This is a genomic window from Methylophaga sp. SB9B (assembly GCF_004832235.1).
Taxonomy (GTDB): domain Bacteria; phylum Pseudomonadota; class Gammaproteobacteria; order Nitrosococcales; family Methylophagaceae; genus Methylophaga; species Methylophaga muralis.
Window position 1 is genome coordinate 3,384 of record NZ_SSXS01000014.1, and the last position, 57,671, is coordinate 61,054.

56 protein-coding genes and 1 pseudogene (1 of these 57 only partly in view) are annotated in these 57,671 nt (G+C 45.6%); 33 read left to right on the forward strand and 24 right to left on the reverse strand.

Annotation, left to right across the window (positions count from 1 at the left end; translation table 11 throughout):
- The 12 genes and pseudogenes from E8Q33_RS16265 to glnE all read right to left on the reverse strand — a co-directional run.
- Positions 1-316 (reverse strand): annotated as a pseudogene (locus E8Q33_RS16265) (Tol-Pal system protein TolB); the annotation flags it as partial.
- Positions 313-1,296, reverse strand: coding sequence for a Tol-Pal system protein TolB (locus tag E8Q33_RS13410; RefSeq protein ID WP_247870113.1), 984 nt, complete (start codon positions 1,294-1,296; stop codon positions 313-315). The gene E8Q33_RS13410 and the pseudogene E8Q33_RS16265, both read right to left, overlap by 4 nt.
- A gap of 12 nt (positions 1,297-1,308) precedes the next feature.
- A complete protein-coding gene (gene tolA / locus E8Q33_RS13415) occupies positions 1,309-2,460 on the reverse strand; it encodes a cell envelope integrity protein TolA (protein WP_136555361.1) in 1,152 nt (383 codons plus the stop codon).
- Between the two features lie 5 nt (positions 2,461-2,465).
- On the reverse strand, positions 2,466-2,912 hold the full coding sequence (gene tolR / locus E8Q33_RS13420; protein WP_069294634.1) for a protein TolR: 447 nt from the start codon (positions 2,910-2,912) through the stop codon (positions 2,466-2,468).
- Positions 2,913-2,927: 15 nt separating this feature from the next.
- On the reverse strand, positions 2,928-3,575 hold the full coding sequence (gene tolQ / locus E8Q33_RS13425; protein ID WP_084002804.1) for a protein TolQ: 648 nt from the start codon (positions 3,573-3,575) through the stop codon (positions 2,928-2,930).
- A 10-nt stretch (positions 3,576-3,585) separates the two neighbouring features.
- On the reverse strand, positions 3,586-3,990 hold the full coding sequence (ybgC, locus tag E8Q33_RS13430) for a tol-pal system-associated acyl-CoA thioesterase (protein ID WP_069294636.1): 405 nt from the start codon (positions 3,988-3,990) through the stop codon (positions 3,586-3,588).
- The gene (gene ruvB, locus E8Q33_RS13435) at positions 3,990-5,003 is read right to left on the reverse strand and encodes a Holliday junction branch migration DNA helicase RuvB (RefSeq protein WP_069294637.1); all 1,014 of its coding nucleotides are present in this window, start codon (positions 5,001-5,003) and stop codon (positions 3,990-3,992) included. The genes ybgC and ruvB overlap by 1 nt, the downstream gene beginning before the upstream one ends.
- Positions 5,004-5,005: 2 nt before the next feature.
- On the reverse strand, positions 5,006-5,602 hold the full coding sequence (gene ruvA / locus E8Q33_RS13440) for a Holliday junction branch migration protein RuvA (protein WP_069294638.1): 597 nt from the start codon (positions 5,600-5,602) through the stop codon (positions 5,006-5,008).
- Positions 5,599-6,138, reverse strand: a complete 540-nt coding sequence (gene ruvC / locus E8Q33_RS13445) for a crossover junction endodeoxyribonuclease RuvC (protein WP_136555363.1) — start codon at positions 6,136-6,138, stop codon at positions 5,599-5,601. The genes ruvA and ruvC overlap by 4 nt, the downstream gene beginning before the upstream one ends.
- Before the next feature lie 12 nt (positions 6,139-6,150).
- Complete coding sequence (locus tag E8Q33_RS13450) at positions 6,151-6,900, reverse strand: YebC/PmpR family DNA-binding transcriptional regulator (RefSeq protein WP_069294640.1); 750 nt, start codon at positions 6,898-6,900, stop codon at positions 6,151-6,153.
- Between the two features lie 46 nt (positions 6,901-6,946).
- Positions 6,947-7,876 (reverse strand): branched-chain amino acid transaminase, encoded by a 930-nt coding sequence (locus E8Q33_RS13455; RefSeq protein WP_136555365.1) that lies wholly within the window; start codon positions 7,874-7,876, stop codon positions 6,947-6,949.
- Positions 7,877-7,908: 32 nt separating this feature from the next.
- Positions 7,909-10,722, reverse strand: coding sequence for a bifunctional [glutamate--ammonia ligase]-adenylyl-L-tyrosine phosphorylase/[glutamate--ammonia-ligase] adenylyltransferase (glnE, locus tag E8Q33_RS13460; RefSeq protein ID WP_136555366.1), 2,814 nt, complete (start codon positions 10,720-10,722; stop codon positions 7,909-7,911).
- 156 nt (positions 10,723-10,878) lie between these two features.
- On the opposite strand from glnE, the gene E8Q33_RS13465 reads away from it, so the two are divergent.
- Positions 10,879-11,502 carry an alternative oxidase gene (locus tag E8Q33_RS13465; protein ID WP_069294643.1) on the forward strand — a complete coding sequence of 208 codons (624 nt, stop codon included), beginning with the start codon at positions 10,879-10,881 and terminating at the stop codon, positions 11,500-11,502.
- A gap of 65 nt (positions 11,503-11,567) precedes the next feature.
- A complete protein-coding gene (locus tag E8Q33_RS13470) occupies positions 11,568-11,936 on the forward strand; it encodes a DUF6164 family protein (RefSeq protein WP_069294644.1) in 369 nt (122 codons plus the stop codon).
- Positions 11,937-12,019: 83 nt separating this feature from the next.
- Here E8Q33_RS13470 and groL read toward each other — a convergent pair whose 3' ends face one another.
- The 3 genes from groL to E8Q33_RS13485 form a co-directional block, all read right to left on the reverse strand.
- Positions 12,020-13,648 carry a chaperonin GroEL gene (gene groL / locus E8Q33_RS13475; protein ID WP_136555368.1) on the reverse strand — a complete coding sequence of 543 codons (1,629 nt, stop codon included), beginning with the start codon at positions 13,646-13,648 and terminating at the stop codon, positions 12,020-12,022.
- Positions 13,649-13,705: 57 nt separating this feature from the next.
- Positions 13,706-13,996, reverse strand: coding sequence for a co-chaperone GroES (gene groES / locus E8Q33_RS13480; protein ID WP_069294646.1), 291 nt, complete (start codon positions 13,994-13,996; stop codon positions 13,706-13,708).
- 148 nt (positions 13,997-14,144) lie between these two features.
- Positions 14,145-14,600, reverse strand: a complete 456-nt coding sequence (locus tag E8Q33_RS13485; protein ID WP_136555370.1) for an FxsA family protein — start codon at positions 14,598-14,600, stop codon at positions 14,145-14,147.
- A gap of 228 nt (positions 14,601-14,828) precedes the next feature.
- Between E8Q33_RS13485 and E8Q33_RS13490 the strand changes: the two genes are divergently transcribed.
- From E8Q33_RS13490 to E8Q33_RS13500, 3 genes are all read left to right on the forward strand, one after another.
- A complete protein-coding gene (locus E8Q33_RS13490; RefSeq protein ID WP_168800215.1) occupies positions 14,829-16,265 on the forward strand; it encodes an OprO/OprP family phosphate-selective porin in 1,437 nt (478 codons plus the stop codon).
- Positions 16,266-16,370: 105 nt separating this feature from the next.
- A complete protein-coding gene (locus E8Q33_RS15755; protein WP_211116184.1) occupies positions 16,371-17,939 on the forward strand; it encodes a ParB-like protein in 1,569 nt (522 codons plus the stop codon).
- A gap of 137 nt (positions 17,940-18,076) precedes the next feature.
- The gene (locus tag E8Q33_RS13500; protein ID WP_136555374.1) at positions 18,077-19,867 is read left to right on the forward strand and encodes a bifunctional diguanylate cyclase/phosphodiesterase; all 1,791 of its coding nucleotides are present in this window, start codon (positions 18,077-18,079) and stop codon (positions 19,865-19,867) included.
- A gap of 1 nt (position 19,868) precedes the next feature.
- Here E8Q33_RS13500 and E8Q33_RS13505 read toward each other — a convergent pair whose 3' ends face one another.
- The gene (locus E8Q33_RS13505) at positions 19,869-20,291 is read right to left on the reverse strand and encodes an arsenate reductase ArsC (RefSeq protein WP_069294923.1); all 423 of its coding nucleotides are present in this window, start codon (positions 20,289-20,291) and stop codon (positions 19,869-19,871) included.
- A gap of 172 nt (positions 20,292-20,463) precedes the next feature.
- Between E8Q33_RS13505 and E8Q33_RS13510 the strand changes: the two genes are divergently transcribed.
- Positions 20,464-21,141 (forward strand): TIGR04211 family SH3 domain-containing protein, encoded by a 678-nt coding sequence (locus tag E8Q33_RS13510; RefSeq protein ID WP_069294652.1) that lies wholly within the window; start codon positions 20,464-20,466, stop codon positions 21,139-21,141.
- 44 nt (positions 21,142-21,185) lie between these two features.
- On the opposite strand, the gene E8Q33_RS13515 is transcribed toward E8Q33_RS13510, so the two are convergent.
- From E8Q33_RS13515 to E8Q33_RS16515, 4 genes are read right to left on the reverse strand one after another with little or no spacing between them, the layout of a single operon-like run.
- Positions 21,186-21,731: a HugZ family protein gene (locus E8Q33_RS13515; RefSeq protein ID WP_069294653.1), complete on the reverse strand. Its 546-nt coding sequence runs from the start codon at positions 21,729-21,731 to the stop codon at positions 21,186-21,188.
- A gap of 8 nt (positions 21,732-21,739) precedes the next feature.
- Positions 21,740-22,141, reverse strand: coding sequence for a heme utilization cystosolic carrier protein HutX (hutX, locus tag E8Q33_RS13520; protein WP_136555376.1), 402 nt, complete (start codon positions 22,139-22,141; stop codon positions 21,740-21,742).
- A 14-nt stretch (positions 22,142-22,155) separates the two neighbouring features.
- Complete coding sequence (locus E8Q33_RS16510) at positions 22,156-22,773, reverse strand: TonB-dependent receptor domain-containing protein (protein ID WP_168800216.1); 618 nt, start codon at positions 22,771-22,773, stop codon at positions 22,156-22,158.
- Positions 22,755-24,152 (reverse strand): TonB-dependent receptor domain-containing protein, encoded by a 1,398-nt coding sequence (locus tag E8Q33_RS16515; RefSeq protein WP_136555380.1) that lies wholly within the window; start codon positions 24,150-24,152, stop codon positions 22,755-22,757. Before E8Q33_RS16515 ends, E8Q33_RS16510 begins: the two co-directional genes overlap by 19 nt.
- Before the next feature lie 226 nt (positions 24,153-24,378).
- Between E8Q33_RS16515 and E8Q33_RS13535 the strand changes: the two genes are divergently transcribed.
- From E8Q33_RS13535 to E8Q33_RS13550, 4 genes are read left to right on the forward strand one after another with little or no spacing between them, the layout of a single operon-like run.
- Positions 24,379-25,251 carry a hemin ABC transporter substrate-binding protein gene (locus E8Q33_RS13535; protein ID WP_168800217.1) on the forward strand — a complete coding sequence of 291 codons (873 nt, stop codon included), beginning with the start codon at positions 24,379-24,381 and terminating at the stop codon, positions 25,249-25,251.
- Positions 25,248-26,309: an iron ABC transporter permease gene (locus tag E8Q33_RS13540; protein ID WP_136555384.1), complete on the forward strand. Its 1,062-nt coding sequence runs from the start codon at positions 25,248-25,250 to the stop codon at positions 26,307-26,309. The genes E8Q33_RS13535 and E8Q33_RS13540 overlap by 4 nt, the downstream gene beginning before the upstream one ends.
- A gap of 8 nt (positions 26,310-26,317) precedes the next feature.
- Complete coding sequence (locus E8Q33_RS13545; protein WP_136555386.1) at positions 26,318-27,079, forward strand: heme ABC transporter ATP-binding protein; 762 nt, start codon at positions 26,318-26,320, stop codon at positions 27,077-27,079.
- Positions 27,080-27,139: 60 nt separating this feature from the next.
- Positions 27,140-28,924: an ABC transporter ATP-binding protein gene (locus E8Q33_RS13550; RefSeq protein ID WP_136555387.1), complete on the forward strand. Its 1,785-nt coding sequence runs from the start codon at positions 27,140-27,142 to the stop codon at positions 28,922-28,924.
- A 72-nt stretch (positions 28,925-28,996) separates the two neighbouring features.
- Here E8Q33_RS13550 and ilvD read toward each other — a convergent pair whose 3' ends face one another.
- The gene (ilvD, locus tag E8Q33_RS13555; RefSeq protein ID WP_136555389.1) at positions 28,997-30,850 is read right to left on the reverse strand and encodes a dihydroxy-acid dehydratase; all 1,854 of its coding nucleotides are present in this window, start codon (positions 30,848-30,850) and stop codon (positions 28,997-28,999) included.
- Positions 30,851-30,971: 121 nt separating this feature from the next.
- On the opposite strand from ilvD, the gene argA reads away from it, so the two are divergent.
- Positions 30,972-32,267: an amino-acid N-acetyltransferase gene (argA, locus tag E8Q33_RS13560; protein ID WP_136555391.1), complete on the forward strand. Its 1,296-nt coding sequence runs from the start codon at positions 30,972-30,974 to the stop codon at positions 32,265-32,267.
- Here the strand turns inward: argA and E8Q33_RS13565 are convergent.
- Positions 32,264-32,776, reverse strand: coding sequence for an RNA pyrophosphohydrolase (locus E8Q33_RS13565; protein WP_084002776.1), 513 nt, complete (start codon positions 32,774-32,776; stop codon positions 32,264-32,266). The genes argA and E8Q33_RS13565 overlap by 4 nt on opposite strands.
- 147 nt (positions 32,777-32,923) lie before the next feature.
- On the opposite strand from E8Q33_RS13565, the gene E8Q33_RS13570 reads away from it, so the two are divergent.
- The 4 genes from E8Q33_RS13570 to E8Q33_RS16280 all read left to right on the forward strand — a co-directional run bounded on the left by E8Q33_RS13570 (position 32,924) and on the right by E8Q33_RS16280 (position 36,419).
- Entirely contained in the window at positions 32,924-33,580 is a 657-nt protein-coding gene (locus tag E8Q33_RS13570) for an HAD family phosphatase (RefSeq protein WP_136555393.1), read from the forward strand.
- A 46-nt stretch (positions 33,581-33,626) separates the two neighbouring features.
- The gene (gatB, locus tag E8Q33_RS13575) at positions 33,627-35,069 is read left to right on the forward strand and encodes an Asp-tRNA(Asn)/Glu-tRNA(Gln) amidotransferase subunit GatB (RefSeq protein ID WP_069294664.1); all 1,443 of its coding nucleotides are present in this window, start codon (positions 33,627-33,629) and stop codon (positions 35,067-35,069) included.
- 208 nt (positions 35,070-35,277) lie between these two features.
- Positions 35,278-35,991: an FIST signal transduction protein gene (locus tag E8Q33_RS16275; RefSeq protein ID WP_247870114.1), complete on the forward strand. Its 714-nt coding sequence runs from the start codon at positions 35,278-35,280 to the stop codon at positions 35,989-35,991.
- 17 nt (positions 35,992-36,008) lie between these two features.
- A complete protein-coding gene (locus E8Q33_RS16280; protein ID WP_247870115.1) occupies positions 36,009-36,419 on the forward strand; it encodes an FIST C-terminal domain-containing protein in 411 nt (136 codons plus the stop codon).
- 19 nt (positions 36,420-36,438) lie between these two features.
- Here the strand turns inward: E8Q33_RS16280 and gshA are convergent, their stop codons facing one another.
- A complete protein-coding gene (gshA, locus tag E8Q33_RS13585; protein ID WP_069294666.1) occupies positions 36,439-37,713 on the reverse strand; it encodes a glutamate--cysteine ligase in 1,275 nt (424 codons plus the stop codon).
- A gap of 281 nt (positions 37,714-37,994) precedes the next feature.
- On the opposite strand from gshA, the gene pilG reads away from it, so the two are divergent.
- The 14 genes from pilG (at position 37,995) to fae (ending at position 53,320) form a co-directional block, all read left to right on the forward strand.
- Entirely contained in the window at positions 37,995-38,402 is a 408-nt protein-coding gene (gene pilG, locus E8Q33_RS13590; protein WP_281198070.1) for a twitching motility response regulator PilG, read from the forward strand.
- Between the two features lie 7 nt (positions 38,403-38,409).
- On the forward strand, positions 38,410-38,781 hold the full coding sequence (gene pilH / locus E8Q33_RS13595; protein ID WP_069294668.1) for a twitching motility response regulator PilH: 372 nt from the start codon (positions 38,410-38,412) through the stop codon (positions 38,779-38,781).
- Positions 38,778-39,326, forward strand: a complete 549-nt coding sequence (locus tag E8Q33_RS13600; protein ID WP_069294669.1) for a chemotaxis protein CheW — start codon at positions 38,778-38,780, stop codon at positions 39,324-39,326. Before pilH ends, E8Q33_RS13600 begins: the two co-directional genes overlap by 4 nt.
- A gap of 24 nt (positions 39,327-39,350) precedes the next feature.
- Positions 39,351-40,613 carry a methyl-accepting chemotaxis protein gene (locus E8Q33_RS13605; protein WP_136555395.1) on the forward strand — a complete coding sequence of 421 codons (1,263 nt, stop codon included), beginning with the start codon at positions 39,351-39,353 and terminating at the stop codon, positions 40,611-40,613.
- Between the two features lie 28 nt (positions 40,614-40,641).
- Positions 40,642-41,484: a hypothetical protein gene (locus tag E8Q33_RS13610; RefSeq protein WP_136555397.1), complete on the forward strand. Its 843-nt coding sequence runs from the start codon at positions 40,642-40,644 to the stop codon at positions 41,482-41,484.
- An 8-nt stretch (positions 41,485-41,492) separates the two neighbouring features.
- Entirely contained in the window at positions 41,493-46,130 is a 4,638-nt protein-coding gene (locus E8Q33_RS13615) for an Hpt domain-containing protein (RefSeq protein WP_136555399.1), read from the forward strand.
- Between the two features lie 17 nt (positions 46,131-46,147).
- The gene (locus tag E8Q33_RS13620) at positions 46,148-46,633 is read left to right on the forward strand and encodes a chemotaxis protein CheW (RefSeq protein WP_136555401.1); all 486 of its coding nucleotides are present in this window, start codon (positions 46,148-46,150) and stop codon (positions 46,631-46,633) included.
- Between the two features lie 9 nt (positions 46,634-46,642).
- The gene (locus E8Q33_RS13625) at positions 46,643-48,025 is read left to right on the forward strand and encodes a hypothetical protein (protein WP_247870116.1); all 1,383 of its coding nucleotides are present in this window, start codon (positions 46,643-46,645) and stop codon (positions 48,023-48,025) included.
- A gap of 32 nt (positions 48,026-48,057) precedes the next feature.
- Complete coding sequence (locus E8Q33_RS16285) at positions 48,058-48,582, forward strand: lytic transglycosylase domain-containing protein (RefSeq protein WP_247870117.1); 525 nt, start codon at positions 48,058-48,060, stop codon at positions 48,580-48,582.
- Positions 48,583-48,591: 9 nt separating this feature from the next.
- Complete coding sequence (locus tag E8Q33_RS13630) at positions 48,592-49,818, forward strand: multifunctional CCA addition/repair protein (RefSeq protein ID WP_136555403.1); 1,227 nt, start codon at positions 48,592-48,594, stop codon at positions 49,816-49,818.
- A gap of 78 nt (positions 49,819-49,896) precedes the next feature.
- A complete protein-coding gene (mch, locus tag E8Q33_RS13635) occupies positions 49,897-50,880 on the forward strand; it encodes a methenyltetrahydromethanopterin cyclohydrolase (protein WP_069294675.1) in 984 nt (327 codons plus the stop codon).
- Positions 50,881-50,889: 9 nt separating this feature from the next.
- On the forward strand, positions 50,890-51,816 hold the full coding sequence (locus tag E8Q33_RS13640; protein WP_136555484.1) for a RimK family alpha-L-glutamate ligase: 927 nt from the start codon (positions 50,890-50,892) through the stop codon (positions 51,814-51,816).
- The gene (locus tag E8Q33_RS13645) at positions 51,806-52,684 is read left to right on the forward strand and encodes a triphosphoribosyl-dephospho-CoA synthase (protein ID WP_136555405.1); all 879 of its coding nucleotides are present in this window, start codon (positions 51,806-51,808) and stop codon (positions 52,682-52,684) included. The genes E8Q33_RS13640 and E8Q33_RS13645 overlap by 11 nt, the downstream gene beginning before the upstream one ends.
- A gap of 117 nt (positions 52,685-52,801) precedes the next feature.
- Positions 52,802-53,320 carry a formaldehyde-activating enzyme gene (gene fae / locus E8Q33_RS13650; RefSeq protein ID WP_069294677.1) on the forward strand — a complete coding sequence of 173 codons (519 nt, stop codon included), beginning with the start codon at positions 52,802-52,804 and terminating at the stop codon, positions 53,318-53,320.
- Positions 53,321-53,360: 40 nt separating this feature from the next.
- Here fae and E8Q33_RS13655 read toward each other — a convergent pair whose 3' ends face one another.
- A complete protein-coding gene (locus E8Q33_RS13655) occupies positions 53,361-54,056 on the reverse strand; it encodes a HisA/HisF-related TIM barrel protein (protein ID WP_136555407.1) in 696 nt (231 codons plus the stop codon).
- Between the two features lie 22 nt (positions 54,057-54,078).
- Between E8Q33_RS13655 and E8Q33_RS13660 the strand changes: the two genes are divergently transcribed.
- The 4 genes in view from E8Q33_RS13660 to E8Q33_RS13675 are tightly spaced (at most 9 nt apart) and all read left to right on the forward strand, a layout consistent with a single transcriptional unit that may run on beyond the window.
- Positions 54,079-55,077, forward strand: coding sequence for an ATP-grasp domain-containing protein (locus E8Q33_RS13660; protein ID WP_168800218.1), 999 nt, complete (start codon positions 54,079-54,081; stop codon positions 55,075-55,077).
- Complete coding sequence (locus E8Q33_RS13665; RefSeq protein WP_136555411.1) at positions 55,070-56,113, forward strand: hydantoinase/oxoprolinase family protein; 1,044 nt, start codon at positions 55,070-55,072, stop codon at positions 56,111-56,113. The genes E8Q33_RS13660 and E8Q33_RS13665 overlap by 8 nt, the downstream gene beginning before the upstream one ends.
- Positions 56,114-56,122: 9 nt before the next feature.
- Positions 56,123-57,508: an aminodeoxychorismate synthase component I gene (pabB, locus tag E8Q33_RS13670; RefSeq protein WP_136555486.1), complete on the forward strand. Its 1,386-nt coding sequence runs from the start codon at positions 56,123-56,125 to the stop codon at positions 57,506-57,508.
- Positions 57,509-57,671, forward strand: partial view of a delta 1-pyrroline-5-carboxylate synthetase gene (locus E8Q33_RS13675; protein ID WP_136555413.1) — the 5' portion only. Its footprint extends 413 nt past the window's final position; only the first 163 of its 576 coding nucleotides appear in the window; the start codon lies at positions 57,509-57,511; the stop codon falls past the right edge of the window.

Consider the following 57,671-nt stretch of genomic DNA (forward strand, 5'->3'; position numbering starts at 1 on the left):
ATTTTTTCAGCGGAGACCATGCTGGTTCACGCACGACAATTCCGGATTCGCTCAAACGTTGATGGATCCGGCCATCAACAGAGACAGCAGCTAATACACCGCTACCTTTTTGCTCAGTAGCATACAGGATCATTTGGCCATTCGGCGCAAAACTCGGTGATTCGGCTCTTCTCGAATCCGTCAGTATTTGCATCGCTCCAGTTTTAAGATCTTGTACTGCAATATAGAAATTACCATTGGCGCCATGCACCATGGCTAATTTACGTCCATCTGGTGAGATATCAGGAGACGCATTGTAATTACCCTCGAAACTCACCCGTTCAGCTCGACCACCATTAGCAGAAACTCTATAGATTTGTGGTCGACCACCACGATCCGATGTGAAATAAATTTCGTTTCCATTCGCGACCAGACGGCTTCAGTATCAATGGCCTGAGCGTTATTTGTCACCCTTATCAAATCACCACTCGCCAGCTCAAGCACATATATTTCTGGGTTGCCATTTCTTGACAGGGTTAATGCCAGTTTTCTTCCATCAGGTGACCACGATGGGGCACTGTTTATGCCTTCGAATGCCGCGACCGATTTACGTTGACCACTTTGCAGCTGTTGAACGAAAACTTCACTTTTACCATTTTCAAAAGACACATAGGCAAGCTGATCACCATCAGGTGCCCAAGCAGGCGACATAATGGGTTGTGTTGATTGTAATATAGTGCGTGGGTTTGCTCCATCAGCATCCGATATTTGTAATGCATAGCGTTTTTTTCCATCGCCTGCTGTAACTTGTGTAACAAAGGCCAATCTCGTTGAAAAGATTCCTTTCTCACCAGTAAGTGTTTCATAAATCACATCGGCTATCTGATGTCCAAGACCTCGTAAGCCTGATGCAGGTACTTGATAACGTTTACCAGCTAGTTGTTGACCTCGATATACATCAAATAACTGAAACTGCACTTGGTAGTTTTCACCATCCTGGCTGCTGATTTTACCGATTACAAGGCCTTCCGATCTCAATAAACGCCAGTCGGCGAAGTTAACTTGTGACTGTTCAGTTGGACGAGAGACCAAATCCTGATCTTCAAGCGGAGCAAAGCGGCCGCTGCTCTCTAAATCATTACGAATAATTTTTGTAATGTCTTCTGGTGGTCTGAGTCCTTCACTTCCAAACGGGACGATTGCAATCGGTAACGCTCCATCCGACCCACCCGTTATCTCGATCGTGAGTAAGGCTTGTGCTTGCAAGGGTAACAAAGCAAGCAAAATGCCTAGCTTTAACAACCATTTCTTGATCATCACGTTCGCCTCTTATTCTGGTCTGAATACAAAATTAAAACTTCTAAATTCCGCTGCTGCTTTCGCATCACTTGGTAGTGGCAAGGGAGAGGATTTATACACAGCACTTTCTGCTGATCGATCAAAAATCGCGTTACCACTACTTCTAACAATAGTTACTTCACCAACATCACCACCAGGTAATGTTCTAATTCGTAAGGTGACTTCCAAACCTCGGTCAGCATTAGGCGGTTTAATCCAAAAGCGTTTTACCCGTTGTTGAATGATCTGTGAATATTCGTCAACCACACCTCTTACACGGCGGCCCTCACGTTCAGATTGTTCTGCTTCCAATTGACGTTGTAAGTCAGACTCAGCCTGACGTCGCGCATCTTCTTCTGCTTTACGTTTGGCATCTTCAGCGGCTTTACGCTTGGCTTCTTCTTCAGCTTTGCGTTTAGCTTCTTCCTCGGCTTTACGCTTAGCTTCCTCTTCTGCTTTACGTTTTGCTTCTTCCTCTGCCTTACGTTTAGCTTCTTCCTCAGCTTTGCGCTTAGCCTCTTCTTCAGCTTTGCGCTTAGCCTCTTCTTCAGCTTTGCGTTTGGCTTCTTCTTCGGCTTTACGTTTGATTTCAGCCTCTTCTCTAGCTTTTTCAGCTGCAACCCGTTCTGCTTCAGCTTTTTGTTTAGCTTCTTCAGCCGTTTTGCGTTCTGCTTCGGCTTTTAATTTAGCTTCTTCCGCTTTCTGTCGTTCAAGTTCAGCTTGTTTACGTGCTTCTTCCTGTTCAATGCGTTGCTGTTCTAATTCTTTCAGACGTTGCTGTTCAAGCTCTGCTTCCTGTTTGCGTTTTTCAGCGTCAAGTTTTGCACGCTCCTGCATATCCAGCAGCTCTTGTTCTTGGCGTGCCAATTCTTGCTGCGATTTTTCAAGTTGCTCATCAAGCTTTTGCTGACGTTCTTCCTCAGCCACTCGTTTACTATCTTCGGCTTCTTGTAAACGTGCCATCTCTTCCAGCACTAAATCCTCATCGATTACAGTCGCTTGAACAATTTCCACTTCCGGCTGGCCAAACTGGCGAATTTCCGTTGGCATATCAAAACTGAATAGTAGCAATATGATCAGAAATAGATGCAGTACTGTTGACGCACCCCCGGCAAGTAAATTTTGCAAAATAGATTGCTTCATCGTAATTACTGTGTTGCCGTTTCCGGACGCTGTGTAATCAAACCAACATTAGGCACACCAGCTTTTTGTAACAAGGCCATAGCACCTACCACTTGTCCATAACTAGCTGAACTGTCTCCTTTGACCATAACCGGTGTTTGAGGGTTGCGCCGTAATACTGCTGATACCCGAGCGATTAATTCCTGAGCACCGATACTTTGATCCTGATTGTCTCCAACAGACGCATAGTAATAACCTTCAGCATCAACAGAAATCACCAATGGATCAAGATTTTCAGGGGCATCAACAGGGTTAGCATCAGCTTGCGGCAAATCTACTTGCACCCCTTGAGTCAACATTGGTGCTGTAATCATGAATATGATTAACAACACCAACATAACGTCGATATAAGGGACGACGTTAATTTCTGCCATAGGCTTGCGACGTTGGCGTTGTTGTTTATAAAGCGCCATAGTTAGGCTCCGTTATTAACCTTGTTGCCGTTGCAAAATTGAAGAGAACTCTTCAACGAAATTGTCATAGCGACTAATCAGTCTTTCAACTTCATTTGAGTAGCGGTTATAGGCAACAACCGCCGGGATAGCTGCAAATAAGCCCATTGCTGTGGCTATCAAGGCTTCCGCAATACCTGGCGCCACCATCGCAAGAGTCGCTTGCTGCACTTCACCCAATGCCCGAAATGAATTCATGATACCCCAGACTGTTCCAAACAGACCAATGTATGGACTGGTTGATCCTGCGGTGGCTAGAAACGGCAAGGAGAGCTCTAATTCATCCATCTCTCTGGATAAAGAGATACGCATTACCCGTTGAGTGCCTTCAAGAATGTAGGCCGAATCGGTAGAAGTCTTTTTAAGCCGAACAAATTCTTTGAATCCAGCTTCGAAAATGCCTTCCATGCCACGCCCGGAGTGCGGTCTGGAGGTAATATCCTCGTAGAGTCGGTTCAATTCATTGCCAGACCAGAACTTATCTTCAAATAAATCCGCATCACGTTTTGCTGCTACCAGCTCAGTGCGTTTTTTGAAAATAATGGTCCAGGAATACACTGATATCAGCAGCAAAATCAGCATTACTAGTTGTACTAGCAAACTGGCTTCAGATATCAGGGCCATCAAGGATAGATCAGCATTCACATTGCATCTCCGTCAAAATAAAAAAAGGTATCGGGCACGGTTTAAATCGCTTTGCATCCAAACAAGCCACTCTGACAGACGCACTGCACAACAGTTCGTCATCACGCAGCACTGATTGTTCAAACTGCATGCTTGCACCGCTCGTTTGTGTCATTTCAGATCGAATCAATAAGGCATCATTAAATCGTGCCGGGCGACGAAAATTGATTTGCATCGAATGGACTGCAAACAGGCAATTGTATTCGTCTTTTAAAACATTTTGTTCAAAGCCAAGCTGGCGTAACCATTCAGTTCGCGCCCGCTCCATAAACTTCAGATAATTTGCGTGATAGACCACGCCACCACTATCTGTATCTTCGTAATACACTCTTACCGGCCAATCAAAAGACTGCATTAATCACCTGTAAGATCGAGATCTGGTGTCAGCCCCAAATGCAGAAATGCTCTTTTGGTAGCAATCCGTCCACGTGGCGTTCGCATAATAAAACCCTCCTGTATCAGGAAAGGCTCTATTACATCTTCAATCGTGCCACGTTCTTCACCGATAGCTGCAGCCAGATTGTCCAAGCCCACCGGTCCGCCGGAGAACTTTTCAATTATTGCCAGCAACAGTTTACGGTCCAACATATCAAAACCGAACTTATCAACATCCAGTAAATCCAGTGCCTGTCGAGCAATTTCTGCTGTAACAACACCATCAAAACGGACTTCTGCATAATCTCTAACTCGGCGCAGTAACCGATTGGCAATCCTCGGGGTACCCCGTGAACGATGCGCAATTTCACCTGCTCCGCTTATGTCCAATGTCACACCTAATATACGTGCGCTTCGCTGCACAATCGTACTTAAATCAGCAACATTGTAAAACTCTAATCGCTGCACAATGCCAAAGCGATCCCGCAATGGCGAGGTCAATGATCCCGCCCGTGTTGTCGCTCCGACCAAGGTGAAAGGCTCGAGATCCAACTTGATTGAACGTGCTGCCGGACCTTCACCAATCATGATATCGATTTGGTAATCTTCCATTGCCGGGTACAACACTTCTTCAACCACCGGACTCAGTCGATGAATTTCATCAACAAACAATACATCATTGGGTTCAAGATTCGTCAGTAATGCAGCTAAATCGCCTGGACGTTCTAACACCGGTCCTGATGTTTGCCTTAAATTCACTCCCATTTCATTGGCGATAATATGTGCCAATGTGGTTTTCCCAAGACCGGGAGGGCCAAAAATAAGTGTGTGATCTAAGGCCTCTTTACGTTTCCGGGCAGCCGACACAAACAATTCCATCTGTTCACGCACTACTGGCTGGCCAATATAATCCTGCAAACTGAGCGGTCTGATAGCACGATCCACCCGTTCATCATCATTTACAGTTTGCGGTGAAATGAAACGTTCATCCATGGTTAATTTCGCTGCAATGCCTGTCTGATGATTTGCTCGGTTGTCATATCCTGTGCATCAAAACTACGGATCATTCTGTCTGCTTCGGCGGCTTTATACCCTAAAGCAATCAAAGCTTCCAGTGCTTCTTTTCGCGCACCGCTGCTGCTCGGCATATTCGTGGTAATTTGATCATCAAGCCCCATCGCTGAGCCTACTTCTTTGAGTCTATCGCGCATTTCAATAATAAGGCGATCAGCTGTCTTTTTACCGACACCTGGCAGTCGAGTCAAACTTGCGGCGTCACCTTCCAGTACACTTCGCGCAAAACTATCGACATCACTACCCGATAAAATCGTCAGTGCCAGTTTTGCTCCAACCCCATTTACCTTAAGTAAACTGCGAAATAATAATCGTTCTCGTTGAGTGGCAAAACCATACAATAATTGAGCATCTTCCCGCACAACCAGATGCGTATAAAGACTCACTTTTTCATTAAGTGGCGGCAAATTCACAAAAGTCGACATGGGTGCAGAGACTTCATAACCCACACCGTGCACATCTAACACCATTTCTGGCGGCTGTTTTTCAATAATTATTCCAGTAAGTCGACCTATCATCGGCTATAGCGTCCTCCTCGACGGCGACTGAGCCGCATTCCTGCGGGAAGTTTATTGGTGAGACTATCCAGTGCGGCATGATTGGCATGGGTTACCGCACAGGCCAAAGCATCTGCGGCATCTTCCAGTGGCGCTTCTTTAAGCTGCAACATGACCGTCATCATATACTGGACTTGCTCTTTTTTGGCATGTCCATTGCCAACTACAGCTTTTTTTATTTGGGTTGCAGAATATTCATGGACCAGTAGCTGCTGGCTGACAGCGGCACAGATGGCGGCACCACCTGCCTGGCCAAGTTTTAAAGCCGAATCGGCATTTTTATGCAGGAATACTTGTTCGATAGCCATAATATCGGGCTGATAACGCTGAATAATATCGGTCAGCCCTTCAAATATCTGCTTTAAACGATTGGCGAAATCGCCATCACCCACCAGCAGTCTGCCACTAATAACATGTTTGATTTGCTTACCATCTAGCTCAATGATGCCAAAGCCGGTTTTACGAGAACCAGGATCCACACCAAGAATGCGCGCCATAAGGGTTGGCCGCTAGCTCTCCAGCTGCGCCATCACCTCATCAGAGAAGTCTGCGTTACTGTAAACCTGTTGCACATCATCCAGCTCTTCAAAAGCCTCAATCATCGCGATGGCTTTTTGTGCATCGTCCAACTCGAGACTGACAGTGGTATCCGGGTGCATGGTAACTTCAGCAGATTGTGATTCTAATCCCGCAGCGTCCAAAGCGTCTTTGACTGCTGAATAGTCTTCCGGCGAAGTGAACACATCAACTGAACCATCGGCATTTGTCACAATATCTTCCGCACCCGCTTCTAGCGCGACTTCCATGACATCATCTTCAGAAATGTCATTGCCGAAACTGATAATACCTTTCTGATTAAACAGGTAGGCAACTGAACCATCAGTACCCATATTGCCGCCGCGCTTACTGAAAACATGACGTACTTCGGCAACAGTTCGGTTACGATTATCTGTCATGCAGTCAACCATAATGGCGATACCATTAGGGCCATAACCTTCATAACGGATTTCTTCATAAGCGGCACCTTCCAGTTCACCAGCACCACGTTTTGAAGCGCGCTCAATAACATCTTTGGTCATATTACTACCCAAAGCTTTATCGATAGCAGCGCGTAACCGCGGGTTAGTGGCAGGGTCACTGCCGCCCATTCTGGCAGCAACAGTAATTTCACGAATCAACCGGGTGAACAGTTTGCCGCGTTTGGCATCTTGTGCACCTTTCCTATGCTGAATATTCGCCCATTTACTATGACCTGCCATTTAGTACTAACCTCTTTGTTATTACGTCTATACGAGTTTTATGCAATTAAACCAAAGTATTCCAGTCGCGGTAATATTCGCTACGACCATACACCTGATCGAAATACATGCTTTGTAACTGTTCAGTTATCGGGCCACGTTTTCCTTCACCAATTGGGCGATTATCCAATTCGCGAATCGGTGTAACTTCAGCTGCAGTTCCAGTGAAGAATGCTTCATCACAAATATACACCTCATCACGGGTAATACGTTTTTCAACTACTTTCAGGCCGATATCGTTAGCCAAGCGCATAACTGTGTCACGAGTAATGCCTTCAAGTGCTGAGGTCAGTTCAGGCGTGTAAAGCACCCCATCACGAACCATGAAGAAGTTCTCACCACTGCCTTCGGTAACAAAGCCATTGGCATCTAATAATAACGCTTCGTCATATCCATCATTTACTGCTTCTTGCAAAGCCATCATTGAATTCATGTAATTGCCGTTGGCCTTGGCTTTACACATGGTGATATTGACATGGTGACGCGTAAATGAAGAGGTTTTGATGCGAATGCCGCGGGTCATGTTTTCTTCACCTAAGTAGGAGCCCCAACTCCAGGCTGCAACCATAACGTGAGTTTTCAGATTGTCTGCACGAATACCCATGCCTTCAGAACCATAAAAGCACATCGGACGAATGTAGGCTGAATCCAGTTTATTTTCACGAACTACTGAGCGCTGAGCTTCGTTTAAAGTCGCTTTGTCAAAAGGCATTTTCATACCAAGAATCTTGGCGCTACGGAATAAGCGGTCAGTATGCTCTTGCATACGGAAAATAGCGGTTCCAGCATCTGTTTTATAGGCGCGGACGCCTTCAAAAACCCCCATTCCATAGTGCAAAGTATGCGTCAGCACATGGACTTTAGCTTCGCGCCAAGGCACAAATTCGCCATCCAACCAGATAACGCCATCACGATCTGCCATTGTTACTGCTGCCATAATTACCTACTTTAAGATACTTAAAATTGATTTCAAACTGGTTGTTCGCATAACCAGTGTTGCCAAATTGCGTTTACTTGTTGCTGAAAATCGGCCACTTTGGCCACCGGCACCACTGCCGGTTGTTCCTGCAGAACACAATGATTTGCCTCGCTACGATAATAACGATAAGCATCCGCCAGCATAGTTCCTTGCTGCTGGGTGAGCTTACCAGTCGCAACCAGTGCATCCAAAATGCGGATATTATCGGTGTAAACCATCAAATCAGGCAAGCTTGATGACCAAGCTAGCACTGCGTATTGCACCATAAATTCAATATCAGTGATACCACCAATGCCCTGCTTAAGGTCAAACAAATCATCAACAGACTTATCCAGTTGCTGTCGCATTTTCTGCCGCATTTCGCTGACTTCTCTCGCCAGCTCGTCTGCGGTCCGTGCTTTGGACAAAACTTGTTGGCGAATATTACTGAACTGTTCAGCCAATTTTTGATCACCAGCAACGCAACGCGCTCGAACTAAGGCTTGGTGTTCCCAAGTCCAGGCTTCCTGATGCTGATAATCCGCAAAACCTGATATCGGACTGACTAACAAACCTGAATTTCCCATGGGTCGCAGACGCATATCGACTTCATATAAAACGCCACCCGAAGTCACAGTATTTAAAATATGAATCATCCGCTGAGCCAATCGTGTGTAAAACACCATGACATCAACCGGCTTCTCACCATCGGTCATGCCCTCACGCGTATCATCAAACACAAAGACCAGATCCAAATCGGAGCCATAGCCCAACTCCAGTCCACCTAATTTGCCATAAGCAATCACGCTAAAACCACATTGCGTCATATCAGTTGCGTCGGCTGCCGGAGGTAAACCATGACGACTACTTAAATATAACCATGCAAGCTGTAATGCTCGCTCTAGCTGAATCTCTGCTAATTCGCTTAACTGATCACCAACGCGCATTAAGGGCAGCACTTCCGTCACATCCGCCGCTGCAACATGCAGGGTGGCAATCTGCCGAAATTCTCGCATTAAGTTCATTTGTTGTTCGAGATCAGTATCATCGGCAACAGATAAGAATTGATGCAATAGTGCTTTTTGCTGTTCACGGCCGGGCACTTCATAAAGCGAACGAGGATCAAGTAATTCATCCAACAACACCGGATATCGGGCTAACTGATGACTAATCAGCGGACTTGCCGCACATAGCTTCACCAACTGAGATAATGCCAGCGTATTTTCAACCAGTAGTGACATATAGGCTGATCGCCGCATGATGGATTCAAGCAGTGGCATCATCCGCTGCAAACAGTTATCCGGTTGCTCCGTTCCCGCTGCCGCCTGCACCAACAAAGGCAGCAGTTTTTTTAATCGATCCCGCCCAGTTTGACTGAGATTTTTTACCGGGCTTTGGTCTAGTAATTTTTCAATGGTTTGTTGTGACAGTTGCGGATCGTGATAGCCCCACTTTTCAAGATATTCCACAATTTCCGCTTCACTGGCAGTGAGCAAAGCTACGGTGTCTGTTGTTTCATCACCTGCCTGTGGGGCAGTGAGTATTTGCTCAAAATGCTCATGCACTTGTTGCCGATGTTCATTAAGTTTTTTGACAAAATCTTGCCAGTTTTCAAACCCCATACTATTTGCCAATCGAGTCTGTGCAGCCTCATCTTTTGGCAGAACATGAGTTTGTTGATCTGCCCAAGCTTGAATTCGATGCTCAGTGCGACGTAAAAATTCATAGGCATTTTTTAATGCGGTTACCGCATAACCTGACAATAATTTCCGTTCGGCCAACACATGCAGAATCGTCAGAATGGGTCGTTGCTGTAACGAGAGATCCCGTCCGCCATAAATCAACTGAAATACCTGGCCGATAAACTCTATCTCGCGAATGCCTCCAGCTCCCAATTTGATATTGTCTTCCATGCCTTTGAGATGCAGTTGACCGGCAATCATTGATTTCATTTCGCGCAATGAATCAAACATACCGTAATCAAGATAGCGTCTATATATAAAAGGACGTAGCAGCTCGCTAATGGCTTTTTTATCCTGTTCGCTACCGGTAACAGGTCTTGCCTTGATCATCGCGTAGCGCTCCCATTCCCGTCCTTGTGTCTGGTAGTAATCCTCTATTGCATCGAAACTGGCCACTAATGCGCCACTGTCACCAAATGGACGTAAACGCATATCGACACGAAACACAAAACCATCGACGGTGACGCTATCCAACGCCTGTATCAGCTTGCGTCCTAATCGGGTAAAAAATTCCTCGTTAGTCAGGCTTTTTCTAGCACCTTGGGTTTCACCTTCGTCAGGATAAGTGAAAATCAAATCAATATCGGAAGACAGGTTGAGCTCCCCAGCGCCCATTTTGCCCATTCCCAATACAATCAACTGCTGAGGTTCGCCAAGCTTATTTGTGGGTGTACCCAAAAATTCTGTTTGCCACTGATAAAGCTTATCTAATGCCTGTTCAACGCAGCAGTCGGCCAAGGCTGTCAACTCACGAATCGTTTCAGCCAATTCCGCCCAGCCGGCTAAATCTCGCCAGATAATTCGTACCATTTCTCGTTGACGAAAAAAACGTAGTTGCTGATGCAGGGTGGCTTCATCTTCAACGTTGACAAGTCGTTGTTGCAACCGTTGCTGATAATCATTTTGACTGTATGCTTTCTCTAAATCGCCACTTTCAATCAGCTCCGTCATTCGTTGTGGTTGGCGTTCCCCCTGATTGAACACATATTCGCTAGCAGTTAATACTGTCATAGCAGAATCAAGTAGATTTTGCTTATGCTGCAAAATCAATTGCCAGTGTTCACTTAGTGGTGTCGGTATCATGCTTGCCTCATTAACTCTATTCAAAATGCACAGTCATTGAAAATGTGTCTAAACTAACAGAACATATAGCTTATCGCGATGAATCAACCACGAAATTTTCACATTGGCTGATGTATTGTCTTAACCAGATAAACTTCCGTCTCGTCAAAGGAGACAATGATGGACAGCACAAAAAACAACGCACCACATCACAAACCCAAATGCGTTTCAGATCGAGTGGCTCTGGCCATCGTTAAATTTATGCGTTTTTTTGCCGATGTCTTTTTCTCTGGTCGCTACGGACATCGTGCTGTCGTCCTGGAGACGGTCGCCGCAGTTCCCGGCATGGTAGGCGGCGCATTGCAACATCTTCGTTCATTACGTCGTATGCAGGATGATGATGGCTGGATCAGCACTCTGCTCGAAGAGGCTGATAACGAGCGTATGCACCTTTTGACCTTTGTGCATATTGCCCAACCCAGCTGGTTCGAGCGTGTGTTGATCATCATCGCCCAAGGTGTGTTTTATAATCTGTTTTTTATTTTGTATCTGTTCTCTTCACGCATTGCCCATCGCATTGTCGGCTATCTCGAAGAAGAAGCGGTATATAGCTACACAGAATATTTGGCTGGAATTGATGCAGGTACTTATGAGAACGTTGCAGCCCCACAAATAGCCATTGAATATTGGAAACTCCCGGCTGATGCCAGGTTGCGTGACGTCGTATTGGTAGTGAGAGACGATGAGGCAAAACATCGGGATGTGAATCATGATTTTGCCAATCAATTGCAAAATGCATAACCTGCTGCAGCCTGAATTACTCAAAATTAGCTAACCCCAGGCCGCGATGACAGACAAGGACGACTATGGCGACTCTACTTTATAGACTTAATAATGTGCCCGAAGACGAAGCGGAAGATATTCGTCAATTGCTGGATGACAAAGGCTTGGCCTTTTATGAAACTCAGGCCGGATTTTTTGGCCTGGGCGTAGCTGCAATCTGGTTGGTTAATGATCAACAGTTACCTCTGGCCAAAGCTATTGTTGATGAATATCAAGCCAAACGCGCTATTGATCAACGACAGCAGTATGAAACTCTGCGAGCCAGCGGCGAGATTCCCGGCTTTTTACAATCGATTTGGCAACATCCTGTACGCTTTATCGGCGTTTTATTTTTAATCGCCTTTGTATTAAGTTTGATGCTCATCCCTTTCTGGAAAACATTACATCCCTAAGCTCTCTTCATTAAATACATGAATAAAAAAAAGCCCCGCCTTTTGCAAGACGGGGCTATTTTATAGGTGCTAGATGTAACGAATTACATCATGCCGCCCATACCGCCCATATCAGGCATTGCAGGAGCATCATCTTTAGGCAATTCAGCAATCATAGCTTCTGTAGTCAACATCAGACCCGCAACTGAACCTGCATTTTGCAATGCAGTACGCGTGACTTTAGTTGGATCCAGAATACCCATTTCAATCATGTCGCCATATTCACCAGTTGCTGCGTTGTAACCGTAGTTACCTTTACCACCAACCACTTCATTTAAGACAACAGATGCTTCATCGCCAGAGTTAGTAACGATTTGACGTAAAGGCTCTTGCATTGCACGACGAGCGATAGCAATACCAGCGTCTTGGTCTAAATTGTCACCTTTCAGGTCACCCAAGCTGACTTCTGCACGAACCAGAGCCACACCACCACCAGCAACCACGCCTTCTTCAACGGCAGCGCGAGTCGCATGTAATGCGTCTTCAACACGGGCTTTTTTCTCTTTCATTTCAATTTCAGAGCCAGCACCAACACGAATTACCGCAACACCACCGGCTAATTTAGCCACGCGTTCTTGCAGTTTTTCTTTGTCGTAGTCTGAAGATGAATCAGCGATTTGTGCACGAATCTGTTCAACACGCGCGGTGATTTCATCGGCACGACCCGCACCATCAATAATAGTGGTGTTTTCTTTGCTGACGGAGATTTTCTTCGCTTGACCTAAGTCATCAAGAGTGACTTTTTCCAGGTTCAAACCAACTTCTTCAGAAATCACGGTACCACCAGTTAACACAGCGATATCTTCCAACATGGCTTTACGACGATCACCAAAGCCAGGCGCTTTAACTGCACAAACTTTAACGATACCGCGCATGTTGTTGACAACCAAAGTCGCCAATGCTTCGCCTTCAACATCTTCTGAAACGATCAGCAATGGACGGCTAGATTTAGCAACCGCTTCCAGTGTTGGCAGCAGTTCACGGATGTTAGAGATTTTTTTGTCGTACAACAGAACGTATGGGTCATCCAGATTGGCTGACATAGTTTGCTGTTCATTCACGAAGTATGGAGACAGGTAACCACGGTCAAACTGCATACCTTCAACAACGTCGAGTTCATTTTCAAAACCGCGACCGTCTTCAACAGTGATAACACCTTCTTTACCAACTTTTTTCATCGCTTCAGCGATGATGTCACCGACTGATTTGTCAGAGTTGGCAGAAATAGTACCTACTTGGGCGATAGCTTTATCATCGTCACAAGGTGAAGACATTCTTTTCAGCTCTTCAACCGCAGCAGTGACTGCTTTGTCGATACCGCGTTTCAGATCCATTGGGTTCATGCCCGCAGTTACTGATTTCATGCCTTCGCGTAAGATAGCTTGAGCAAGCACGGTTGCAGTGGTGGTGCCGTCACCAGCAGCGTCAGAAGTTTGCGAAGCAACTTCTTTCACCATTTGTGCGCCCATGTTTTCAAATTTGTTTTCTAATTCGATTTCTTTCGCAACTGAAACACCATCTTTAGTAATAGTTGGTGCGCCGTAGCTTTTATCCAAAATAACATTACGACCCTTAGGTCCTAATGTTACTTTTACCGCGTTGGCCAGCGTGTTAACGCCTTTGACCATCAGCTGGCGCGCATCAGCGCCAAATTTGACTTCTTTAGCAGCCATTTTAATTCCTCTTTATAGCTATGTTTAACGTAACCAGATGTGAAATCGTCGGGAAGCTTACGCTTCGATCACAGCAACGATATCGTCTTCACGCATGACCAGCAGTTCTTCGCCTTCCACTTTGACTTCGGTGCCGGCATATTTGCCAAACAGCACTTTGTCACCGACTTTAACAGCCAGAGGACGAACTTCACCAGAATCGGTAATTTTGCCGTTACCCGCTGCGAGAATTTCGCCACGAGATGGTTTTTCTGCTGCATTGTCAGGAATGACAATTCCGCCAGCAGAGGTAGTTTCTTCTTCCATGCGACGTACAATCACACGATCATGAAGGGGACGAAGGTTCATTAGTTTTATCCTCCAAAAGTAACAAAAAATGACCAAGAAAATTCCAGGAACCCCTTTAATGGGGCTGCCTGAACAAACTTCAAGTGCCTGAGTTAAAAATTTCTGAAAAAAAGTCAGCTCGATAGATTAAAGGCTTGCTTCAGCAGCATTAACGAATATGGCGCTGATCGTCATCCTTGATGACTTCGCCTTCAATGATGTCGTCACTTTGTGAATAACGACTACGTGTTGACCATTGCTGACGGAATATCACATTGCTATTACGGATTAATTTCAGCAGCAAATTACGGCGTAACGTTGGAACAAGTAGCAAGAAGCCCACGGCATCGGTTACAAACCCCGGTATCAGTAACAGAAAACCACTTATAAATAGCGTCATGCCTTCCAGCATTTCCAAAGCAGGCGTTTCACCTCGACGAATGGATTCCTGAGCACGCTGCATGGTCACAAGCCCCTGCAATTTCACTAACCATGCGCCTAATACGGCAGTGGCAATTACAAACAAAATGGTCCAACCCGCGCCAATGACTTCGCCAACTTCAATTAAAACGTAAATTTCAGCGATAGGGACCAGTAGAAATAATAAAAATAGCCACTTGAACATGTTCTTTCCTTAACGGACATCAATGTTTATTTAGGTTGGGGCGTATCTTGATTTTTCAAGCTTTCTTGCCAGACGAGCTCTGTAGCTAATTAACAACAAAAAATCACTTTTGTTGCTTTGTAACACAACTGTCATGGAAACATCATCACCCTGAAATATTCCAGCCTTATGGTGTGCGGGTCTTCGGACTTAAGACCGATTCGATTTACTAACTATGAGGATAGTCCCTTGAAACTGAAACCTACATCCCTATTAATCGCTGGTGCACTGATGGGTGCCGCTGTTTTACCTGTTCAAGCAGACCCAATGGTCGACCTGCTGAAAGTGTTGCGTGACAAGGGCACTATTAGCGCTGAAGATTACAGCTTGCTGGCTAATGCCGCTAAAGCGAAAGAAGAAAAAGCAACTGCTGAAAAAGAAGAAATCGTCAGCATCGTGAAAGAAACCGAGAAAAAATCTTCTTTGGTTACTCTGGACAGCAAAGGTCTGAACTTTAAATCTTCTGATGGCGCATTTACAGCCAATATTGGTGGTCGTATTCATGCTGACTATGGTTTTGTAAATGATGATTTTTTTGGCTCAGCAAATCCCGGTCTAGGAGTTAATGAGTCTGGTGATGGCGCTTTTTTCCGTCGTGCCCGTCTCGGTATGGAAGGCACCATGTTTACTGACTGGATTTATGGTCTGGAAATCAACTATAACGGCGGCGCTGCATCCAGCAACGCTGGTTTTACCGATGCCATTATCGGCTACAAAGGCTTTGAAAACACCACGATTAAATTAGGCCGTCACAAAATGCCTGCTGGTCTGGAAGAATTGACCAGTTCAAATCGCATTTCAACGATGGAACGTTCTGGCCCAACCAACACATTTGCTTTGAGTCGTTTTAATGGTTTGACTGTTGCAACAAAAGGCACAAATTGGACAGCCACTGGTGGTATGTGGATGGGTGAAGGTGATGGTGACAGAGATAACAACAATCAAGACAGTGACTGGGGTTATGCGGGTCGTGCCACTTTTGCACCAATTCAAGAAAAGGACTCTATTGTTCACTTAGGTCTAAGTTACAGCAAGATTGAATACGAAAACAACTTCACAGGTACCTCTATCACTACTAACAACGGTCGTTTAAGACAACGTGCCGGTAATAGATTTGTTGATGATCGCCCTGTTCAAGTAACTTATGCTGGCACGGAAGATGCTGATACTTATGGATTAGAAGCAGCAACAATTCAAGGTCCATTCTCTTTGCAAGGTGAATATTTCCAACGCACGCTAAACCGTAAAGATTTTAAAGACGCAGATGTTGACGGCTGGTATGTTCTGAGTACCTTCACTCTGACCGGTGAAACGCGTGGTTACCGCGATGGTGTTATGCGCACGATTTCACCGAAAAACCCTGTAGGTAAAGGTGGCTTCGGTGCATGGGAATTGGTAGCCCGTTACGACGTTCTGGATCTTTGGGATAGCAGCGCCGCCTCAGAGGGTGTCAGTGGTATCCGTGGAACAGAAAGTAATATCTGGACGCTGGGTGTCAACTGGTACGTCAATGACAACATTCGCTTTATGGCGAACTATGTCGATGCTGATATCAAATCTGATGCAGCTAGTGACATCGAAGGTGATGTTAAAGCCTTTATGTTACGCGGTCAGGTTGCGTTCTAATTTGAAGCAAGATATCTCCTGAGAAAAAGCCTCACCTTGGATTTTTAAGGTGGGGCTTTTTTTTAAAATCAACTTGTTCAACTACTCTTTTAAGCGGAGTGTTTTATGAATGCTATGTCACGTTTAGTGATGTTATCGATAACCGGCCTGAGTTTATTCAGCAGCTTGGTGTTTGCTGACGATCATCTCGCTCAAGTCAAAAAAGGTGATGTTATTCCAGTTCAATTACATCAACTTAAACCGACGCAAGCGTCTGTCGGTTATGACCAGGTTTTTTACAAACTGGGCCGTTATGAAGGCGATACCGAAAAGAAATTTGATGAAATTTGTGAAGCCAATGGCCAGAAAGCCATTAAAGAATTTTCAGCAAAATCTAATGTAGCTGTCGCAGGCTCATTCGAATGTACTGATCCAGTTGGTACAGCCACTAAAGATATGAAAACCGTGGTGATTGGACCAGATAACGGTTTGTATCTGACCGATGGTCATCATACGTTCAATGTGTTCTGGCATATGCCGGATGGTGGGGCTAACTTTGAAGTCCACGTAGTAGTCGCTGACGATTATCGTGATTTAGCGTCGATGGATGATTTCTGGAGCAAGATGCAAGCGGAAAACAACTTATGGTTGTATGACGATAAGTTTGAAGCAATGGAGCACAGCGCCCTCCCAGAAAGTCTGGGTTTGGAGAACTTTCACAACAATCTTTATCGCTCACTGGTTTACTTTGCCCGTGAAATTGCCTGGGATAAACCTAAGCCAGCCATCAACTTTGTGGAGTTTTATTGGGGTAAAGAGATCTATTCAAAGGTTGATTTAAGCCAATATGATCTGAACTCGATGAAAGGCTATAAAAAGGCCGTTAAAGATGTTGCCGAAGCCATTCTGGCAGTGAAAGGTAATAGTGTAGGTGGTCTGGCAAAATCGCCTAGCCACATGGGTCAGTACGAAGGTTTTGATAAAAAGGAATTTGAAAAACTGTTCCGTGCGAATAAGAAAGTGGATTATATGCTGCGCTATAAAAAACAAATGACTGGTGCTGGTCTGAGTTTTGATAAAGCAGTTAATTACAGCCATATCATGCAACTTACTGATTCGTTCACCTTATCTTCAACTCAAGACTTAATGGCGGTTCCCGCCATTAATGTCGAGGGTGAAGTGAATGCTCTGATTGAAATTCCAACAGGAACTTCAGCCAAATGGGAAATGAATAAAGATAATACTCAGGAAGTTATCTGGGAATTAAAAAATGACAAACCACGTATTGTGAATTACTTGGGTTATCCAGGTAATTACGGCACCATCCCCGGTACAGCGATGCCTAAAGAATTGGGTGGTGACGGCGACCCATTAGATGTTTTGGTACTGGGTCAGTCCATCCCGCGTGGCGAAGTCTTGTCAGTGCGTCTGATTGGTGTATTAAAAATGTTGGATGGTGGTGAACAGGATGACAAACTGATTGCTGTTATCACAGAGGATAGCCCTTTCGCTAACATCGAATCAATGAAACAACTGGATGAAGAATTTCCGGCAGTTTCAGAAATCGTTCGTCTCTGGTTTGAAAACTATAAAGGCCCAAATGGCGGCATGGAAGCACAAGGTTTTGCTGATCACCAGGAAGCAATGGATGTCTTGAAACAAGCGATGAATGCTTATCAAAACAGCTTGAACTAATTTTTAGACTGATGATGGCGTAACGCTGACTCCCAGCAAATATCAGGATTCTGTTACGCCGTCATTTTTCTTTGTTATCCCCTTTTAAAGATCTCATTAATTGATGAGTCCTTGGCAAAATATTTTCCGGATTCAATATGACTCAAGAAGAACTATTACAATTTAAGTCATTGGAAGACATTCTCGCCACGGTGGCACTCACACCTATTTTCCAACCGATTGTTTCATTAAAGAGCCATCAAATATATGGCTATGAGGCTCTGATCCGCGGTCCATCTGACAGTGTTTTACATTCACCGATAAACCTTTTCGATGCAGCTAGTCGTCATGGGCGTCTGGCCGAACTGGATCTGCTGTGTAGAGAAGTCGCCATTTCCCGCTTTGGTGAGTTAAACCTAAACGCCAAATTATTTATTAACACGATTCCGGCAGCGTTGTTACAACCAGATTACCCGCATGGATTGACGGCAAAATTTCTGAAAAAAGCCCGAATTCCTGCTGAACAAGTGGTTATAGAATTAACTGAACAATATCCGATTGATGATTACGATCTGATGCGTGAAGCCACCGCACACTATCGTGATATGGGATTTTCTATCGCGATTGATGATTTAGGCGCAGGTTATTCCGGGCTACGGACCTGGTCAGAATTAAAGCCCGATTACGTTAAGTTGGATCGGCACTTCATGCAGAATATCCATGAAGATCAGCAGAAAAAACAATTTGTGCAATCAATGATTGATATTGCCCTCAGCAGTAATTGCCGGGTAATAGGCGAAGGCGTTGAAGTGCGTGAAGAATATCTGGTGGCGCAATCGATGGAAATGCATTTTGCCCAAGGCTATTACTTTGCCAGGCCAACGACCACACCTAAACGAGAACTGCCACCAGCGTTATTTGCGAAACGGCAAACCCGAGAAAACATTCCATCTGGCGTACCGCGCTCAGATTCATTAGTGGGTAGTCTTTTGACCCAACTCACTCCGGTTCGAACTTATCATGATGTAAATCATGTCGGTGAACGTTTTCAGAATGCGGTGAAATTAGCGTCTTTACCGGTATTAAACGATAACGACAGCATTGCCGGCATGGTGTGGCGGGATGAATTTATGACGCTATATGCCAGCCGTTATGGTCGGGATCTGCATGGTCGAAAACCCATTCATTTGTTTATGGACAGAAAACCGATCATCGCCGAAACCTCGATGCCGTTAAAAAACCTAAGTCAGCAAATCACCAGTCAGGATTCTTCACAGCAGCACAGTGTCTTTATCATTTGTGAGCAAGGATATTATCGAGGTGTTGGTAGTTTGATGGATTTGCTGCGACAAATTACCGACTTGCAACTAACCATTGCCCGTCATGCCAATCCTCTCAGTGGATTGCCAGGTAACGTGCCACTCAATGAACATATACAACAAGCCATACAACAGAAACGTCATTCCACGGTATGTTATTTTGACTTGGATAATTTCAAACCCTATAACGACACCTATGGCTATAACAAAGGCGATAAAGTCATTAATAAAACGGCCAAAATATTGAGCCAACATATTGATCAAGAAATAGATTTTCTGGGTCACGTAGGCGGTGATGATTTTATTGTAATTTTTGACAGTCAGGATTGGCGGAGCCGTTGCAAGAAAATGCTGAGTGCATTTGAATCACTATATGTTGAACTTTATACCGCAGAACATCTGCAACAAGGCGGTATTCATGCTCAAGATCGGCATGGACATCAGTTGTTCTACCCGCTGTTGAGCTTATCAATCGGTGCAGTAACCATCAGTGATTTTGATTATCTAAGAGATGAGACAGACTTGGCGGAACATGCCACCAAAGCGAAGTCCAAGGCGAAGAAGATTTCCGGCAACAGTTTGTATCAACTCAAACTGTCAGATTGTCAGCCACTCGCTCAGGTGAGCTGATTTATCGGCCATTCACCACAGATTTGTTTAATTGCTGCAACACATAATTGACGCGTTGTTTGATTTTTTCACGGGTAAGTCGAAATTCAGCCAGGATTTCCTCTTCCGTTCCACGATATTTCGCTGGATCAGTCAGTGGCAAATGTAAACGCAACGTATGCGGACTGACGATAGGACATTGTTCATCGGCATTTTCACAGAGGATGACCAATAGATCTGCCCACTCCAACATTTCGCCATTGACCCGAATAGATTCCTGTTGCGAAATATCAATACCGACCTCCGCCATCACCTTGATGGCCTGAGCGTTCTGACCATGAGCTTCAATACCGGCAGAACGTATCTCAATATCATCGCCAGTTAAAAATCTAGCCCAGCCTTCTGCCATTTGCGATCGACACGAATTTCCCGTACATAAAAACATGATTCTGAACGTTTCCATAACCTACCTCTTTTATTTCACCGCCCAGCCTAGCAAGCTTTTATGACAAAGCGATTAACACGCATTAAAGCTTGCTAATGATTCTTAACTGCACTTGAAATCAGCTGCACGCCTTCTGCTAGAATGTCGCTTTAATTTATTACCGGATCCACACGTGAAAAAAATTATTTTCAGCTTGTTGCTAATTGCCGCTCCAATGTTATTACCGTCGATCAGTGCCGCGCAAACAACTCGCTACGTTTCTGATGAACTTGAAATCACTATGCGCAATGGTCAGGGCTTGGAATTTGGTATTCGAAAAATGCTGAAATCCGGCACAGAGCTTACAGTTTTGGAAAATGATCCTTCCGGGTATTCAAAAGTTCGTACCAGTGACGGTGTGGAAGGCTGGGTGTTATCACGTTACTTAAACAATAATCCAAGCGCGCGTGAACAATTAGCCGCTAAAGAACAGCGTATTGCGAACCTTGAACTGGAAGTCACCAGTTATAAAGAAGAATTAGCTCAACTCAGCTCACAAACTTCAGAAGCTGATGATCAAAATATGTCACTTAAAGAAACGGCGCAACGCCTCAGTAAAGAGCTGGATGATTTACGTCGTACCGCCTCTAATGCCGTAGCGTTGGAAAATGAAAATCGTCAGTTAAAAGAACGTCTGCAACAAATTGATCATGAAATTCAATCCATCGTTATCGAAAACAACACCCTGAAAGACAATGATGCAAAAAACTGGTTTTTGATTGGTGCAGCAGTGTTATTTGGAGGCATGCTGATTGGTCTGGTAATGCCTAGCCTGAGAATGCGTAAGAAAAGCTCGTGGGGTAATTTCTAAACCCTCATTACAAAAGCGCGCGATAAACCGCGGCGCTTTGTTGATTATGAAGATTCGTTTTGCGTGATGATTACTTCACGTTTTGTATGACCATCACGTAAATGTTGCAGATTTTCACCCGCCAAGGTTCCGCCATCAATCTGATAGGCCTTACCAAAACCTTTCACATAACGTCCCCCTTTCGGCTTCAGTTTAAATAAACGAAAATCACTTAACTGGCTCAAATTGGTAATGCGTTGTCCATGACGTTCCGTTAACAAAGCAATTCCCACATGCCACGCATCTGAATCGACTTCAATCCATTCAGCTTCAACTTGATAAGTCACACGTAAGCGGGCAAATAACTCGATAGCTGAATCTTCATCTTCAATAATCAGCACCGATGCTTGTGGATGAATCCGTAGATTCACTCCATGCACAGCAATATCACTAAGTAATACATAGAGACAATCACGCCCTACCGCAAATGCCGCATAAGATGCATAGGGGTGATTATTTTCATCAAGAGTCGACAGCATCAGCGTTTTACGACTGTTAACCATCATCATGATTTCATCACTGATTTGTTGTTCCAAACCTTTATTTTTCATCTTAGTGCCTATTGAAATTGCTGCATTAACTGATAAAACTTTTCGCGTTGTGAGGTGATTAATTCACCTTGTTCATCACGACCGAGAAACACTTTGAAGATCACATCCCCATTGGCATCTTCAAACACAAAGGCATAACTTTCGCGACCTCGATGGGGTTTGGTCTGGAAGCTGATTTGCTCAACTTTCTGCAGATTCAAATGCCCATGAAAGCCATGACCATCCACCTGCAGGTTATAGAAACCTTCGGCCACACTGCCACGGGGAAAAGGACCGCCAAACTCAAACACGCTACCACCATGAATAACGATAGTAGTCATCGGCCCCCAATCACAGATCTGTTCCAGTAATTGTTGGGCATTTTGTCCCGGCATTATTGAGACTGGTGTTACTGCTGGTTCCTGTTGCATAAATCTACTCCGCATTAGAACTGATAGCGTACTGCCAATCTTACATCACGTCCCGGCATATACAGCTCTTGAAACGCCACTCGGTAATATTGATCAGTCAGGTTATTGAGGCTGAGGTCCAACTTAAGGTTGGGCATAGTGACCGGCTCCCATGTGGCATAGATATCCGCCAGGGTGTAGCGGTCATAGTCATCATTATCAGAAGATTTAATCCGGTTTTGAGATTCAATATGACTCACTCGCAAGCCGGTTGTGACACTGCGATTAATAAAACGCTGATTCAAATCCAATACCCATTTATCTGCGGGAATACCGCTGATATTTTCTCCGGTTTGTTTATCTTCTCCACGGGTCTGTCCATAGGATAATGCGGCTGCAAAATCCTCCAGACCATAATTGAAGGTCAGCTCAAAGCCTTTTAATCGAGCTTCGTCGACATTGTTATAGGTGGTATGCATAGAAGGACCAATCCAAACTTCAGCATCCTGCTCAATAAAATTATCAATATTGTTATAAAACACGGAAGCATTAACACCAAAACGGTCAGCTTCGGTAAATACACTTCTCGTATTAAAGTCAGCGATAAATTCTACATTCTGAGATTCTTCCGGTTTTAAATCAGGATTTGCCAAAAATGTGTTACAAAAAAATGGCCCATACAGAAATGCGTACCAGTGGTATAAAGCTCTTCAGCAGTCGGTGCACGGAAGGCTTCATCGTAACGTAATGTCAGATTCAGTTTGTCGGTTGTCTGCCAAACCAAAGCCACTGAAGGTGAAAACGCATTATCACTACGATCATTATTTAAATTTTTTGCTTCAGTACTGAAATAATCATAACGCCCACCAAGTTCCAGCCGCCATGCCTCGGCAAACGGAATATGCACTTCGGTAAACGCCCCCCAAACTTCGGTTGTGGCATTTGGTGGTGTAGGACGATTTAAGCCCCCTCGGTTACTTGTTAATTTATCCTGGTAACCATCAACACCATAGATAAAACTAATATTGCCCAGCTCAGTTCGGTTATTCAGATTTAAGCCAAGCGTTTCAATCTCAGTCCGATCAGCACGTCGATCTGATAAGCGATATTCCTGCATCTCGGTATTGTTCCAATACAACATCAACTGAACATTAAGCCAGTCACTATCGGGATTGAGGCGATAATCCACCGAAGCATGATCGGTCTGGTTTTGACGGTTAATCATAAAGTTTGATGAATCCACCTCGGCCGCGCCATTGGAGGGGATCTCACCATTTACTTCAGAACTTCGCAGGTTAAATGTCGCAGTTTGAGCATCATCAATAAACCAGTCCACTTTGGCCATCACGCCTTTATCACGTGCTGCAGATCCCTCCAGATTATTACCATTGCCCAGCTCTGTTTCATTGCCATCACGATAAAAACTGGAAACTAGCCAGTCGAGATTCTCAAAGCGTCCGGCCAGTGCCGCTGTGGTCAACCATTTATCACTGTTGCTGTGATAGCCCTGCTTGATAAAACCGCCAAAATCCTTTGTTCCCAACAAATCAGCTGCATGAATCGTGTTTTGTGAAATCACGCCGCCAAGCGCGCCAGAGCCCCATAACGCACTGCTCGGCCCTTTCACTACTTCGACACTTTTGATTAATTCCGGGTCCAGGAAATAAGTTGGCCGATGACCTGACATAAAGTTTTGTCTGACCCCATCCACCAGCTGTAACACCTGAGTATCTCCCAAGCCACGGATATTCACATTCTGCACATCATCTCTTGGGCCACCACTCAGCGTGACATTGGGCAGATGGGCAACTGTTTGGGGCACAGAAGTCGCCTGAATTTGTTCCAATTCAGCTTTATCAATCACTGTGATATTACGACTCGGTGTTACAGATTGCTCTGCATTTCGTGTTGCAGTGATCTTGATTTCTTCCATTTCCAGAGGCGTTTGGGCGTGGCTTGTTGATACCAATAGTGGACTAAGCAAAAGCACAGACTGAATCAGGGTAGGGAGGGTTTTACGTTGTGTGTTCATTATTTCCTCAGTAAAGATCGCCTTAACGTTCAAAAAATTGATTTGCAGATAAGAATTACTGCATCAGGCTGGGGAAATTATCACACCCTACACAACATGTAAATAATAACAATTATCATTTAGATTTAACTTAACAAATTATTTATTTGTGGTTAAACTTCTGCACTTGCTAATGGCGCTCTTCAATAACGAGCCCGAAACTGATTTACCCTGCTTGGAGTTATTCATGTCTCAATCTAAATTTTCTCGGCTTAATACGAGAAAACTATTTTACGGCGTTTTATTACTATTAACTGCTCAAATTACTGTGGCTGAACCGGTTCATGCCGAGAGAATCATCAGCGTCGATAGTAATGCCACAGAAATTTTGCTGGCCTTGGGTGTCGGATCCAAAATTATCGCCACTGACATTACCAGTGAGCCATTACTCACAAGTCAAAATGTTAAACAACTCGGCTATCACCGTGCGTTGTCGGCCGAAGCGATTTTATCCTTACAACCAGATTTGATTGTGGGCAGCGACCATACCGGGCCCGAACCCACTGTAAAAGCCATTCAAAATGCACAGATTAACTTTATCCAGCTCAACAGTCCGCAAACCATTGCGGACCTGCGCAGTAATATTCAGCACTTGGCCAAAGCACTGAATAGTGAAAAAACTTGTCAGCAATTAATCGACGATATTCAACGAATGGAAACCGCCATCACCGATCATATCAATGGAACAAATTTAAAAATGGTGTTTCTGCTGGATTTGAATGATCGGGGGTTATCACAGGCTGGACGTGACACTGTTGGCCATGCCCTCATCAATGTACTTGATGGTCAAAATATCAGCGAATTTAATGGTTATCAGTCAGTCTCGCTGGAATCTATTCTGGCTATGAATCCTGATGTCATTATGGTTGGCAGGCGTGGTAATGGTGCCCCTGAAACGGAACAATTATTGACACGGTATCCTTTACTGAAAAACACCTCTGCCGGTCAAACAAAGCGTATTATCAGTATTGATGCCAGTAAGTTAATTGCTGGACTCAGCATAACCGCCGTGCAACAAGCCGATCAGTTGGCAACCATCATTTACTCCTCAGCAAAATGAGTTATGCCAAATATTTACCTGCCAGCCTGAATGGCTGGCGGCGGAGCATCTGGCTAGTGATGAGTCTGTTGTTGATGGTAAGTGTGTTGCTATCAATCATGCTTGGGCCAATGACGTTACCTGCCAAACAAAGTTTATTGAGCATTGTAGACAGATTATTCGGTAGTGATTTCAGTCAGCTTAATGCATTCCAAACAGCTATTATTTGGGAATTACGCTGGCCAAGAACCCTGCTCGCTATCTTTATCGGAGCTTTATTAGCGCTTTGTGGTGCCGTCACTCAGGGGTTATTTCGTAACCCCCTGGCCGATCCTGGCATTATCGGCGTGTCATCGGGTGCGGGACTGGGCGCTGCCATTGCCATTGTGCTGTTACCTGCTTCACTCAGCTATCTAACGACTCCCATAGCAGCATTTCTTGGCGGTTTGATAACTACTTTGCTGGTGTATCGATTGGCACAATCGCAGAATGGTGGCACATCGGTATTAATTCTGTTGTTGGCAGGGGTAGCCATTGCGGCTTTCAGCGGGGCGATTATTGGTTTTATGACCTATATTGCCAATGATATGGCATTACGAGAGCTGACTTTGTGGGGCATGGGCTCGTTGAATGGCGCAAACAGCATGTCTATTTGGCTGTCGGCACTGACCTGTCTTGGTCTATTGATGTTTTACCAAACTCAAGCACCGGCATTAAATGCCTTTCTGTTGGGTGAAGCCGAAGCCCGCCATCTAGGAATTAATGTCGAAAAATTAAAACTGCAATTGATTGTGGTCACCGCAATCGGCATTGGCATTGCCGTTTCAGCCACCGGCATTATCGGCTTTATCAGTCTGGTGGTGCCACATCTGGTGCGTATGACCATGGGCCCAGACCACCGAGTATTACTGCCATTATCGGCGCTCACTGGGGCGGTTTTATTACTGATGGCAGATATTGGCGCCAGGGTGATATTAGCCCCAGCGGAATTACCGGTAGGTTTAGTAACCGCATTAATCGGTGCGCCTTTCTTTGCTTTTTTGCTGATCCAACAACGTAAACGACTCAGTACTTTATAAGCCTGCCTATGCTCTTTATCGAAAATCTACTTGTCACTCAGGACCATCGACAAATTCTGAGTTTGCCAAAAGCCAGTTTGGTTTCCGGCGAGCTGGTGGCAGTTTTAGGTCCCAATGGGGCAGGTAAATCCAGTTTAATCAAAACTATCTGTGGAGAGTGGTCTACCAATCAAGGCCAGATATATCTGCATGATAAATCGTTACAGCAATGGTCCAGACAACAACTGGCCAAACATCTTGGCGTATTACCACAGGCCAGTCAGTTATCCTTTCCATTTAAAGCACAAGAAGTTGTCGCGATTGGCGCTACGCCACTCAGCTTAAAGCGTCGTGATATTGATAATGCCGTTCAAAAATGGATGCAGGCCACCGATACCTGGCAATTTGCCGACAGAATTTACACCAGCTTATCTGGCGGTGAAAGACAACGGGTACAATTGGCCCGAGTGTTATTGCAATTGTCTCAGGCGGTACATGCGCCATTGTTATTGCTTGATGAACCGACTTCAGCCCAAGATCTTGGTCAGCAACATCAGTTATTGAATTTGGTAAAATCGCTTTGTCAGAAAAATGGCTTCGCAGTGATCAGTATTTTGCATGATCTGAACCAAGCGAGTCGGTATGCTGACAAAGTGTGGCTTTTACATCAGGGTGAACTCGTCGCCCAGGGATCACCACCGCAGGTGCTTCAACCTGAAACAGTAATGAAAATATGGGGTTATCAGCCGGAGCTGTTTTTCAACAGCCAGGGCCAGCAAATACTGGTCTAATGCCGGCACAAGATCCCGTTGCATTGCTGCCTACCGACCGTAAAGAATTGATTAACATCCATGAGCACAGAAACCAGCTATCAGCTTAAAGGCATACTCAAACAAGCGTTGAGTTACAAAAAGCATCTGATCAAAGCCAACCTTATCGCATTTATTGCCACCATCTGTGCGGTTCCAGTGCCATTATTGCTCCCCATAATGGTCGATGAAGTGTTGCTAAATCAGCCAGGTGCTGCCGTCGCATTTATTTCCTCATTCACACCAGAAAAGTGGCACGGGCCAATTCTGTTTATCAGCGCCATGCTGATCCTGACTTTGGTGTTACGTTTGGCCTCATTGGTATTGAACGTATTGCAATCACGCTATTTCACCATTATTGCCAAACGCATTACCTTTCGAATTCGCCGCCAGCTGATCAAACGGCTAGGTAAAATCGCCATTAGTGAATACGAAACCCGCGGCAGTGGTGGCATTTCCTCACACTTTGTCACTGATATCGAGGTCATTGATAACTTTATCGGCAACACTATCAGCCGGTTTATCGTGGCGGTGCTGAGCATTATCGGTACTGCGGTGATTCTGCTATTTCTGCACTGGCAGCTCGCGTTACTGATTTTGTTCATGAATCCGCTGGTCATTTATTTCACTATGCGAGTGGGCAAACAAGTTAAAGACCTGAAGAAAAATGAAAACACCGCCGTAGAGATTTTTCAGCAAAGTCTGACTGAAACGCTCGATGCCATTCAGCAGATCCGTGCCGCTAACCGTGAAAAACATTATTTTCTGCGGGTTATCGAACGTGCTCGAGGTGTGCGAGTACATGCCACCAGTTATGCGTGGAAAAGTGATGCGGCAAATCGCATATCCTTCGTTATTTTTCTATTTGGTTTTGATGTGTTTCGCGCTGTCAGCATGTGGATGGTGGTGTTTTCCGATCTGAGTATCGGCCAGATGTTTGCGGTGTTTGGCTATCTCTGGTTCATGATGGGACCAGTTCAGGAAGTGTTGAATATTCAGTATGCGTATTACGCTGCTGGCGCGGCAGTTTCCAGATTGAACAAATTATTTTCGTTAAAGCAGGAAGTCGTTTATCCGGCCAAAACCAATCCGTTTGTTGATGGCCAAGCCAGCAGTATTCGGATTGAAAATCTGCATTTTAGTTATGACGAAAATAACCCGGTGCTCAGTGGTGTTTCTTTGGAAATAAAGGCTGGTGAGAAGGTCGCTTTAGTCGGTGCCAGCGGTGCCGGTAAATCTACGTTGGTCAATGTATTGCTGGGGTTGTATCCGGCTGATAAGGGCATGGTGTATTTCAATGATGTGCCGGTCAGTGATATTGGCTTGGAAGGCGTACGAGAGCATGTGGCAACAGTGTTACAACATCCGGCGTTATTTAATGACTCAGTGCGGGAAAACATAACACTGGGACGTGATTATTCCGATGAGGCAATCTGGCAGGCGATTCAAACCGCTCAGATTGAGGATGTCATTCAAGCCATGCCGAAAGGTCTGGATACCCTAATTGGTCGGTCCGGCGTCAAACTCTCAGGTGGACAACGTCAACGACTTGCTGTGGCACGCATGGCATTAATGAATCCAAGTGTAGTAGTTCTGGATGAAGCCACGTCAGCACTCGATAGCAATACCGAACATCATCTGCATATTGCCTTGGCGGATTATCTGAAAAACCGCACAACCATAATAATCGCGCATAGGTTAAGTGCTGTTCGCCAGGCAGATCGCATTGTGGTGTTTGATGGCGGTGAAATCATTGCTGATGGTGATCATGACAGTCTGATTCAGCAACATGGCATTTATCAGAAACTCTACGCTCAGCAGATTTAAGTTTTAGAATTAACCACAAAGACACCGTGTTAAATGATATATAAGTGTCTCTGTGGTTAGTTTTTTAATCCCTCAGCCACGTTTCAACTGCTCAACATCACGCACTGCTCCTTTAGCGGCAGAGGTGGTCAGAGCCGCATAAGCCTGCAGAGCAACACTCACTTTACGATCGCGATTAACCGGTTTCCAGGCCATTTCTCCGCGCTGTTCCATATGGATACGTCTGTCTGCCAACTGGGCATCAGTCAATTCAACATTGATGCTGCGGCCAGGAATATCGATATGAATAATATCGCCTTCATCGACCAGGCCGATATTGCCACCTTCGGCAGCTTCGGGAGAAGCATGACCAATAGACAAACCTGACGTACCACCCGAGAATCGTCCATCGGTTAGCAACGCACAAAGTTTGCCAAGTCCTTTGGATTTCAAATAACTGGTTGGATACAACATTTCCTGCATACCCGGCCCGCCTTTCGGGCCTTCATAACGAATCAAAACAACATCACCGGCTTGGATCTGTTCAGTCAAAATGGCCGTCACCGCGTGATCCTGAGATTCAAAAATTCTCGCCGGACCGGAGAATTTCAAAATCGATTCATCTACCCCGGCGGTTTTAACAATGCAGCCCTCTTCAGCCAAATTACCGTACAAAACAGCCAAGCCGCCGTCTTTACTGTAAGCATTTTCAATATTGCGGATACAGCCATTTTCACGATCTACATCTAATGATGGCCAACGGCAGTCTTGACTGAAAGCTGTTTGGGTAGGAATACCTGCAGGACCTGCCAGATATCGTTGTAAAGCTGGTTCATGATCAGTGCGAGCGACATCCCATAACGCTAACCCTTCAGCGAGGGTTTTACTGTGAACAGTTGGAACGTCGGTATGCAATAAACCGCCCGCTGCCAACTCTGACAGAATGCCCACAACACCACCGGCACGGTGTACGTCTTCCATATGGTATTTATTGGTGGCTGGAGCAACTTTGCAAAGATTCGGGATCTTGCGCGACATACGATCAATATCCGCCATGGTGAAATCTACTTCACCTTCATGCGCGGCAGCCAATAAATGTAGAACGGTGTTGGTTGAACCGCCCATAGCAATATCTAAAGCAATGGCGTTTTCAAATGCGGCTTTGCTAGCGATTGAACGCGGCAACACATCTTCTTCATTATTTTCGTAATAACGTTTGGCCAAATCGACAATACGGCGACCAGCTTCCAGAAACAGTTCGCGGCGATCAGCATGGGTTGCCAATAGAGAACCATTGCCAGGAAGCGACAAGCCCAAAGCTTCGGTCAGACAATTCATTGAGTTGGCTGTGAACATACCAGAGCAAGAACCACAGGTTGGGCAAGCGCTACGCTCAACTTGGGCAACATCTTCATCACTGACACTGTCATCTGCTGCCTGAACCATAGCGTCGACCAAATCGAGTTTTACATCCAAACCTGCCAATTTGGTTTTACCGGCCTCCATGGGGCCACCGGAAACAAATACCACCGGGATATTTAGACGCAATGCCGCCATCAACATGCCTGGGGTAATCTTGTCACAGTTGGAAATACAGACCAGCGCATCAGCACAATGGGCATTAACCATATACTCAACCGAGTCAGCGATAATTTCACGCGATGGCAGACTGTAAAGCATGCCGCTATGGCCCATGGCGATACCATCATCGACGGCAATGGTGTTGAATTCTTTCGCAACACCACCTACCCTTTCAATTTCACGCGCGACTAACTGACCGAGATCTTTTAGGTGAACATGACCTGGCACAAACTGTGTGAATGAGTTCGCAATCGCTATAATAGGTTTGCTGAAATCATCATCCTTCATGCCGGTGGCCCGCCATAAAGCACGAGCGCCCGCCATATTCCGGCCGGCTGTAGAAGTTTTTGAACGATATTCAGGCATTGATTCTCTCCAACAAAATTCAGACTGGTGTGCGAGCTGCAACAATATAAACTCACCAGATTATTCGAGAGATTTTACACGCAACTTGGCAAGCATGTTGAGACTGCGATAAAAAGACATTATGAATTCATCATCACAACAACCGACTGACGCGCATTTCGCCACCACAACTTCGTGGTTCAGGGCCGCTGCGCCCTATATTCATGCGCACAGTGGTGCGACATTTGTTATTGCTTTTGATGGTGAAACTGTCGCAGCGGATAACTTTGATCATCTGATTCACGATCTGGCGATACTCAATAGCCTGGATATCCGACTAGTACTGGTTTTCGGAGCCCGCCCTCAAATTGAAGCGAAATGTGAAAAGCTTGATATAGCTGTGAAATATCATCGCGGCTTGCGTATAACCGATGATGCCAGTCTGCAAGTTGCTCGTGCTGTCGTAGGTGATTTACGCATCGCCATTGAATCCAAACTTTCTTTTGGTTTACCACACACACCGATGGCCGATTCACGGATCCGTTGTGTCAGTGGCAATCTTGTGACCGCACGCCCTGCCGGCATTATTGATGGTATCGATCTGGGACATACCGGCGAGGTCAGACGTATTGATGCTGAAGGTATTCAACAACAATTAAGCAATGGCAATTTAGTGTTGCTGCCACCTTTAGGCTATTCGCTTACTGGGGAGATCTTTAATTTATCAGCTGAAGCCATTGCTACTGCGGTTGCCAGCAGATTGCAGGCTGATAAACTGATTTTTATTGGCCAAAGCAATGCCGATTTGCCGCGTGAAATTACTCTGCAGCAAGTCAAAGATTATGATCATCCATCGCTAAATGCTGCGGTCACTGCCTGTGAAGCCGGAGTCTGCCGGGTGCATTTACTTGATAGATCTGTTGATGGCGCGTTGTTACAGGAATTATTCAGTCGTGACGGTGTAGGTACATTGATTAGTGCGACATCCTTTGAAACCACTCGTCAGGCCACTATTGAGGATGTCGGCGGCATTCTGGAATTATTACAACCACTGGAACAGAGCGGTGTGTTGGTCAAACGTTCTCGGGAATTGCTGGAACGGGAAATTGAACATTTCACCGTGATGGAACGTGATAGCACGGTAGTCGCCTGCGCCGCGTTATATCCGTACCCTGAAAATAATGCTGCAGAATTGGCATGTATGGCGATTTCACCAGATTATCGTCATCAAGGTCGTGGCAAACAGTTATTGTCCATGTTGGAAAAACAAGCCAAAGCGTCTGGTTGGACCAGCCTGTATGTACTGACGACTCAGACTGCTCATTGGTTTATTGAACATGGATTTCAACCGTCTGCTATCAGTGAATTACCGATGCAAAAGCAGGCTTTATACAATTATCAACGTAATTCCAGCGTATTTAAAAAATTGCTGGCTTAACTTTTAGAGTCCGGCTTACCGGCACGTTTTCGATATTCGGGAAACAACAACGGGGCAAATTCGTGGAGGGCTTTTTCATACACTCGACGTTTGAAAAATACGATTTCCTCGACCGGGGTCCAATAATCGACCCAGCGCCAATCATCAAACTCGGGTTTTTCATGCAGATCCAACCGCACATCGGTTTCATCACCAGTAAAACGCATTAAAAACCAGCGTTGTTTTTGACCGATACACAATGGTTTGTTGCCATAACGCAGATAACGTTTAGGCAGGCGGTAACGCAGCCAGCCACGAGTGGTGGCCAGTAACTCAACATGTTCACGCCCCAGACCGATTTCCTCCGTCAATTCACGGAAGGCGGCCTGCTCTGGAGTTTCATTAAATTTAATGCCGCCCTGGGGAAACTGCCATGAGTCATGTTGAGCACGTTGTGCCCACAACACCTGGTTGAGTTCATTGCAGAGGATTATCCCCACATTGGCTCTAAAGCCATCTTTGTCTATCACGGTTCAATCTCTCGCCGGAGGCAACGGTAAGTACGGGCCGCCAGCATAATTATTTATAATAAGTTTAGATTAGTGAATGAGACATGAGGATGCAACGCATTTTGTCTTACAATACGCACTCATTTTATCGGGACATGACCAGTTACAATGGCTTTAGCAATATTTGATTTAGACAATACCTTACTTGGTGGAGACAGTGATTATTTGTGGGGGCGCTATTTGGCGGAAAATAGCATCGTTGATCCGCAGAGCTATCACGACACCAATCTGGCTTTTTATCATGACTATCAGTCAGGACAGCTGGATATCAATGCCTTTCTGCAATTTGTGTTTGAGCCACTGGCCAAAAACAGCATGCAGGATCTGCTCAACTGGCGCGCTGATTACCTGCAGCAGAAAATCCTGCCAATCATTCTGCCAAAAGGTCGTGATTTAATTGAACATCACCGCCAGCAAGGCGATATTCTGCTAATCATCACCGCGACTAATAGTTTTTTGACCACGCCCATTGCTGAACTGTTAGGTATCGACAACCTGATTGCCACTGATCCTGAAATGATCGATGGGCGCTATACCGGCCAAGTGCTGGGCGTACCCTCATTCCAGCATGGCAAGGTAGTTCGTTTAAAACATTGGTTGTCCGAACATCAACATGATCTTCAAGGCAGTTATTTTTACAGCGATTCACATAACGATCTGCCATTACTGGAGCAGGTCGATACGCCTATCGCAGTAGACCCTGATGACAAATTGGCGGAAGTTGCACGTCAACGCGACTGGAAAATTCTCAGTCTGCGTGAATAATTGCTACAATTCGGGGTTTTAATCACTTAAATTCAGGCCGGCAATTATGGAATGGGAAGTTGTTATCGGGTTAGAGATTCACGCCCAACTTGCAACCAAAACAAAAATTTTCTCCGGAGCAGCCACTGCTTACGGTGCGGCACCTAACACTCAGGCATGTGCAGTTGATCTGGGCTTGCCGGGCGTACTGCCGGTGTTGAACAAAGAAGCAGTACGTATGGCGGTTAAATTCGGTCTAGCCGTTGATGCTGAAATTGCTGATCGCTCAGTGTTTGCCCGTAAAAACTATTTCTATCCAGACTTACCTAAAGGCTATCAAATCAGCCAGTTTGAATTGCCAGTGGTTGGCAAAGGCCAAATCACGATAGAAATGGAAGATGGCAGCGAGAAAATTGTCGGCATCACCCGCGCCCATCTCGAAGAAGATGCAGGTAAATCCTTACATGAAGATTTTCACGGTCAAACCGGTATTGATTTAAATCGTGCCGGTACGCCATTACTGGAAATTGTTTCCGAGCCTGATATGCGCAGTGCTAAAGAAGCCGTTGCCTATATGAGAAAAATCCACTCGTTGGTGCGCTATCTGGAAATTTGTGACGGCAATATGCAGGAAGGTTCTTTCCGCTGTGATGCCAACGTTTCCGTACGCCCTAAAGGTCAGGAAAAATTTGGCACCCGTGCTGAGCTGAAAAACATCAACTCATTCCGTAACGTCGAACGTGCCATCAATATCGAAGTTGAACGGCAGATTGATGTGATTGAATCAGGCGGCACAGTGGTTCAGGAAACACGTCTGTATGATGCGGATAAAAATGAAACCCGGTCGATGCGCAGCAAGGAAGAAGCAAACGACTACCGTTACTTCCCGGATCCTGACTTATTGCCATTAGTTTTGGATGAAGGACTGCTCGAACAGGTCCGTGCCACGTTGCCAGAACTGCCGAATGAAAAACGCGATCGTTTCGTCAATGACATGGGTTTATCAAAATATGATGCCAGTGTGTTGACCAGCAGTCGCGAACTAGCTGATTATTTTGAAGCCGTATTGGCCGCCACTGGCAATAAAGATCCAAAGCAATGTGCCAACTGGGTTATCGGTGATCTTTCCGGTGCGTTGAATAAAGCTGGCTTGGAGATCACTGAATCTCCAGTTTCTGCCCAGCAGCTTGGCAGTGTGTTGTTACGTATTCAGGACAACACCATCTCTGGCAAGATCGCCAAGCAGGTATTTGAAGCTATCTGGAACGGTGAAGGTGCCGATGCCGATGCCGTTATCGAATCCAAAGGTCTTAAACAAGTGACTGATACCGGTGCAATTGAGGCAATGATCGATGAAGTGATTGCCGCTAATCCAGAGCAAGTACAACAATATCGTGATGGTAAAGAGCAAGTATTCGGCTTTTTTGTTGGACAAGTGATGAAAGCCTCGAAAGGTAAAGCCAATCCAGGTCAGGTGAATGACATCCTTAAACAAAAACTCGCTGGCTAGCCTTTTTTTAGCTCAAGCTTCAAAAAGCCCTGACGCAACGATGTGTTCAGGGCTTTTTTATGCCCGGATTTGTGCAAATCAGTTCACATTTTGAATTAAGCTACTCCCAGTATGCGGTGAACTGATGTAGTATCGGCTGAGGTTTTTGAACACATTCAACAAGGACGCTAATGATTCATTTAAATTTCAGGATGTTAGGTTTACGCAAATGAAGTTTGTACAAGAACATCTACCCTCCAAAAGTGGGTTTAACAAACTCCCCTCAGCATCGACGTTGAGTGAAGCGAACTGGGTATTAGTTTTCGGCTCAGTTAACCGTTTTAGCGAACGCAACTTTGCCAGTCAGATACAAAAACGCTATCCCAATGCACAAATCATTGGTTGCACCACATCAGGTGAAATCACTGGAGACGGGGTGTTTGATGATAGCGTGCATATCACCGCCATGCATTGGCAGCGTAGTCAGCTCCGTTTTATCTGCAAACCGGTAAATAGCATGGAACAGTCTCATGCGTTAGGTGCTCAGATTGCCAACGAATTAATTGCCCCGGATTTAAAAGGTGTGTTTGTACTCAGTGACGGCCTCAATGTAAATGGTTCAGAGCTGGTCGAAGGTTTGCAGGAAGTACTACCTAACACGCCCATAACGGGCGGATTGGCCGGCGATGATGCCAAATTTACCAAGACATTGTTACTGAATAATGATCAAATCAAAGATCGTATCGTGATAGCTGTGGGTATTTACGGTAAAGACGCTATTGTGACCAGTGGTGCATTAGGGGGCTGGAAACCCTACGGCCCTCCAAGACGTATTACTAAAGCTATCAAGAATGTTGTCTATGAAATGGATAACAAACCCGCCTTACCACTTTACAAAATGTATATCGGCTACTACGCCAGCGAACTGCCTCCTCAGGTCTAAATTTTCCGTTCGCCATCATGGATGACAAAAACGTCAATGTGATACGAACCTTGTTGTCGATTAATGAAAAAGAAAACAGCATGACGTTTGCCGGCAATATCGCTGAAGGGTCAACTGTTCGTTTTCTGAAATCCGATCATGATCAATTGGTCGCCGGAGCCAGCGATGCCGCACGGCAGATTTTATTGAAGAAAGTGGATATCAACGATAAAGCCCTGGCCATCTGTGTCAGTTGTGTGGGTCGTAAACTGGTGATGGAAGATCAGGTTGCAGATGAGGTTTATGCAGTGCAACGTCTGCTGGGAATGCAAACGGGTATCACCGGTTTTTACTCCAACGGAGAAATCTGTTCCGGCGAGGACGATAGTCACAGTCAGTTACATAACCAGACCATGACTATCGCTTATTTAAGCGAACATAACGCCTAACATTCAGCTGGCATACTTTCTATGCCAGCTCTCTTGCCGCGGCCAATAAGGCTAGTCGCGCAATCACGCCATAAGCATAAAATCGGTTAGGTTCGGCATCTGGTTTATCAAATTTGTCTGGAGTAATACAGGATTGGGCAAATGCCAATGGCTCGAAGTGCATTCCCGGCGCATTAAGATTTTCATCAATTCCGCGGCCGGTATGCACACGATAAAAGCCACCAATAACAAAATGATCCATCATATAAATAACGGGTTCCGCAACAGCTTGATCTTCACCCAGCGTTTCAAAGGTATAAACCCCTTCCTGAACTAAAACATTATCCACAACCAATCCTTCTTTGGCTGAGGACATCTTAGTGCGTTGTTTGCGATTCAGGTTCAAAAGCTCATCAGCACTTTTGACCATCATAATACCCATTCCGTAGGTTCCAGAATCAGCCTTCACCACCACAAATGGTTCGCGGTCGATACCGTATTGATCGTATTTATTCTGAATTGCAGTGAGCAATGTATTTACATTGCGCGCCAAACATTCCATGCCACTGCGTTCCATAAAATTTACTTCGCCGCATTGCAATGTCAGCGGTGAGACCAACCATGGATCAATATCAAGCTGCTCAGCAAAAGCATGTGCCACCATCGAATAGTGGGTGAAATGATCCGACTTCTTGCGCGTCGACCAACCTGCTTTCAGTGGTGGCGCAAGTTGCTGCTCCAAACCTTCAAGGATCGCTGGGCGACCCGCAGACATATCATTATTCAACAACACCAGACACGGCGAAAAATCGCCAATTGCTACTCGATTACCCTGGCGTTCCAATGGCGAGATTTCACAGGTTTTTCCTGAGGGCAATTCGACTTGTATGGTCTCACTGATATCTTCACGCAAGCTGGCAATGCGCGCCTCCAAACCGGCTTTTTCGAAAATGTCTCTTAATGTTTCGACGCTTTCCATATAAAACAGGTTACGAGTATGGTTTTCTGCAATGATCAATACCCGGCGGGCTTTTGGGCATAGCCGTTCCACAGCAGCCTGTGCCGCTTGGACACATAAAGGCATAAATGCCGGATTCAGATTATTAAATCCTGCTGGAAATAAATTGGTATCGACCGGGGCAAGTTTAAAGCCGGAATTTCGCAGATCCACTGAAGCATAAAAAGGCGCCGGCGTTTTCAGCCATTGCTCACGCAACCAACATTCAACATCGGCCTGCCGCTCCAATAAATGTGATTCTAATTCCAGTAATGGTCCATTAAGGGCAGTAGTTAGGTGCGGTACGGCTGATGTCATGTTGTACTCTCTGAATCAATATTAAGTGCGGCTGGCAGGCTAGGATCTCTTTAGCTTTCATCACCTTCAACCACAGTGGCAATGAAAGCTAAAGAGACCCCAGTTACTGTGATATGGGACACAGATTGGATATTTCAAGTCATACATACTCTTCCATGCGTTTAGAAATGAAGGAATAACAGTCCCCGACCTCGAAAGTAGTCACTAGCCTGACGATCAAAAATGGGTTATCTTCAAGGCTGATTTTAATCGAATGTGTCAGGCTGTAGGTACTAATGACCGTGAGTGAGACTTTATCAGAATTTTCAGGCCTTAAGGTGATGGTCATCGATGACAGCAAAACGATTCGCCGTAGTGCTGAATCCCTGCTGCAGAAAGCAGGTTGTGAAGTATTGACCGCGGATAATGGTTTTGAGGCATTGCCTATCATCAGTGGGCAGCATCCCGATATTATTTTTATCGATATCATGATGCCGCGACTGGATGGATATCAAACCTGCGCATTGGTCAAAAACAATCCCAAATACCGGGATATTCCAGTGGTGATGTTATCCAGTAAAGATGGTTTATTCGACCGCGCAAAGGGGCGGGTTGTGGGAGCAGAACAATATCTGACAAAGCCTTTTACCCGCGACGATTTATTGGATGCGATACGGACGCATTTGCTCGACAAAAACAAGGACGCGTAGATTTTATATGGCTTTAATTTTGATAGCCGATGACTCGCCAACAGAAGTGTATGTATTACAGAAAATGTTGGAAAAAAACGGTCATGAAGTCATCGTCGCCACAGATGGCGAACAGGCCGTTGCAATGGCGCAATCCCAATTACCTCAATTAATTTTGATGGATGTTGTCATGCCAGGTTTAAATGGTTTTCAGGCTACTCGTCGGCTGACTAAAGACAGTGCCACTGCACATATCCCTATTGTGATTGTCTCATCCAAACACCAAGAAACTGATCGAATGTGGGGCATGCGCCAGGGCGCACGAGGTTACCTTGGCAAGCCGGTAGCCGAAGACGATCTGATATTACAAATAAATGAATTGGTGGAAGTGTCAGCATGACCACAATGGATAATCCGGCAGATATCATTGCCATCCTCAAGGATATCGAACGTCGCAGCCAGCAGCGCATTGCCGGCTTATCACAGCAAGACAATATGGAAGGGGCCTGGACCGCCATCGGTTTTCGTCTGGACAACTTGCATTTGCTTATTCCGCTCGGCCAATCACGCGAAGTTTTCCCACTGCCCCAACAGATCACCCCTGTACCAAAATCACAGCCCTGGGTGGTTGGCATGACCAGCTTGCGTGGTGATTTACTTCCACTTATCGACTTAAACCTGTTTCTCCAAGGCAATAGCAGTCCGACGGATAAACGCAAACGCGTTATCGTTTTGAATCATCCTGAGTTTTTCACCGGGTTGATTGTGGATGAAGTGTTCGGCTTGAAGCATTTCCAACGCCAACCGGAACCGGCTGATGCCAGACAACACATGCATCTGAAGCCTTATTTGCAAGGTCGACTTTATCAGCAGGAAACCTATTGGCATGTTTTCAGTTTGCTTAAATTAGCTGAAGATCCCAGATTTTTGAATGCAGCCGCTTAACGATTTTATTTCAGGACTCGCCCTATGAACGCCACCAGTAAACTGTTTTTTTCTTCGCTGCTCAGCGGCAAAAATCTGTTTTACCTCATCTTGATTATTATTTTTACTGGTTTAGCCCTTGCAGGGATCTGGTTACTTGTAACCGGTCAATCTGCTTTGATTTATCCCGATCCTTTGGTCACGGCCGGCATCAGTGGAGTGAGTGTCATTTTAGCGGTCTTATTTGCCTTGATCGTGGCTTATCAGCCACTCAGCAAAATTAAACGCTCTATGGACGAAATGGAACTACAAAACCGCCATAACCAGGATGCGATTTTGCGCTTGCTGGATGAGATGGGCGATTTGGCTGACGGTGACCTGACCGTGACCGCCACCGTGACTGAAGATATCACTGGTGCCATTGCCGACTCTGTCAACTACACCATTGACGCGTTACGCAGTCTGGTGGCCCAAATCAACTCCACCACCTTGCAGGTTGCTTCTGCTGCGCAGGAAACCCAGGCAACTGCTTTACATTTAACCGATGCCAGTGAGCATCAGGCACAACAGATTTCTGAAGTCAGCTCGGCCATTACCCAAATGGCCGCCTCTATCGAACTGGTTTCTGAAAATGCCAGCCAATCTTCTGAGGTTGCGAAGCAATCGGTAAGTCTTGCTGTTCAGGGTAACGGAGCGGTGAAAAAAGCTATCCATGGTATGGATACCATTCGTGAACAAATTCAGGAAACCTCTAAACGGATGAAACGCTTGGGTGAAAGCTCACAGCAAATCGGTGAAATCGTTGAACTGATTAACGACATCGCTGAACAAACCAATATTTTGTCTCTGAATGCAGCCATTCAGGCTGCCATGGCCGGTGAAGCCGGGCGAGGTTTTGCGGTTGTAGCCGACGAGGTTCAACGACTTGCGGAACGTTCAGGCAGTGCCACCCGACAAATTGATGCTTTAGTTCGCACCATCCAGAGTGATACCAGCGAAGCGATCAGCTCCATGGAGCAAAGTACCGCTGAAGTGGTTTCAGGAGCACGTTTATCACAAGATGCCGGTGCTTCTTTGGAGCAGATTGAAACGGTATCTCAACAGTTAGCGGAATTGATCAACAATATTTCCAGTAATGCGAAACAACAGGCTACGGCGGCAATTAGTACATCCGAAAACATGAGTGTGATTCAGGAAATCACTATGCAGACTTCAACCGGTACCAATGAAAGTGCGGCGGCGATCGGTAGACTGCTCGAACTGACAAACGAATTACGTAAGTCAGTCTCTGGTTTCAAATTACCTTAATACAGCCTGAGCCGGCGGAGAAGCGCATATGACCCAACCCAGAGGCAACTACAATGCCCTGACATGGCTGCAGGAAGAACTGCAGAAGTCACTCGCTGCAGCATTGCAATCGGTTCAGACCTATATCGAAGATCCTCAGCAATCAGAATCATTGAGCCGCTGTGTGGAGCATCTTTATCAGGTTAACGGCACCCTGGAAATGCTTAATCTGGATGGTGCCCAGATGCTTGCCGCTGAAATGCAATCCATTGCTGGCTATATGCGCTCGTTTCCGGAAGATAAACAAAACGTTGCTTTGGAAACATTAACCCGCAGTCTTATCTTGTTGCCAACGTATTTAAATAAGTTGAATGAGAAGTTTCCAGATAACGCTTTGTGCGTATTGAGCCCTATCAATGAATTGAGGCTGTTGCGTGATAAGCCAGCGATTGCAGAAACCGAGATATTCCAACCGGATCTCACCGTTGAACTGCCTGAAGGAATTGCACCGGATCCTGCTCGAATTGCTCCGCCGCTAGATCTGGAAAGACATAAAATAGCCCATGTATTTCAACATTTGCTGTTGACGTGGATGCGTGAACAAGATGACAAAAGCCTGCGTAAAATGCGTGGTATTTTGCGACATTTACGGTTGCAGTGTTTACAGCAAAAAACCACTTTATTCTGGTGGGTGGCAGAAGCTTTATTGGAAGGACTGGTTCATCGTGGGATTCGTGATGATGCCTTCGCTAAACAGCTTATCGGCAAAATGGCCTCTCCCATCAGACTGGTTTGCGAGGGTGATGAAAACTCATTACTTGCCGGCTATCCCGACGTTTTATTAAAACAACTTTTGTTAGTAGTGGCCCGGCAACCAGTTATGGCCCATTAGTCACCGGAGTGAAACAAAGCTTTGAACTGACGTTTTATGATCAGGCTTCACAACTCATTGGTCATAGTGATTCTGCATTACAAGAAGCTCAAAATGCTTTACTTGAACAACTCGAAGAATTAAAAGAACGAATTAGCCAGTTTGATACCGCTGAAGATCAGGCTGATGAAGCGGTCAACGATATCAGTGTGCAATTGCTGAGCATGGCGGATACGCTTTCTCTACTTCAGCACCAACAACAAAGTGATCTCTTGCATAGCCAACATACTGCGCTGCAAAAATGTCTGGCCACAGACAAGACTTACCATGACCAACTGGCCTTGCTGGCTGATGATCTGCTACAAATCGAAGCACGGCTCAGACAAACCGATGCCTCTGATGCCATTCACCGCCAGCTTCAAAAAACTGTATTAAGTGAATGTCTTAACGAATTAGCCAGTATTAAAGAATTATTGATCCTGCAATCCAATCAGCCATCTGACGATATCGATGCGGTGCATGAAAACTTTACCAATAGTTTAAGGATGTTGGCAGGTAGTCTAGATATTTTGAACATTGGTAAAGCCGCCGAATTATTTACTTTTCTAGCGAATAAATTTGTTGATGAGACGTCATTATTATCGTCCGAACAATCCCAGCAGGATCTGGCCGAGATATTAACCTCGGCAGAAATTTATCTGGAAAATCTGCATCGCACCGGCCAAACCGATGAAAACAGTCTGCAATCAGCCTTGCAACGCATGCAACACTTCGGTCAAAGTCCGACGGCGCAAAGTCCAACTAATGAAACCAACACGACAATACCACTAGAAATATCTGTCACCGCCGCTGATAGCAATGATGAATATTCGCCGGAAGCCATTGAGTTACTGGATTTTGATTTATCTGTTGCTGAGGATTTCTCAGAGGAAGAAACCGAAGCCGAAGCATTGCCATTGATGGATTTTGTTCCCTCCCCAATTGAGCTGGATGATGCTGAAACGGATACTGTGGACCAAGCTCTGGACTTCATTGATATCGAAGTGCAACCACCACAAAATATCGAATCCATTGAACTACAACAAACCACTGAAAACGAATCTACTAATGGCTGGCGATTTGCCCCGCACATTAATAGTGAAATTGCTGAAGTGTTCGTTGAAGAAGCCAATGAGGTTTTAAATGATTTGCAACTGTTGTTGCCGGCCTGGTGTGAAACTCCGGAGGGCGGTGAATTAAGCACTATCAGAAGGCATTTCCACACCCTGAAAGGTAGTGGCCGGATGGCAGGGGCGGAAACTATCGCCAACATGGCACAGGCGATCGAACATTTATTAAATCAAGTGTTGGATGGTGAGTTGAAGGTTTCGGATGAAATTATGGCGTTAGTCATGGAAGCAGTACCCGAAATACAAGACTGTTTACAGTTATTTACCCAAGCACAATCTGACTTTACTCAATCAGCTGAAGCGCTAACCATCCTAGCCAGACAGCTTAATGAGCAACACAGTGTACTGGACGTCCTCCAAGCAGAAACTGTTGCTGATGAAGATGAAGAAGACCAGGCTTTGCAGGATATTTTTTATCTGGAAGCAGAACAACACCTGCAAACCTTATTTGCCGAAACCGCGATTTTGCAAGCCGGTAAAGTCATTAATAAAACTATGCTCAGCGCAGCGCATTCACTTAAAGGCTGCGCCAATATCGCCGGTGTAAAACCGGTTGCTATTATCGCTACCCAGCTGGATCAGACATTTCGGAATCTCTATCATCAGCAGCAGCAATTCACTGAAGAATCTGTCAATGATTTGAATGACATCATTATTGAACTAAGTCAGTTACTGCAGGCAGTCAAAACCAGTTCCGATGAACCTGATATTCGTTTACTGGATCGCCGGATCTTTGAGCTTTGCCCACAAAAAGTCGATTACTCTCATAGTGCACCGCTTGATCCCGAGCAGCTTGTCAGCTTCCTTGAAGAAACTGATGGTTTACTTAATGATTACAGTCAGCAACTTGAACAATGGCAGCACACAGATGACGAAGCACCACTGTCATTACGCCAAACATTAAATACGCTTGCTGAGAACGCTGAAAACGCGTCATTGCAGCAACTTGCCGCGCTTTATCAATTGATGCAACGATTGATCATGCATCCTCAAAGTCGGAGCAATAATCTCAAAGCATTGCTTGATGAAGCGTTAGAAATTGTTAATGACCAGATTGAAGCACTAATCCAACATAAAGTACCGGCTGATTTCACAGCTTTCCGCGAGCAAATTCGTTCTACGTTAACGGCTTTAGACAGCGTGTCGACCGTTGAAGTCGATCCGGAAATTCTCGAAGCCTTCACCGAAGAAGCCGCAGAATTATTGATATCCACCGACCGAGCCATCAAACAATGGCAATCGGAACCGAATAACCCAGCAGGATCAATGCAGTTACAGCGTGATTTACATACGCTAAAAGGTGGTGCCAGACTTACCGCTACCATGGCAATGGCTGATCTGACACATCAAACCGAGACATTGGTCTTGTCGGTAACAGATCGCCCAGAAAATCCGGATGAAAGTTTCTTCAATCTATTACAACGCTGTCAGGATCGGCTGACAGAAATGCAGGAACAACTTGCCAGCAGAAGCGTTATTCCTGCGGCAAATGACTTATTGCAGGATATCCAGCAATATTCTGGTTATGTGCCAGCTGATATCGACAATATGGATACGCTGGCAGATTCACCTGCATTTATTGAACATTCCATGCCGGATATGCAAAGTATCAGCAGCGCTACTCCGGCAACAACTAAAGCCAGCCCACAGAGTTCTGAAAAAATAAGGGTTCGCGCCGACTTGTTGGATTACCTGAGCAACTTTGCCGGCGAAGTCAGCATTACCCGCGACCAGGTTACCCAGCAGCATGGTGTGATGCATCTGCAGCTTGAAGAAATGGAAGAAACCGTTGCCCGTTTGCATGAACAGTTACGCAAACTGGAAATAGAAACTGAAACCCAGATCTTGTTCCGTTACGAAGATACGGTTCAAGATACCAATGCCGAATTTGATCCATTAGAGCTGGATCGTTTTTCAACTATCCAGCAGCTATCACGCAGCCTCACCGAAACCGTTAACGACTTGAATAACATCAGCCGTTCGATGGGTAATCTGATGCGTGAGACCGATATTTTATTACTGCAGCAATCCCGGTTAAATACGGACTTGCAACAAGGCTTAATGCACACCCGTTTGCTGCCATTTAATTCGATAGTGCCTCGGCTGGAAAGAATCGTCAGACAAACTAATAGCGAATTGGATAAACAATCTCAATTACTGGTTAGTGGGGCTGATTTAGAACTTGATAGAACCATTCTTGATCGGCTGGTTGCACCAATTGAACATATTCTGCGTAATGCCATCGCCCATGGTCTGGAAACTACTGACGAACGTGGGCAACATGGAAAAGATCCCGTTGGTCGATTGCAAATCACCATGCAACGTGAAGGCTCTGAGGTGTTAATCACCATTTCTGATGATGGTCAGGGACTGAATATTGAAAAAATCAAACAGCGTGCAATCGATCAAAACTTAATTGACCCGTTTAACATTCCTAACGAGCAATCACTGATTCAATTGATCCTGACTTCAGGATTCAGTACAGCCGACAAGATCTCACAACTTGCCGGCCGTGGAGTTGGTATGGATGTAGTGAGTAATGAAATCCGTGCCCTTAAAGGCCGTTTATCCATCAGTTCTCAACCTGGCAAAGGCACCCAGTTTCACCTGCGATTGCCATTAACGCTGTCAGTGATGCAGGCCTTATTGATTTCGGTAAATCAACAACAGTTTGCGGTTCCATTATCTGCGGTTACTGCGGGCGAACGCATTAGCCTGCAACGCATACGCGACTTAATGGCACAGGAAAAACCAACTTACACTTTCCATGGCGAACATTATGACTTTGTGCCGTTAAGCAACCTGCTCGGCCAGCCACTGAATTTGCTCGACAATCTGCGACAACAGATGCCGTTGCTGTTATTCCGTAGTGGCGATGTCAAAGTTGCACTGGCTGTTGATAATATCGATAGCAATCGTGAGATTGTTATTAAATCCGTCGGAGCACAACTGGGGCAGATTGACGCGATAAATGGTGCGACTATTCTTGGTGATGGTCGTGTTGTATTTATCCTCGACATCCCGACGTTAATTGATAGCTATCAAACGCCAACCGGAACCTCTAATCTGCAACAGGCCAGTGAAAGCTATCAACAGGTGGCGCCTGACCGTAAACCTTTGGCGATGATTGTTGATGACTCAATTACCATGCGTAAGGCGACTGGCAGCCTGTTAGGTCGCCTGGGCTTTGATGTGGTAACCGCAAAAGATGGGGTTGATGCACTCGCACAACTCTACGAACAAACCCCGGACATTGTTTTATTAGATGTGGAAATGCCGCGCATGGACGGTTTTGAATTCGCCTCGATTATTCGTAACGATGTACAGTTTAAACACCTGCCGATTGTGATGATTACCTCGCGTACTGGCGAAAAACATCGTCAACGCGCTATGACTATCGGGGTCAATGCCTATCTTGGTAAGCCTTATCAGGACGATGAGCTGATCATCTCAATGAAACAACAGCTAGGTAACCGCTATCCTGCTGAGCAACGATAAACATAACAAAGGCAAATATGAGCAAAGAATCTGATTTTATTCATTGCATGTTGATTCCGCTGCGACAACATTATCTGTTGCTGCCGAATCCAACCATTGCCGAAGTTATTCCATTACCTCGGCTTACGGATAGTGACATCGATTCTGCCTGGTATATCGGCCAGTTTTTTTGGCGTGATTTACCATTGCAGGTGATAGATCTCGAAATGTTAATCGGCAGTGGACAACAAAATACTCGGCAAATAAATAAGCTTTGCGTGATTAATGGCATTAATAATGAAGCAAAAATCAAACATTATGCGGTTGCCTGCTGTGGTGCCCCGCAACTGATAACAATCAATGAAACTGCGCTGCAACCTACCCACGATATTGTTGATTCGGACTGGCTACATTGTCAGATCAAGATCGGCTCCAACGTGGCTTTTATTCCAAAATTAGACAATATTGAAACTCATCTGCAAAACAGTTTGTCCGGTAATACATCGTCTGACAATTTGCTTTAAGATACCCGCATGAAAAATCACATCCGTATAGCTATGCTGCTAATGCTTGCAGCCTTTTTACCTGTTCAGGCCATTGCCGCAACAGATATCAATCAACAACGCAAAATCTATCAGCAAGCCAAAAAAGCGCTGCAAACGCATCAGCTTGCTCAGTTCAGACAGTTACGCGAGCAGCTCGGCGATTATCCGCTGCAAGAATATCTGGATTATTTATATCTGCAGCATCGGATAAACGATTCAGAAGCCGCAAATATCAAACGCTTCCTGCAGACACGGGAAGAAAGTTTTTTCAAAGCCCGGTTGCGTAGTGCCTGGCTGGATAAACTGGCAAGAGATCAGCAATGGCAACAATATCTGGAGTTTTATCAAGGCTCCCAGTCCGCAGCACGTGAATGTCATTATGCACGCGCTTTAATTGCCACCAATCAACAACAGGCAGCAGTTGAAGCATTTGAGAAACTTTGGCTGGTGTCGACTTCTCAAGATAAAGCCTGTGATCCAGTATTTCAGACGGCAACCCAACGCGGCTGGTTGACCGATGATTTGCGCTGGCAACGAATGATGTTGGCATTACGTAACCAACAGTTCCCGCTAGCCAATTATTTAGCTAAAACTGTCCAGCAGAGTGGGACTGCTCAAGCCTGGGCAAAGCGCTGGGAAGATATTCATAACAATCCGGTCAGCTTGCTTTCACAGTTACCTGCAGCGGCGCCAAGTCAAGGCGTGTCTCTGGCTCAGGATGTGCCGATGGCCAGAGAGATCATTGTTTATGGTTTAAAACGTCTGGCAAGACAAGATTTCGAGAAAGCCTATTTTCACTGGAAACGTTTGCAAAACAGCTATTTGTTTTCAATTGATGAACGCCATGATGTGCAAGGCACTATTGGCATGTGGGCGGCCTTAAATAAAGACGATCGAGCACTCTATTTTTATGGCGACACGCCCAATCACCCATGGCGAGTTCGTGCAGCCTTATGGCAACAAAACTGGAAAGAAGTACAAAAAGCCATCGGCAGTCTGGATGAAAATGTTCGCCAGGAAACCCGCTGGCAATATTGGTTGGCCAGAAGCATGGCTGAACTTGGCCAGCGTGTTGAAGCTGAAGCCATATGGCGGACCTTAGTGGATGAACGTGATTTCTATGCTTTCCTCGCAGCTGATAAAGTTGGCGCAGAATATGAAATGAATCATCACCCGATTGTCGCCGAAGCCTCGGAAAGTAATGGCATTGTGAATTCCGCTTCAGTAAAACGCATGCGTGAGTTTTATCTGCAGGATGAATTACTGGATGCCCGCCGCGAAGCCTATTTTCTGCAGCAGACTTTGACATCACGTGAATTGCAGATTGTCGCAAATGAAACCACAAATGGGGTTGGCACAATCAAACCATAGCGCTGCTGGGCACTGCACGCTATTGGGATGCCTTGGATTTACGTTTCCCGGTGCTTTATGGCAACGAAATGCGACAAGCCAGTGCCAATGTCGGTGTTGACGCGTCATGGCTGCTTGCCATTGCCAGACAGGAAAGTGCCTTTAATCCTCAAGCACGTTCTCATGCTGGTGCGATGGGTTTGATGCAAGTCATGCCAGCGACCGGCAAACAAATAGGTGGTTGGCTCAATAAGCCGTTAAAACAGGATTCTGAACTCTACAACCCAGCCCGCAACATTGAAATGGGCAGTTTTTATATCCGCCGTATGCAAGATCAATTTCAAAGTAATCCCGTGCTGGCAACTGCCGCCTATAATGCCGGGCCGCATCGTGTTTCGCGCTGGTTACCGGAACAAACCATGCCTGCTGATATCTGGGTAGAAAATATTCCGTTTACCGAAACGCGCCGTTATGTCCGTGCAGTATTCAGTTTTGCTGCAACCTACGACTATCAGCTAGAAGTTCCAATCAAGCGAATGTCAGAAAGGATGCCTGCCGTTCGCCCCAGAACGCGTTAACCTATCAATATGCAAATATTTAAAGTAGGTGGCTGTGTTCGGGATCGCTTACTGGGTTTACCGGTAAAAGACCGGGACTGGGTTGTGGTTGGTAGCAATGTTGAGGAAATGCTCGCTCAAGGATTCAGACCGGTGGGCAAAGATTTTCCGGTTTTCCTGCACCCAAACACGCACGAAGAATATGCACTGGCACGCACTGAGCGCAAAACTGCGCCTGGTTACCATGGCTTTGAATTTCATGCCTCACCGGAAGTCACCTTAGAAGAAGATTTGGCCAGACGGGATTTGACCATCAATGCAATGGCAGAAGATGCCCATGACAATGTCATTGATCCTTTCGATGGACAAGCCGATCTGCATAATAAAATTCTCCGCCATGTGTCTACGGCTTTTGTTGAAGATCCCGTGCGTGTCTTACGTCTGGCACGTTTTGCAGCTCGCTTCGACTTTCAAGTTGCCGATGAAACCAAACAGTTAATTTCCCAAATGATCGCTAATGGCGAACTGGAACACCTGGTCGCAGAACGCGTATGGCAGGAATTAGAAAAAGCTCTGTTGAGCGAACAACCATCGTTGTTTTTTTACTGCCTGCGTGAGGTGGGAGCCTTGAAGACTCTTTTTCCGGAAATTGATCGACTGTTTGGTGTCCCGCAAATCCCTAAATGGCATCCCGAAGTGGATACCGGTGTACATGTAATGCTGGTATTGGATCAGGCGGCCAGACTCAGTGATGATCTGGCCGTACGTTTTGCCGCGTTATGCCATGATTTGGGTAAAGGCACGACACCAGAGGATATTCTGCCAAGTCATAAAGGCCATGAAGCCCGCAGTATAGCTTTGACTCAACAACTGTGTGAACGCCTGCGGGTGCCACGAGAAATCACCAGCTTAGCAATAAAAGTAGCTGAATTTCATACGCATAGCCATTTGCTATTCGAGTTATCGGCCGCTGAAGTGTTAGCTGTATTTGAAGGTCTGGATGCGTTTCGCAAACCGCAGCGGTTTTCACAATATCTGTTGGCCAGTGAAGCCGATTTCCGAGGACGCCCTGGATACGAAGATGCGGATTTACCTGAAAAAGCGGCTTTTCAAGCCTGTTTTAATGCTTGCCGAGAAGTGAACGCCGCACCGTTTATAGCAAAAGGCTTACAAGGCCCTGCAATCGCTGCCGCCATTGCGGAAAAACGTTGTCAGATTATCGATGAAAAGCTTGAGCCGTTTCGTAAAAAACACTGAGACAGCAGCAGGCTGACTGTTACAGCGCTAAGTGCATGACGTATACTATTTTCATTTTTTATCAGACAGGATCTTTTCATGAGCAGCCAAATCTCCGCCAACTGGACCAGTGTTAACGCCGCCTGTCAGCCTCTGGTTGATAAATTAATCGACAATGCTCAAGCCTTGCAATTAGAAATCAGCTATTTATCCAACGGTACTCGCGTAGTTGATGCCGGCATCAAAGCCAATGGTGGTTTAGAAGCAGGTCGTTTGATTGGTGAAATCTGTATGGGCGGATTAGGCACAGCCACACTGGGCAGTAACAGTGGTTTTGCTGAATGGCCCTGGTCAGTTAATGTGCATGCTAAAACTCCGGTCTTAAGCTGCCTGGGCAGTCAATATGCTGGTTGGAGCCTGTCGCATAAAAGTGAAGATGTTAAATTCTATGCACTGGGTTCTGGGCCAGGTCGTGCGTTGGCTGCTCGTGAAGAATTATTCAAAGAATTTGGCTATCAGGATAAAGCGGATTCTACTGTCATTGTGCTCGAAGTCGACAGTATGCCGCCAGTTGAAATCGCCGAGAAAATTGCTGACAACTGCGCCATTAAACCGGAAAACCTGACATTAATTCTGACTCCAACCACCAGTCTGGCGGGAGTAATGCAAATTGCCATTCGTGTACTCGAAGTCGCTATGCATAAAGCACATACCCTGCATTTTCCTATGGATAAAATTGTCGATGGTTTTGGTACAACGCCTGTTGCACCGCCGGGTGGCGACTTCATGACTGGCATGGGCCGCACCAACGACGCCATTCTTTATGGCGGTACTGTGCACCTGTTTGTGAACAGCAGCAACGATGAAGCAAAGGATCTGGCTGAAAAAATGCCTAGTAACACTTCGTCAGATTATGGTCGCCCATTCGGCCAGATTTTTAAATCTTATGAATACGACTTTTTCAAAATTGACCCAATGCTGTTCAGCCCGGCCAAAGTCATTATTACCAGCACCCAAACCGGCAAGAGCTTTACTGCAGGTGAGTTGAATGCTGACTTATTGAAACAATCCTTCGGGTTTTAATATTTGACTATGCCCCATGCCCGCATTGCCATTTTTAACGATACTCATGGTTGGCACAGCGTCCAGTTAACTGAGGCTTTGTCAGCTCTAGGCATGGAGGCGGTGCTTATCGATCTGGCGGATTGCCGGATCGATACGCGAAGCCCGACCGGATTGATCATTCCAAAGTTTGAGACAACATTGCCAGATGCCGTTCTGGTTCGAGGCATTGCTCCAGGAAGTCTCGAACAAATTACTTTGCGCATGGATGTTTTGCATACTCTGGCAGAATTAGGAGTCCCCGTTCTCAATCCCGCTCATGCTATTGAACTGACCGTTGATAAAGCGAGAACATCCCTAAAACTTCATTTAGCCAATATTCCCTCACCGCACACCTGGGCCTGTGAAAATCGGCAACAAGCTCTGCAAATCGCTGTTGAAGAGCTTGTGAAAGGCCATAGTCTGGTCGTTAAACCACTGTTTGGTTGCCAAGGAAAAGGCATTCAAAGGATTGAACATATATCGCAACTGGATCAGTTGTCCGTGGTCGGTGAGGCCTATTACTTACAACATTACGTTGCTCCAGTTCAAACCGACCAATGGCAAGATTGGCGACTAATGGTGGTTCAAGGTGAAGTCATTGCAGCCATGACTCGTCGTTCTAATCACTGGATCACTAACTTTGCACAAGGGGCAAGTTGCTTTGCCAGCACCGTTACGCATGAAATGGCACAGCTTGCTATTCAGGCGACAGCAGTTGTAGAGGCACCTTATGCCGGAGTCGATCTGATTCAGGATCAGCAAGGTCGTTTCAGTGTATTAGAAGTAAATAGCGTCCCAGCCTGGAAAGGTTTGTATCAAGCAACCGGAATTGATATTGCCGGTCGACTTGCCTCAATGGTGGCCTCACATATTCAACACATCAGACAGGTATCATTTCCCGAACATGTTGGATGAACAACAGATTACTGAATGCGTACGCTGGGCCTGTGAACAAGAGGTTAACGCCCCAAAACCCGGTAATGTAAATGTGTGGAGCGATGGCCACAATATGGCTGTGCAGGACTTTTTATTAAGTGCCAAAGCTATTTCTCCCATCATGGCCCAACCAAATCTGAGCGTGGGTCAACGAATTCTGCAATCTATAGAGGCCACGCGTCAGGTTGTTAATTGCAACACCAATCTTGGCATTGTGCTGTTGTTTGCCCCACTGTGTGATGCAGTTCAGTGCTGCTCCAGTTTTGATACGTTATCCTTTGAACTCGAAAAAACATTAAGCCATTTGACATTGGAAGATGCTCAGCTTTGTTATCAGGCTATTCGTCTGGCCGAAGCGGGTGGCATGGGTGAGCAATCCGAGCAAGACATTAATCAACAACCCAGTGTGACTCTCCTAGAAGCCATGGCATTAGCGCAACATCGGGATACTATTGCGTTGCAATATGTTAATAATTACCAGCAAGTATGGGATATCGGCTATAAAGAATTGACAGAAGCGCTGAAATGTGGGGAAAAGGTTGAATGGGCAGCCACATTCGCGTATCTTTACTTACTAGCACGTGTGCCGGATACTTTAATTATAAGAAAGCAATCCCGGCATATCGCCCAGACAGTGGCACAGAAGGCACAGTTATTTATTTTAAAAATGAATAAAAATAGACCCCTAAGCAATTCAACAGCTGAGCTGACCGTCTGGGATCACGAATTAAAGCGTCACGCCATAAATCCCGGAACCTCCGCAGATATGACTGCAGCAGCACTGCTGCTGTTTGCGTTTGAGCAGGCGTTTGATTCGAACCGAATTTCAGTAGCACGATGCTTATAGCGGGCGGCACTGAGCAGGTGATACGTTCCTTTATTACGTATAAACCTCAACCTCACGAAAACGGTTGAGGAAAAAATGAGCCTTTTTGACAATTTTTTTGGAACAGGAAAATATAACATGCCAGTTATCGATCGCGTACTTGTAGGTGAATCCTTAGTCATTGAAGATGGTGACTTAGACAACGTTGCTCACATTGACTTATTAATGGGCCCACGTGGTTCAGCAGCAGAAGATGCTTTCTGCCGCACTATGACCGACCAGAAACAAGGTGTTAACGGCCTGTTGGCTGTTGTTGCACCTAATCTGATGGTCAAACCAGCCACCGTTATGTTCAACAAAGTAACAATCAAAAACATGAAACAAGCTGTGCAAATGTTTGGCCCTGCACAACGTGGTGTTTCTGTTGCTGTTGCTGAATGTGTTGAAGATGGCACTATCCCTGCCAGTGAAGCTGATGATTGCTTCATCTGCGTTGGTGTATTTATTTCACCAACTGCTGACAGCGATGCAAAAATCCAAGACTGGAACTACCGTGCAACTAAAGAAGCTATCAAACGTGCAGTAGCACGTGAGCCTAAAGCGGCTGACGTTGTTGCACAATACAAAGCTTCTGAACACCCATTTGGTGCTAAGTAAGTTTTAGACTGATGCAAATGCCACCCTTCGGGGTGCATTTTCAGTTCATTATCTGGCGTATCGTATCGACGCTAAGCTCGCCTTTGTGCAATGCACTGGCAACTAGTACAGCTTTGATACCTGCTTCCGCCAAATCTGTTAAGTCTTCTTTTCCTCTCACTCCACCCGCAGCGACTATCTCCGCATTTGGTTTGAGCAATTGTATTTTTCTCAGTAATTGCCTATCCGGTCCATCATCGCTACCCACACTATCCAAACTCATGACGATGATGGTGTCAGGCCACAGTTCAGTCTTTTCGAGTAAATCAAATTTCCCCAATAAATTTCCCTGTCGAAAATCCAAGGACAAGATAAATTCGGTTGGCTGAAGCTGTTTTAATAAATCCAGATCGTTAAGACTTTCACTTCCCAATATGGGCTTGAGGTTTGGGATATCGTGCCAAATTAACCAATCATCCAGGTTGCGTATTCCCGCATCCAGCCAGATGGTTAACTTCGGAAAAAGCTGATGCAATTGCAGATAAAACGCTTTATCTATCTTGCCTGCTTCAATCGCATCCAGATCGGCTATGTAAATATGGGTAAACGGAAACCATGTTAATAATTGTTTTAGTACTGCATTCGGGTAAACGCTGGAGGTAAGTTGTGACTTAAGTGGCAGATAATGATCACGTTGACCGCCACGGGCATGCACAACCTTGCCCCCCATTAAATCAATGACCGGTATAATCAGCACTTCTTTAATAAACCTCAGAAAAATGAACTTAGTCGTATACGAGCATATCACCAGTGGCGCATTGTGTGATGAGCAGTTACCCGCATCCCTCGCACACGAAGGCGAGATGATGCTTTATGCCATTGTGCAGGACCTGCTGCGGCTCTGTCATATTCATATCACTATTCTGCAGGATAAACGTCTGACACTCCCTGAGTGGCTGATAAGCTCCCAGAGAATTACCATACATAGTTGCGCCAATCAGCAGCAATTTGAACAACAATGGCAAACCTGCCTAGGAGAACACGCATATTTTTTGCTGATTGCACCAGAAACTGACCACACGCTCCTAGCATTACAACAACAAGTGCTCGCCGCGAACAAAACCTACTTTGGATGTTCATCGGAGGCAACCATGCTGTGTAGTGACAAACTCCGCTGCTATCATTTGATGCAAACAGCAAATATTCCGACACCAACCAGCTATTCCGCCAGCAACGCTCTTTTGGATGTGTGCCTGATTAACCAGCCATATATCGTCAAGCCACTGGACGGGGCGGGCTGTCTGGAGACGTTCAAATTTGATTCTGTAATACAATCTCGAGAGTATTTGATCTCCTTACCGCAGGACCGTCGGGACAGATTGATTGTTCAACCTTATATTGAGGGTGCAACATTAAGTCTGAGCATTTATGTCGATGAAGAAGACATTCAACTGCTTTCAATTAATGAACAATTAATCGAACAACACGCATCACAACTTGTCTTTCATGGGTGTGCCATAAATAGTGATGTTACGCGGCAATTCAGCCAGCAGGAGGCAACGCAGCTTGCCATCAACATCCATCAGGCTATTGCAGGATTATCAGGCTATGTTGGTATTGATTTTATCCTGAGTAAGCAAGGCCCGGTGGTGGTCGATATCAATCCACGACTGACCACGGCTTATGTGTATTTATCGGCTAATGGTTTGCACAACCCTGCTCTGCCGTTATGGCAGCATTTACAACGTTTGGATCAACAAGAAGCGCAATATGCATAGACAAGAGAAAGGCTGTTTCACTGGTTGGGATATTGGCGGGGCGCATTTAAAGGTAGTTCGTTGTGATACTGAGGGCCAACTGTTGCAAGCCATTGAGCTACCTTGTCCACTGTGGTTAGGTAAAGATGCTTTGCGTAAAGCCATCCGGCTGGCCATCGACACCTTGAACAACGAATTGGATCAGCAACTGATCACGATGACGGGGGAACTGGCTGATTGCTTTGCTGACAGAGCGAGCGGTGTCTCAGAAATTCTGTCCTGTATGTCTGAATACTTTCCTACCGATCGGCTATCCGTTTTCAGTAAAGATGGCTGGATAAGCCAGGAGGAAGCTCGAACTCATTGGGATAAAGTCGCCTCAATGAACTGGTTGGCCAGTGCACAATTAGTCGCCAACCAGTATTCAACAGCCCTTTTGATCGATTGTGGCAGCACTACGACTGACATTATCGCTCTCGAAAACTCTGCCCCTCAATTAACCGCCTATGATGATCAAGGCCGTTTAAGTAGCGGTGAACTGTTGTATACCGGTGTTATTCGCACACCGTTGATGGCTGTCAGCCAGAAATTACCTTTTCGTGGCCAATGGCAAAACATCACCGCTGAAGTGTTTGCAACCACGGGTGATTGCTGGCGCATTCTGGAAGAATTAAGCGCATCGCAAATAAATGATAAAAGTGCTGACGATAACGATTGGCAACTCGAAAACTGTCAACGTAGATTGGCCAGAATGCTGGGCACCGATGCAGGTTTATTTGCTGCAGCAGACTGGCACAATGTCGCAGTGTGGTTTACTGAGCAACAATTACAGCAGATCCACAATGCCTGTTTACAGGTGTTGTCTGTCCAGAGCGGTTTTGACCAACAAGCGCCGATAATCGGCGCCGGTAGCGGACGGTTTATCGCCAAAATAATAGCTAACCGTTTAAACCGTCCCTATGTGGATTTTGATACCCTGCTAGGAGCGCATGAAAATGCTGCAGCATACGCACCGGCCAGTGCTCTTGCGCTTCTAGCCCAAAGGCAGTTCACGTAAAATACCATGATGACTTCTCAACCACCGCCTTTATGTGCTGAGCTACCCTATCAAATAGATAGCGAACTTCTGTTTGCAGCCATTCGCGATTTGCCCTGGGCAGTTTTTCTAGATAGTGCAATGACTGAAGGTGAAAATGGCCGCTTCGATATTATCGCAGCAGATCCATTTATTACCCTGCAAACCCGCGATCAAACCACGACCATTGAATATCGAGATACAGCTGGTCAACAATCCTGTGATGATCCTTTTGGTTTACTGCAATGCATACTGCAGCAATACGCCCAACCTTTGAGCGACTTGCCTTTTTGTGGCGGTGCCATCGGCTACTTTGGTTATGATCTGGGACGCCGAATTGAAAAATTGCCTGAGCTGGCCATTGACTCAGAACAGATTCCGGAAATGGCTGTTGGTATTTACGATTGGGCGGTTATCAATGATCATCAACAACAGCGTTGTTGGTTGGTCAGTTATGGATTGGATCCTGAAACGCATCGTAACTGGGCAAATTTACTCAGCCGACTGCAACAGCCAAAAAAACCAGACTCAACTATTTTTAATGTTACGGGTGAATTACGCTGTAATCTGAATCAAACAGCTTACCAGACAGCATTTGAAAAAATTAAAAACTACATCACCGAAGGTGACTGTTATCAGGTCAATCTGGCGAAGCGCTACGAAATAGCTGCCGAAGGCGATCCGTGGATTGCCTATCAGCAATTACGCAAACAGAATGCCGCACCTTTTTCGGCCTTTCTAACGACTCCAGAAGCCACCGTATTAAGTTCTTCGCCTGAACGGTTATTGCGCGTAAAAAATAAACACGTTGAAACCAAGCCCATTAAAGGTACGCGCCCACGCGATCTTAATGATCCAGAGCGTGACAGATTACTTGGTAGACAATTACAGGATAGTCTTAAAGATCGTGCAGAAAACCTGATGATCGTGGATTTACTGCGTAATGACCTGGGTAAAGTGTGTGAGCCAGGATCAATCTCAGTTCCTACGCCTTTTGCACTGGAATCATTTGCTACAGTTCATCATCTGGTCAGCACCATCACTGGCACGCTCGCCACAGATCAACATTCCGTTGGTTTGTTACGCGCCTGTTTTCCTGGAGGATCGATAACTGGCGCGCCCAAATTACGCGCCATGCAAATTATCGAAGAACTCGAACCGCAGCGTCGTGGTGTGTATTGCGGCAGCATCGCTTACATCGGATTTGATGGCAATATGGACAGCAACATCACTATCCGTACTTTAGTATTTAGCGATAATCGCCTGCGGTTCTGGGCGGGTGGCGGCATTGTTGCCGATTCTGAACTTGAGGCGGAGTATCAGGAAGTGGCTGATAAAGCTGCTGCCATGCTCGCACTGGTGGAGTCTTTACGCTAAATGCTTATTGTGAAACTGGGCGGCAGTCTCTATCGCACAGCAGAGCTTAAATCCTGGTTAGCATTGTTAGCCGAATACGCGCAGCATGATTCGGTAGTGATTGTTCCTGGTGGCGGGCCTTTTGCCGATATGGTTCGGCAAGCACAGGCATTGCATGCATTTG

Bases quoted from the DNA above. Each gene is read 5' to 3' on its own strand.
- E8Q33_RS13535 (WP_168800217.1), top strand. From the start codon at position 24,379: ATGTCTCAATCTAAATTTTCTCGGCTTAATACGAGAAAACTATTTTAC.
- E8Q33_RS13610 (WP_136555397.1), top strand. From the start codon at position 40,642: ATGACCCAACCCAGAGGCAACTACAATGCCCTGACATGGCTGCAGGAA.
- E8Q33_RS13620 (WP_136555401.1), top strand. From the start codon at position 46,148: ATGAGCAAAGAATCTGATTTTATTCATTGCATGTTGATTCCGCTGCGA.
- E8Q33_RS13660 (WP_168800218.1), top strand. From the start codon at position 54,079: ATGAACTTAGTCGTATACGAGCATATCACCAGTGGCGCATTGTGTGAT.
- E8Q33_RS13410 (WP_247870113.1), bottom strand. From the start codon at position 1,296: ATGATCAAGAAATGGTTGTTAAAGCTAGGCATTTTGCTTGCTTTGTTA.
- gshA (WP_069294666.1), bottom strand. From the start codon at position 37,713: ATGACATCAGCCGTACCGCACCTAACTACTGCCCTTAATGGACCATTA.
- ilvD (WP_136555389.1), bottom strand. From the start codon at position 30,850: ATGCCTGAATATCGTTCAAAAACTTCTACAGCCGGCCGGAATATGGCG.
- groES (WP_069294646.1), bottom strand. From the start codon at position 13,996: ATGAACCTTCGTCCCCTTCATGATCGTGTGATTGTACGTCGCATGGAA.
- E8Q33_RS13605 (WP_136555395.1), top strand. From the start codon at position 39,351: ATGAACGCCACCAGTAAACTGTTTTTTTCTTCGCTGCTCAGCGGCAAA.
- E8Q33_RS13640 (WP_136555484.1), top strand. From the start codon at position 50,890: ATGCCCCATGCCCGCATTGCCATTTTTAACGATACTCATGGTTGGCAC.
- fae (WP_069294677.1), top strand. From the start codon at position 52,802: ATGCCAGTTATCGATCGCGTACTTGTAGGTGAATCCTTAGTCATTGAA.
- tolR (WP_069294634.1), bottom strand. From the start codon at position 2,912: ATGGCGCTTTATAAACAACAACGCCAACGTCGCAAGCCTATGGCAGAA.
- tolQ (WP_084002804.1), bottom strand. From the start codon at position 3,575: ATGGCCCTGATATCTGAAGCCAGTTTGCTAGTACAACTAGTAATGCTG.
- ybgC (WP_069294636.1), bottom strand. From the start codon at position 3,990: ATGCAGTCTTTTGATTGGCCGGTAAGAGTGTATTACGAAGATACAGAT.
- tolA (WP_136555361.1), bottom strand. From the start codon at position 2,460: ATGAAGCAATCTATTTTGCAAAATTTACTTGCCGGGGGTGCGTCAACA.
- pabB (WP_136555486.1), top strand. From the start codon at position 56,123: ATGACTTCTCAACCACCGCCTTTATGTGCTGAGCTACCCTATCAAATA.
- E8Q33_RS13500 (WP_136555374.1), top strand. From the start codon at position 18,077: ATGACTCAAGAAGAACTATTACAATTTAAGTCATTGGAAGACATTCTC.
- E8Q33_RS16515 (WP_136555380.1), bottom strand. From the start codon at position 24,152: ATGAACACACAACGTAAAACCCTCCCTACCCTGATTCAGTCTGTGCTT.
- E8Q33_RS13485 (WP_136555370.1), bottom strand. From the start codon at position 14,600: ATGTTCAAGTGGCTATTTTTATTATTTCTACTGGTCCCTATCGCTGAA.
- E8Q33_RS13470 (WP_069294644.1), top strand. From the start codon at position 11,568: ATGGCGACTCTACTTTATAGACTTAATAATGTGCCCGAAGACGAAGCG.
- mch (WP_069294675.1), top strand. From the start codon at position 49,897: ATGAGCAGCCAAATCTCCGCCAACTGGACCAGTGTTAACGCCGCCTGT.
- glnE (WP_136555366.1), bottom strand. From the start codon at position 10,722: ATGATACCGACACCACTAAGTGAACACTGGCAATTGATTTTGCAGCAT.
- E8Q33_RS16280 (WP_247870115.1), top strand. From the start codon at position 36,009: ATGGATGACAAAAACGTCAATGTGATACGAACCTTGTTGTCGATTAAT.
- E8Q33_RS13625 (WP_247870116.1), top strand. From the start codon at position 46,643: ATGAAAAATCACATCCGTATAGCTATGCTGCTAATGCTTGCAGCCTTT.
- E8Q33_RS13540 (WP_136555384.1), top strand. From the start codon at position 25,248: ATGAGTTATGCCAAATATTTACCTGCCAGCCTGAATGGCTGGCGGCGG.
- E8Q33_RS13545 (WP_136555386.1), top strand. From the start codon at position 26,318: ATGCTCTTTATCGAAAATCTACTTGTCACTCAGGACCATCGACAAATT.
- E8Q33_RS16275 (WP_247870114.1), top strand. From the start codon at position 35,278: ATGAAGTTTGTACAAGAACATCTACCCTCCAAAAGTGGGTTTAACAAA.
- hutX (WP_136555376.1), bottom strand. From the start codon at position 22,141: ATGCAACAGGAACCAGCAGTAACACCAGTCTCAATAATGCCGGGACAA.
- ruvB (WP_069294637.1), bottom strand. From the start codon at position 5,003: ATGGATGAACGTTTCATTTCACCGCAAACTGTAAATGATGATGAACGG.
- ruvC (WP_136555363.1), bottom strand. From the start codon at position 6,138: ATGGCGCGCATTCTTGGTGTGGATCCTGGTTCTCGTAAAACCGGCTTT.
- ruvA (WP_069294638.1), bottom strand. From the start codon at position 5,602: ATGATAGGTCGACTTACTGGAATAATTATTGAAAAACAGCCGCCAGAA.
- E8Q33_RS13465 (WP_069294643.1), top strand. From the start codon at position 10,879: ATGATGGACAGCACAAAAAACAACGCACCACATCACAAACCCAAATGC.
- E8Q33_RS13570 (WP_136555393.1), top strand. From the start codon at position 32,924: ATGGCTTTAGCAATATTTGATTTAGACAATACCTTACTTGGTGGAGAC.
- E8Q33_RS13600 (WP_069294669.1), top strand. From the start codon at position 38,778: ATGACCACAATGGATAATCCGGCAGATATCATTGCCATCCTCAAGGAT.
- E8Q33_RS13450 (WP_069294640.1), bottom strand. From the start codon at position 6,900: ATGGCAGGTCATAGTAAATGGGCGAATATTCAGCATAGGAAAGGTGCA.
- E8Q33_RS13630 (WP_136555403.1), top strand. From the start codon at position 48,592: ATGCAAATATTTAAAGTAGGTGGCTGTGTTCGGGATCGCTTACTGGGT.
- E8Q33_RS13455 (WP_136555365.1), bottom strand. From the start codon at position 7,876: ATGGCAGCAGTAACAATGGCAGATCGTGATGGCGTTATCTGGTTGGAT.
- E8Q33_RS13515 (WP_069294653.1), bottom strand. From the start codon at position 21,731: ATGAAAAATAAAGGTTTGGAACAACAAATCAGTGATGAAATCATGATG.
- E8Q33_RS13665 (WP_136555411.1), top strand. From the start codon at position 55,070: ATGCATAGACAAGAGAAAGGCTGTTTCACTGGTTGGGATATTGGCGGG.
- E8Q33_RS13505 (WP_069294923.1), bottom strand. From the start codon at position 20,291: ATGTTTTTATGTACGGGAAATTCGTGTCGATCGCAAATGGCAGAAGGC.
- E8Q33_RS13645 (WP_136555405.1), top strand. From the start codon at position 51,806: ATGTTGGATGAACAACAGATTACTGAATGCGTACGCTGGGCCTGTGAA.
- E8Q33_RS13550 (WP_136555387.1), top strand. From the start codon at position 27,140: ATGAGCACAGAAACCAGCTATCAGCTTAAAGGCATACTCAAACAAGCG.
- argA (WP_136555391.1), top strand. From the start codon at position 30,972: ATGAATTCATCATCACAACAACCGACTGACGCGCATTTCGCCACCACA.
- groL (WP_136555368.1), bottom strand. From the start codon at position 13,648: ATGGCTGCTAAAGAAGTCAAATTTGGCGCTGATGCGCGCCAGCTGATG.
- E8Q33_RS15755 (WP_211116184.1), top strand. From the start codon at position 16,371: ATGAATGCTATGTCACGTTTAGTGATGTTATCGATAACCGGCCTGAGT.
- pilH (WP_069294668.1), top strand. From the start codon at position 38,410: ATGGCTTTAATTTTGATAGCCGATGACTCGCCAACAGAAGTGTATGTA.
- gatB (WP_069294664.1), top strand. From the start codon at position 33,627: ATGGAATGGGAAGTTGTTATCGGGTTAGAGATTCACGCCCAACTTGCA.